General features: G+C 58.1%; 53 protein-coding genes, 2 tRNA genes, 2 pseudogenes and 1 riboswitch (1 of these 58 running past the window's edge). Of the genes and pseudogenes, 29 read left to right on the forward strand and 28 right to left on the reverse strand.

Annotation, left to right across the window (positions count from 1 at the left end; translation table 11 throughout):
• Together BFV64_RS07900 and BFV64_RS07905 are read left to right on the forward strand one after the other, a co-directional pair.
• On the forward strand, positions 1-1084 hold the 3' portion of the coding sequence (locus BFV64_RS07900) for an ABC transporter substrate-binding protein (protein ID WP_023338218.1). 545 nt of this gene lie to the left of the window's left edge; only the last 1084 of its 1629 coding nucleotides appear in the window; its start codon lies beyond the left edge, outside the window; the stop codon is at positions 1082-1084.
• 144 nt (positions 1085-1228) lie between these two features.
• Positions 1229-1316 (forward strand) — tRNA-Ser (locus BFV64_RS07905).
• 66 nt (positions 1317-1382) lie between these two features.
• On the opposite strand, the gene BFV64_RS07910 is transcribed toward BFV64_RS07905, so the two are convergent.
• The 5 genes from BFV64_RS07910 to BFV64_RS07930 all read right to left on the reverse strand — a co-directional run bounded on the left by BFV64_RS07910 (position 1383) and on the right by BFV64_RS07930 (position 6422).
• On the reverse strand, positions 1383-2219 hold the full coding sequence (locus BFV64_RS07910) for an alpha/beta fold hydrolase (protein WP_023332629.1): 837 nt from the start codon (positions 2217-2219) through the stop codon (positions 1383-1385).
• A gap of 154 nt (positions 2220-2373) precedes the next feature.
• On the reverse strand, positions 2374-2592 hold the full coding sequence (locus BFV64_RS07915) for an acyl carrier protein (protein ID WP_023332630.1): 219 nt from the start codon (positions 2590-2592) through the stop codon (positions 2374-2376).
• Positions 2593-2608: 16 nt separating this feature from the next.
• Positions 2609-4042 carry an AMP-binding protein gene (locus tag BFV64_RS07920; RefSeq protein ID WP_069601896.1) on the reverse strand — a complete coding sequence of 478 codons (1434 nt, stop codon included), beginning with the start codon at positions 4040-4042 and terminating at the stop codon, positions 2609-2611.
• Positions 4039-5157, reverse strand: coding sequence for an MBOAT family O-acyltransferase (locus BFV64_RS07925; protein ID WP_014883271.1), 1119 nt, complete (start codon positions 5155-5157; stop codon positions 4039-4041). Before BFV64_RS07925 ends, BFV64_RS07920 begins: the two co-directional genes overlap by 4 nt.
• Positions 5158-5285: 128 nt before the next feature.
• Entirely contained in the window at positions 5286-6422 is a 1137-nt protein-coding gene (locus tag BFV64_RS07930; RefSeq protein WP_045134641.1) for a D-alanyl-lipoteichoic acid biosynthesis protein DltD, read from the reverse strand.
• Between the two features lie 278 nt (positions 6423-6700).
• On the opposite strand from BFV64_RS07930, the gene BFV64_RS07935 reads away from it, so the two are divergent.
• A tRNA-Ser gene (locus BFV64_RS07935) sits at positions 6701-6788 on the forward strand.
• Positions 6789-6842: 54 nt separating this feature from the next.
• Here the strand turns inward: BFV64_RS07935 and BFV64_RS07940 are convergent.
• The gene (locus BFV64_RS07940) at positions 6843-7700 is read right to left on the reverse strand and encodes an AraC family transcriptional regulator (RefSeq protein WP_069601897.1); all 858 of its coding nucleotides are present in this window, start codon (positions 7698-7700) and stop codon (positions 6843-6845) included.
• A 228-nt stretch (positions 7701-7928) separates the two neighbouring features.
• On the opposite strand from BFV64_RS07940, the gene BFV64_RS07945 reads away from it, so the two are divergent.
• From BFV64_RS07945 to BFV64_RS07960, 4 genes and pseudogenes are all read left to right on the forward strand, one after another.
• Positions 7929-9767: a DUF2264 domain-containing protein gene (locus BFV64_RS07945; protein ID WP_069601898.1), complete on the forward strand. Its 1839-nt coding sequence runs from the start codon at positions 7929-7931 to the stop codon at positions 9765-9767.
• A complete protein-coding gene (locus tag BFV64_RS07950) occupies positions 9764-11044 on the forward strand; it encodes an oligosaccharide MFS transporter (protein ID WP_069601899.1) in 1281 nt (426 codons plus the stop codon). Before BFV64_RS07945 ends, BFV64_RS07950 begins: the two co-directional genes overlap by 4 nt.
• A 13-nt stretch (positions 11045-11057) precedes the next feature.
• Positions 11058-12248, forward strand: a pseudogene (locus BFV64_RS07955) (glycoside hydrolase family 88 protein).
• 22 nt (positions 12249-12270) lie between these two features.
• Positions 12271-12870, forward strand: a complete 600-nt coding sequence (locus BFV64_RS07960; RefSeq protein ID WP_014883278.1) for a DJ-1/PfpI family protein — start codon at positions 12271-12273, stop codon at positions 12868-12870.
• A 132-nt stretch (positions 12871-13002) separates the two neighbouring features.
• Here BFV64_RS07960 and BFV64_RS07965 read toward each other — a convergent pair whose 3' ends face one another.
• Genes BFV64_RS07965 through hpxO form a run of 3 tightly spaced genes read right to left on the reverse strand, consistent with a single transcriptional unit; the run spans position 13003 to position 16154 of the window.
• Positions 13003-13938: a PDR/VanB family oxidoreductase gene (locus BFV64_RS07965; RefSeq protein WP_014883279.1), complete on the reverse strand. Its 936-nt coding sequence runs from the start codon at positions 13936-13938 to the stop codon at positions 13003-13005.
• Positions 13939-13949: 11 nt separating this feature from the next.
• Positions 13950-14984, reverse strand: coding sequence for a molybdenum cofactor-independent xanthine hydroxylase subunit HpxD (hpxD, locus tag BFV64_RS07970; protein ID WP_014883280.1), 1035 nt, complete (start codon positions 14982-14984; stop codon positions 13950-13952).
• Between the two features lie 15 nt (positions 14985-14999).
• Complete coding sequence (gene hpxO, locus BFV64_RS07975) at positions 15000-16154, reverse strand: FAD-dependent urate hydroxylase HpxO (protein ID WP_023337051.1); 1155 nt, start codon at positions 16152-16154, stop codon at positions 15000-15002.
• A gap of 239 nt (positions 16155-16393) precedes the next feature.
• Between hpxO and uraD the strand changes: the two genes are divergently transcribed.
• Entirely contained in the window at positions 16394-16894 is a 501-nt protein-coding gene (gene uraD / locus BFV64_RS07980) for a 2-oxo-4-hydroxy-4-carboxy-5-ureidoimidazoline decarboxylase (protein ID WP_069601900.1), read from the forward strand.
• Complete coding sequence (uraH, locus tag BFV64_RS07985) at positions 16891-17214, forward strand: hydroxyisourate hydrolase (RefSeq protein WP_023332642.1); 324 nt, start codon at positions 16891-16893, stop codon at positions 17212-17214. The genes uraD and uraH overlap by 4 nt, the downstream gene beginning before the upstream one ends.
• Here uraH and guaD read toward each other — a convergent pair.
• Together guaD and BFV64_RS07995 are read right to left on the reverse strand one after the other, a co-directional pair.
• On the reverse strand, positions 17194-18510 hold the full coding sequence (gene guaD / locus BFV64_RS07990; RefSeq protein WP_023332643.1) for a guanine deaminase: 1317 nt from the start codon (positions 18508-18510) through the stop codon (positions 17194-17196). The two genes, uraH and guaD, sit on opposite strands and share 21 nt — an antisense overlap.
• 107 nt (positions 18511-18617) lie before the next feature.
• Positions 18618-20114 carry an NCS1 family nucleobase:cation symporter-1 gene (locus BFV64_RS07995; RefSeq protein ID WP_023332644.1) on the reverse strand — a complete coding sequence of 499 codons (1497 nt, stop codon included), beginning with the start codon at positions 20112-20114 and terminating at the stop codon, positions 18618-18620.
• 144 nt (positions 20115-20258) lie between these two features.
• Here BFV64_RS07995 and BFV64_RS08000 point away from each other — a divergent pair, with 144 nt between their 5' ends.
• The 3 genes and pseudogenes from BFV64_RS08000 (at position 20259) to puuE (ending at position 22666) form a co-directional block, all read left to right on the forward strand.
• Entirely contained in the window at positions 20259-20975 is a 717-nt protein-coding gene (locus tag BFV64_RS08000; protein ID WP_069601901.1) for a GntR family transcriptional regulator, read from the forward strand.
• Positions 20975-21846: pseudogene (locus tag BFV64_RS08005) on the forward strand (aspartate/glutamate racemase family protein); the annotation flags it as partial. The gene BFV64_RS08000 and the pseudogene BFV64_RS08005, both read left to right, overlap by 1 nt.
• Entirely contained in the window at positions 21767-22666 is a 900-nt protein-coding gene (gene puuE, locus BFV64_RS08010) for an allantoinase PuuE (RefSeq protein ID WP_235611148.1), read from the forward strand. The pseudogene BFV64_RS08005 and the gene puuE, both read left to right, overlap by 80 nt.
• A gap of 69 nt (positions 22667-22735) precedes the next feature.
• On the opposite strand, the gene hpxZ is transcribed toward puuE, so the two are convergent.
• The 4 genes from hpxZ to hpxW are packed head-to-tail and all read right to left on the reverse strand — an operon-like array spanning position 22736 to position 26295.
• Positions 22736-23122 carry an oxalurate catabolism protein HpxZ gene (hpxZ, locus tag BFV64_RS08015; RefSeq protein WP_045281270.1) on the reverse strand — a complete coding sequence of 129 codons (387 nt, stop codon included), beginning with the start codon at positions 23120-23122 and terminating at the stop codon, positions 22736-22738.
• Positions 23119-24516, reverse strand: coding sequence for an AtzE family amidohydrolase (locus BFV64_RS08020; protein WP_059373456.1), 1398 nt, complete (start codon positions 24514-24516; stop codon positions 23119-23121). The genes hpxZ and BFV64_RS08020 overlap by 4 nt, the downstream gene beginning before the upstream one ends.
• Positions 24513-24701, reverse strand: coding sequence for an oxalurate catabolism protein HpxX (hpxX, locus tag BFV64_RS08025; protein WP_023332649.1), 189 nt, complete (start codon positions 24699-24701; stop codon positions 24513-24515). Before hpxX ends, BFV64_RS08020 begins: the two co-directional genes overlap by 4 nt.
• A gap of 10 nt (positions 24702-24711) precedes the next feature.
• Positions 24712-26295: an oxamate amidohydrolase gene (gene hpxW / locus BFV64_RS08030; RefSeq protein ID WP_045281268.1), complete on the reverse strand. Its 1584-nt coding sequence runs from the start codon at positions 26293-26295 to the stop codon at positions 24712-24714.
• A 144-nt stretch (positions 26296-26439) separates the two neighbouring features.
• On the opposite strand from hpxW, the gene hpxU reads away from it, so the two are divergent.
• From hpxU to hpxK, 7 genes are all read left to right on the forward strand, one after another.
• Entirely contained in the window at positions 26440-27279 is an 840-nt protein-coding gene (gene hpxU / locus BFV64_RS08035; protein WP_069601903.1) for a MurR/RpiR family transcriptional regulator HpxU, read from the forward strand.
• 192 nt (positions 27280-27471) lie between these two features.
• Positions 27472-28254, forward strand: coding sequence for a transporter substrate-binding domain-containing protein (locus BFV64_RS08040; RefSeq protein WP_069601904.1), 783 nt, complete (start codon positions 27472-27474; stop codon positions 28252-28254).
• Positions 28255-28258: 4 nt separating this feature from the next.
• Positions 28259-28924, forward strand: a complete 666-nt coding sequence (locus BFV64_RS08045) for an amino acid ABC transporter permease (RefSeq protein WP_023332651.1) — start codon at positions 28259-28261, stop codon at positions 28922-28924.
• Positions 28924-29580, forward strand: coding sequence for an amino acid ABC transporter permease (locus BFV64_RS08050; RefSeq protein WP_014883296.1), 657 nt, complete (start codon positions 28924-28926; stop codon positions 29578-29580). Before BFV64_RS08045 ends, BFV64_RS08050 begins: the two co-directional genes overlap by 1 nt.
• Positions 29561-30298, forward strand: a complete 738-nt coding sequence (locus tag BFV64_RS08055) for an amino acid ABC transporter ATP-binding protein (RefSeq protein WP_023292833.1) — start codon at positions 29561-29563, stop codon at positions 30296-30298. Before BFV64_RS08050 ends, BFV64_RS08055 begins: the two co-directional genes overlap by 20 nt.
• Before the next feature lie 13 nt (positions 30299-30311).
• Positions 30312-31553 (forward strand): pyridoxal-phosphate-dependent aminotransferase family protein, encoded by a 1242-nt coding sequence (locus tag BFV64_RS08060; RefSeq protein ID WP_032637023.1) that lies wholly within the window; start codon positions 30312-30314, stop codon positions 31551-31553.
• The gene (gene hpxK, locus BFV64_RS08065; protein ID WP_069601905.1) at positions 31550-32812 is read left to right on the forward strand and encodes an allantoate amidohydrolase; all 1263 of its coding nucleotides are present in this window, start codon (positions 31550-31552) and stop codon (positions 32810-32812) included. Before BFV64_RS08060 ends, hpxK begins: the two co-directional genes overlap by 4 nt.
• Here hpxK and BFV64_RS08070 read toward each other — a convergent pair.
• Positions 32778-33779 carry a magnesium transporter gene (locus BFV64_RS08070; RefSeq protein ID WP_014883298.1) on the reverse strand — a complete coding sequence of 334 codons (1002 nt, stop codon included), beginning with the start codon at positions 33777-33779 and terminating at the stop codon, positions 32778-32780. The genes hpxK and BFV64_RS08070 overlap by 35 nt on opposite strands.
• Positions 33780-33839: 60 nt before the next feature.
• Positions 33840-34009: riboswitch (M-box (ykoK) riboswitch) on the reverse strand.
• 158 nt (positions 34010-34167) lie between these two features.
• Here BFV64_RS08070 and BFV64_RS08075 point away from each other — a divergent pair.
• Positions 34168-34668 carry a DedA family protein gene (locus BFV64_RS08075; protein WP_014883299.1) on the forward strand — a complete coding sequence of 167 codons (501 nt, stop codon included), beginning with the start codon at positions 34168-34170 and terminating at the stop codon, positions 34666-34668.
• Positions 34669-34771: 103 nt separating this feature from the next.
• On the forward strand, positions 34772-36013 hold the full coding sequence (agp, locus tag BFV64_RS08080) for a bifunctional glucose-1-phosphatase/inositol phosphatase (protein WP_069601906.1): 1242 nt from the start codon (positions 34772-34774) through the stop codon (positions 36011-36013).
• 33 nt (positions 36014-36046) lie between these two features.
• Here the strand turns inward: agp and BFV64_RS08085 are convergent, their stop codons facing one another.
• Both BFV64_RS08085 and wrbA read right to left on the reverse strand, forming a co-directional pair.
• Positions 36047-36274, reverse strand: a complete 228-nt coding sequence (locus tag BFV64_RS08085) for a YccJ family protein (protein ID WP_014883300.1) — start codon at positions 36272-36274, stop codon at positions 36047-36049.
• A gap of 18 nt (positions 36275-36292) precedes the next feature.
• On the reverse strand, positions 36293-36889 hold the full coding sequence (wrbA, locus tag BFV64_RS08090; protein WP_014883301.1) for an NAD(P)H:quinone oxidoreductase: 597 nt from the start codon (positions 36887-36889) through the stop codon (positions 36293-36295).
• 391 nt (positions 36890-37280) lie between these two features.
• On the opposite strand from wrbA, the gene BFV64_RS08095 reads away from it, so the two are divergent.
• The gene (locus tag BFV64_RS08095; protein WP_023332656.1) at positions 37281-37451 is read left to right on the forward strand and encodes a con-10 family general stress protein; all 171 of its coding nucleotides are present in this window, start codon (positions 37281-37283) and stop codon (positions 37449-37451) included.
• Between the two features lie 116 nt (positions 37452-37567).
• Positions 37568-38488, forward strand: a complete 921-nt coding sequence (locus BFV64_RS08100) for a DMT family transporter (protein WP_023338233.1) — start codon at positions 37568-37570, stop codon at positions 38486-38488.
• Positions 38489-38598: 110 nt separating this feature from the next.
• Here the strand turns inward: BFV64_RS08100 and rutG are convergent, their stop codons facing one another.
• The 7 genes from rutG to rutA are packed head-to-tail and all read right to left on the reverse strand — an operon-like array spanning position 38599 to position 44033.
• Positions 38599-39921, reverse strand: a complete 1323-nt coding sequence (gene rutG, locus BFV64_RS08105) for a pyrimidine utilization transport protein G (RefSeq protein WP_023338234.1) — start codon at positions 39919-39921, stop codon at positions 38599-38601.
• A 21-nt stretch (positions 39922-39942) separates the two neighbouring features.
• Positions 39943-40437, reverse strand: a complete 495-nt coding sequence (rutF, locus tag BFV64_RS08110; protein WP_069601907.1) for an NADH-dependent FMN reductase RutF — start codon at positions 40435-40437, stop codon at positions 39943-39945.
• Positions 40438-40446: 9 nt separating this feature from the next.
• Entirely contained in the window at positions 40447-41037 is a 591-nt protein-coding gene (locus BFV64_RS08115) for a malonic semialdehyde reductase (RefSeq protein ID WP_014883307.1), read from the reverse strand.
• A 9-nt stretch (positions 41038-41046) separates the two neighbouring features.
• On the reverse strand, positions 41047-41847 hold the full coding sequence (gene rutD, locus BFV64_RS08120) for a pyrimidine utilization protein D (RefSeq protein WP_069601908.1): 801 nt from the start codon (positions 41845-41847) through the stop codon (positions 41047-41049).
• A gap of 7 nt (positions 41848-41854) precedes the next feature.
• Positions 41855-42241 (reverse strand): pyrimidine utilization protein C, encoded by a 387-nt coding sequence (gene rutC, locus BFV64_RS08125; RefSeq protein ID WP_014883309.1) that lies wholly within the window; start codon positions 42239-42241, stop codon positions 41855-41857.
• 11 nt (positions 42242-42252) lie between these two features.
• A complete protein-coding gene (gene rutB, locus BFV64_RS08130) occupies positions 42253-42942 on the reverse strand; it encodes a pyrimidine utilization protein B (RefSeq protein ID WP_014883310.1) in 690 nt (229 codons plus the stop codon).
• A complete protein-coding gene (rutA, locus tag BFV64_RS08135; protein WP_014883311.1) occupies positions 42942-44033 on the reverse strand; it encodes a pyrimidine utilization protein A in 1092 nt (363 codons plus the stop codon). The genes rutB and rutA overlap by 1 nt, the downstream gene beginning before the upstream one ends.
• A gap of 243 nt (positions 44034-44276) precedes the next feature.
• On the opposite strand from rutA, the gene rutR reads away from it, so the two are divergent.
• Positions 44277-44915 (forward strand): HTH-type transcriptional regulator RutR, encoded by a 639-nt coding sequence (gene rutR, locus BFV64_RS08140; protein ID WP_069601909.1) that lies wholly within the window; start codon positions 44277-44279, stop codon positions 44913-44915.
• Here the strand turns inward: rutR and BFV64_RS08145 are convergent.
• On the reverse strand, positions 44912-45307 hold the full coding sequence (locus BFV64_RS08145; RefSeq protein WP_014883313.1) for a lysozyme inhibitor LprI family protein: 396 nt from the start codon (positions 45305-45307) through the stop codon (positions 44912-44914). The two genes, rutR and BFV64_RS08145, sit on opposite strands and share 4 nt — an antisense overlap.
• A gap of 102 nt (positions 45308-45409) precedes the next feature.
• Positions 45410-49372 (reverse strand): trifunctional transcriptional regulator/proline dehydrogenase/L-glutamate gamma-semialdehyde dehydrogenase, encoded by a 3963-nt coding sequence (gene putA / locus BFV64_RS08150; protein ID WP_014883314.1) that lies wholly within the window; start codon positions 49370-49372, stop codon positions 45410-45412.
• Between the two features lie 422 nt (positions 49373-49794).
• Here putA and putP point away from each other — a divergent pair, with 422 nt between their 5' ends.
• Positions 49795-51303, forward strand: coding sequence for a sodium/proline symporter PutP (gene putP, locus BFV64_RS08155; RefSeq protein WP_014883315.1), 1509 nt, complete (start codon positions 49795-49797; stop codon positions 51301-51303).
• A gap of 117 nt (positions 51304-51420) precedes the next feature.
• Positions 51421-51840 carry a DUF3574 domain-containing protein gene (locus BFV64_RS08160; protein ID WP_014883316.1) on the forward strand — a complete coding sequence of 140 codons (420 nt, stop codon included), beginning with the start codon at positions 51421-51423 and terminating at the stop codon, positions 51838-51840.
• Positions 51841-51909: 69 nt separating this feature from the next.
• On the opposite strand, the gene BFV64_RS08165 is transcribed toward BFV64_RS08160, so the two are convergent.
• Positions 51910-53094, reverse strand: a complete 1185-nt coding sequence (locus BFV64_RS08165) for a NupC/NupG family nucleoside CNT transporter (RefSeq protein WP_014883317.1) — start codon at positions 53092-53094, stop codon at positions 51910-51912.
• Between the two features lie 251 nt (positions 53095-53345).
• Here BFV64_RS08165 and efeU point away from each other — a divergent pair, with 251 nt between their 5' ends.
• The 3 genes from efeU to efeB are packed head-to-tail and all read left to right on the forward strand — an operon-like array spanning position 53346 to position 56636.
• The gene (gene efeU / locus BFV64_RS08170; RefSeq protein WP_014883318.1) at positions 53346-54179 is read left to right on the forward strand and encodes an iron uptake transporter permease EfeU; all 834 of its coding nucleotides are present in this window, start codon (positions 53346-53348) and stop codon (positions 54177-54179) included.
• Between the two features lie 40 nt (positions 54180-54219).
• On the forward strand, positions 54220-55347 hold the full coding sequence (efeO, locus tag BFV64_RS08175) for an iron uptake system protein EfeO (RefSeq protein WP_045134617.1): 1128 nt from the start codon (positions 54220-54222) through the stop codon (positions 55345-55347).
• 5 nt (positions 55348-55352) lie between these two features.
• Positions 55353-56636, forward strand: a complete 1284-nt coding sequence (efeB, locus tag BFV64_RS08180; protein ID WP_069601910.1) for an iron uptake transporter deferrochelatase/peroxidase subunit — start codon at positions 55353-55355, stop codon at positions 56634-56636.
• Positions 56637-56722 lie beyond the last annotated feature (86 nt).

Genomic DNA, 56722 nt, shown 5'->3' on the forward strand with positions numbered 1-56722 from the left:
CCTTGCGATGCTGGCGCACCCGTCGCTGGTACCGGTGGACAAAGTGCTGATTGGGCGTTTTGGCGATAAGTGGACCAAGCCGGAGCATTTCGTCAGCAGCGGGGCGTATAAACTTTCTCAGTGGGTGGTCAACGAACGCATTGTGGCGGAGCGTAACGCGCGCTACTGGGATAATGCGCATACCGTTATCAACAAAGTGACGTATTTGCCCATCACCTCTGAGGCCTCAGATGTGAACCGCTATAAAGCGGGTGAAATTGATATTGTCTACACGGTCCCCATTAACCAGTTTGCCCAGCTGAAGAAAACCCTTGGCAGCGAGCTGGACGTTTCACCGCAGCTCGCGACCTATTACTACGAGTTCAACACCACGCGCCCGCCGTTCAACGACGCGCGCGTGCGTAAGGCGCTGAATATGGCGCTGGATAAAGACATCATTGCCGGGAAAGTGTTAGGGCAGGGGCAGCGTCCGGCGTGGCTGATTAGCCAGCCGGACATCGGTGGGGTCAAGCTGCAGAACCCGGATTACGCCAGCTGGCCGCTGGACAAGCGCATCGCGGAGGCGAAAAAACTGCTCAGTGAAGCGGGGTATAACGAAAGCCATCCTCTGCGCTTCAACCTGCTCTATAACACCTCTGAATCGCACCAGCGTATCGCGATTGCCGCCAGCTCCATGTGGAAGAAAAACCTCGGCGTGGACGCGAAGCTGCAAAATCAGGAGTGGAAAACCATGCTGGATACCATGCACACTCACAACTTTGACGCGGTGCGTTACGCATGGATTGCGGACTACGACGATGCAGCAACCTTCCTGAACAACTTCCGTACCGGCGACAGCGAAAATACCAGCCAGTACAGCAATCCGGAGTACGACCAGGCCCTGATCAACGCCGCGAAAGCGAAAACAGCCGGGGAACGGGGTAAATTCTACCAGCAGGCGGAGGATCTGCTTGGCCGTGATGTGCCAGCCATTCCGGTTTATCACTACGTTCGTACCCACCTGGTCAAACCGTGGGTAGGGGGATTCACACCGGATAAGCTCGGGTACTATTTCACAAAAGATATGTACATCAAAAAGCACTAAGAGGGCGGGCTGAATGTTATGCTGTTAAAATCGCCGATATGTCGTCAGTTCAACCGATTAAACGCGTTTTGGCTATTTTTACAGCGAACGATTGCAGCCACTCTTTACAGCACGCGGTGAGGTGTTTATAGTTCGCCTCACTTAGGAAGTGTGGCCGAGCGGTTGAAGGCACCGGTCTTGAAAACCGGCGACCCGAAAGGGTTCCAGAGTTCGAATCTCTGCGCTTCCGCCAGATATAAACCCCAGCTTACTCGTTAAGCTGGGGTTTTTCTTTTGGCGTGAATTTAAAACCTGACGTTTATGAACGGATAAACGCAAGAATGTCCGCGTTGATGGTCTCCGCATGCGTGGTGTGCATCCCGTGCGGGAAGCCTGGATAAATTTTCAGCACGCTGTTCGCCAGCAGCTTGTCCTGCAGAAGGGCGGCATTCTTATACGGTACGACCTGATCGTCATCGCCCTGCATTACCAGAACGGGAACCGTGATGGCTTTTAAGTCCTCCGTCTGGTCAGTCTCTGAAAACGCCTTAATCCCCTCATAGTGCGCTTTGGCACTGCCAATCATTCCCTGACGCCACCAGTTCTGAATCGTACCCTGTGAAACCTCCGCGCCATCCCGGTTAAAACCGTAAAAAGGGCCGCTGGCTACGTCGAGGTAAAACTGCGCGCGATTGGCTGCCAGCGCACTACGGAAGCCGTCAAACACCTCGATGGGTGTCCCGCCGGGGTTATCCTCTGTTTTGACCATCAGCGGGGGAACGGCGCTGACGAGCACCGCTTTGGCGACGCGCCCCTGCGGCTGGCCGTATTTCGCTACATAGCGGGCGACCTGGCCGCCGCCGGTAGAGTGACCGACATGCACGGCATTGTGCAGATCCAGGCTTTCAACCACGGCCGACGCGTCGGCCGCATAATGATCCATATCGTGACCTTCACTGACCTGATCCGAACGTCCATGACCACGACGATCGATAGCGATAACGCGATAGCCCTCTGCAAGGAAGAAGAGCATCTGGTTATCCCAGTCATCGGCACTCAATGGCCAGCCGTGATGGAAAACAATGGGTTGAGCTTCTTTCGGACCCCAGTCTTTGTAGTAAATGTTGACGCCGTCTTTCGTTGTTACGAATGCCATACCGCAGACTCCTCTGTTAAAAACAACACGACCCCTAAAGTGTAGGAGAAATCATATCAGCGGTGGGTTTCATTCCCGTGAAAGGTATTCATTTTGGATTCAGGGCTCTGGCGCGGTGCGCCAGAGCCCCCAGGGCGGGGTCATACAGAGGGGCTTAGCGGTTCTCTTCAATATAGCGGGCGAGATCTGCCGGGGTCTTCAACACCGTCGCTACGTCAGTTGGCGGGATCATACAGCCGTAAACGTCCTGCACTTCCAGCACCATATCGACTGCCAGAATAGAGTCGAGAATATCAGATTCAATCAGTTCATCGTGAAAGCCCACTTTACGGGATAATACTTTTTCGAACAGAGCGAGAATTTCGTTTTCCATTATGTTTCCTGGATAATTAATGAGTGCGGGCGTAAGCGTCCAGCAATTTGCGGTCAATTTTGCCGTTAGGGTTCAGCGGCAACGCGTCTTTTACGATAATTTGTGAAGGCACCATATAGTGGGGAACCACTTTCGACAGCGAGGTTTTGATCGTATCCGGTGCCATTTCCGTCACGCAGAACGCGGCAATACGCAGCACGCTGCCGCAGGGTTTCATCAGCGGCATCACTACCGCTTCATTAATGCCGGACATGGCCAGCAGACGGTTTTCGATCTCGTTGATTTCAATACGGTAGCCATTCAGTTTGACCTGACTATCGTTGCGACCCTGGCAATAGATCATCCCCGCTGCATAACCCAGATCGCCGGTCCGGTAGCCGCGACACGCGTCATCTTCCCGATGCAGTAATTTTGCCGCGTTCTCCTGCGGCAGGCCGAGGTAGCCGCGCATGACGTTTTTACCCCAGATAATCAGCTCGCCCTCGGCGGAAATGTCCATTCTGCTCTCCGGCATCATGACCCCCACCGGCAGCACGGCGCTGTCCTGGTTAAGGATCTCATCCGTAATTTCAACCACCGTCGTCGCGATGGTCGCTTCCGTTGGGCCATAGGAGTTGATGATTTTGGCCTGCGGGAAACGGCGGCGCAGCTGTTTAACCAGCGCTTTATTGAGCACTTCACCAATGAAGATAAAGACGCCGAGTTCAGGCAAATACTCGCTGTTAAACTGCGGGGACAGCAGCTGCTGGTAGGCAAAAGAGGGCGTGGACACCCAGGCGGAGACCGCGTTGCTTTTGAGTCGCGCCAGCCAGTTCTCTTTCTGAATATCCTCTTTGGCGTTGAGCACGATGTGTCCGCCCATCGCCAGGTTCGCCAGCAAAGGGATCAGGGAGAGGTCAAAGCTGAACACCGCGTGGTTCATCAGCACCGGTTTTGCCGGCAGGGAAAAGTCCTGGCTGACCCATTTCATGAAGTGCCAGACGCTCTCACGTCCAATCTGCACGCCTTTCGGTTTGCCGGTGCTGCCTGAGGTAAACATGATATAGGCCAGATCCTGCTCTTCCAGGACCTTGCCCGCTTCACCGGTGGCAATAAACTGCCGGGTTGCCACGTCGTAATAGTAAGGGACACTGGCCAGGCTACAAATCTCCCGGAGCCGCTCCTGCGGGTAGATGCAATCCACCGGGATGTACGGAATGTTGTGCAACAGGCAGCTATAAATCGCCACGGCGAACTCGGCCTGCTGATGACCATATAATACGACCGATGTGCCTTCGATAGGCTTGCAGCGTTGATAGCGTTCCGCCCAGTCCATCACGGCGGCGGAAAGCTGTAGCCAGCTGAGGGTTTCGTCGCTACCCGTGATGGCCAGCTGCTGCGGGGAGGCGGGATCGCGCAATGCCGCACGTAAGAAATCCTGCAGTTCCTGCAGATCGGTGTGATTTTTCATAGAGGAGACATTCCACTAAAGATGTAAAGGGATCCTGCGGCGCTGCCCAGCGTCAGAATTCGCCCCAAAAACGCCACTGCCGGATACTGCAAACCGCGGTGTAATGCCGGGCTGCGTTTGGCTGACCACAGCAGCATGTTGTGTGCGACAGAAATGGCGCCAAACAGCGCGCCGCTGATGACATAATGGCGTTCCAGGCCATTCCATGCCCCCATGCAGAACAGGGTGCAAAAAATACCGATATTTTGCGCCAGCGTTTTGTTCTGACGGAAAAAGTTGAACTTCATCAGGTTCATATAGACGGGCATAAACACCACATCGCGCAGCCATTCAGACAGGCTGATGTGGAAGCGCCGCCAGAAGTCCTGAGGGTTCTTTGCAAGCAGCGGCATATTGAAGTTTGCCGGAATATTCAGCCCGAATAAGCGCCCGGCACCGATGGCCATATTGCTGTAACCCGCAAAATCAAAGTACAGATAGGCGCTGTAAGCAATCGACATCACCACGCCGACGGTCAGCGAAAACGGCTTATGGCTCCAGGGCTGCACCACAAGCGAATCGATCAGCATGGCAAACAGGAACTTCTGGATGATGCCGGTGACGATCTGCTCTAACGCTGTTAAACATTGTTCACGGTTAAGGGTGAATGCGGGTTTATTCACATCGCTCATCCATGTCCGCCAGCGGTACATCGGCCCGGCCAGAATAATAAAGGGCATAAAGAGGTAGCAGAAATAGTGCAGAATATTCTGGCCCTCTTTTTTACTGCGATACAACAGCACATCCACCGCGCGAAAGGTCATAAAAGAGAGACCGATCATGCCGAGATGGTGATTAAAATGTAATTTCACCAAAAACAGTGGCAGCAGCGTTAACACGATCGCCTGCCAGGTTTTTAACCATCCTTTTTCTTTTAACGTGGCGAAAAGATAAAAACAGCCAAAAACGATCGCCGGAATACGATAATCGCCCTGAAAAATATAGCCCCAGCCCAATGCTGTCAGGACGGCCAAGGACGATAACCAGGTCAGGCGATGGCGCAGCAGGCGATTAATCAGCGCAAATACCCCTGCCGATGAAAATAAACAGACAAAAAACAGTCCTGAGCTGTACATCATTCGGCCTCAGAATTTCTGATATTCAAAATGAAGTTGCATACTCATGCTGTCATCGACAGCGGTCCACGCGACGATGGTGATCCCAAGCAGGAGATAAAGGAAAAACAGACGGATCGCGATTTTCATTATTTAAAACTCTGTGCAATAAAGCGAAGCATAGGCACCCAGGCCAGTTCAGTCGGGTGCAGTCGGTCCCAGTTCCAGCCATTCTGATAAGGCATAGCGTACATATCTAAATAAGGGATCTGGTTCTCTTTCAGAATGGATTGAATTTGCTTATCGTACGGGCGGAACGTGTCGGTATGGTAAAGCGCCCACGGGTTAACCGGGTCGACGATAGCAATGACCTGCACGTGATGTGCCTTCAGCAGCTGGACGGTTTTCCTGAACGCAGCGAATTGGCCGGGCACCACCGGCGTGTCATCCCACTGCTGCGGCTTACCGTCCTCTTCGTAAATCGTTTTGTCCATCCACAGGGTCGCCGCGCTTTGCTGGCGAACTTTATTTAATTCACGGGCATTCGCCAGCTCTTTATTCCAGTCCGGAGTCATGTGGGTGGTTGGCTGTTGCGGCCAGGGTTGCGCCGTCTCAGGCCTGATATTGAGCAGCGACAGCCAGTCGTTTTTTATCAGGGTACAAAAATTAGCGAACTGGAAACCGATCTCATCCCAAATCAGATCGGGGTGCCAGCCGAAGACACGCATTTGCCCAAAGGTTAAATGGCTTATCTCTTTAGCATCAATATGTTTTAAATAATTCACGAGGATCGGACGTGCCTGCGGATCCTTCATCAGGGGATCAAAAACAGAGCCCGGAAAATTATCCGCATAGATAGCGGGTGGCAGACCTTTTGAGTAAAAGCTGTCAGGTGCCAACAATAAAACCACTTTACTGTTTGCGTTAAGGCTATTTTTAAAACGTGAAAACAGTAAAAATTGTGTTTCATCATCGACAAACGCATCGCCATACGCCACGACGGGTTGGTGTAATTGCTGATTAAAATAATGATAGACCGCGTAATGTTCATCTTCGGAGGTGGCAACTTCAGAGGCACCAATGAAGAAAATGGCATTCCCCTCCAGGGCATGGGAAATGGTGGCAATTTTTTCCGCTTGTTCTTTCGGTGTGCCCGCCATGGATTTGATCAGCGGCTGGAATTTAAGCGGCGGATCAAAGCTGGTCACCAGCGGGTGAATGCTGAGGAATAAAATGGCCAGGGCTGCCATCAGGATATGTAAGCAAAACGTATTTTTGATTTTCATCATTAACCAGTAAGACTACATGGCGGCAATTTTCTAAAATCCGTTAATAACCGGCTTTATAACAATTACACAACAAATGGCCGTCTATTTTGGGGCATTCTATACCAGAGCGATTTAGAAGGATGAGCGTTGCCGTGTAACGGTATGTACAAGTGGGAGAGAGCGACGCGGGGATCGTGGAATGAGCGATTTTTTGCGCAGTTAAACGCCAGGGCGTAGAAATAGAAAAATTCCTGCTTTACAAGGCGCTAATAGATGTTTATAGTGCGCCTCACTTTGGAAGCGTGGCCGAGCGGTTGAAGGCACCGGTCTTGAAAACCGGCGACCCGAAAGGGTTCTAGAGTTCGAATCTCTACGCTTCCGCCAAATTCGAAACCCAGGTCGTTATGCGACCTGGGTTTTTTGTTTGTTAAAACCGCCTTAACCGGGAATTCTGGTGCCGGAGTTACTCCGTCGATACTGCAGCGGCGTCTGACGCATCATCTTTTTAAAGCAGGTAATGAAATAGGTCACCTCGCTAAACCCCACTGCCAGTGCAATGGCGTCAACAGGCTCATCGCTGTACCGTAACAGATCGCAGCTGCTTTTAATCCGCCGGGTCAGCAAATATTCGTGGATGCTACCGCCGGTCTGCTGGCGGAAAATGCGTGAGGTATAGCTTCGCGAGAGCCCCAGGTCGTGCGCTAACCGATCGAGCGAAAACTTGCTGCCATAGTGGGCTTCGACCCAGCTCATTATCCGCGAGGCGACGGTCTGCTGGCGCGGCGGGTAGGGCTGCGGCTGCTCGGGCAGACATGTCATGAGCTGCATCACCAGAAATGCCACCTCGCAGGCCTCGGTCTGCGCGTTGTCCTCCAGGCGCTGAAACTGTTCAAGTATTCTCTCAATAAACGCCGCGTGCGTGCTGAGATCGTAAATTTGTGCCGGGAGATTGCTGGCGGCCAGCGAGGCGAAGCGGGCCTGATGGCGCGGAAAGGTGCTGAGCGCACTTTCGACGACCGATTGCGCAATGTGCATGGTGGTGCGGTGGTAGGGGTTCTTATCGCTATGATCAACCTGCACTTTGTGCAAACGGAAGGGCGGGAAGACAAATAAACGCCCCGGACGGGCGGTGTAGTGCTGATTGTCCACCACCACGATGCCATAACCGCTGGAAATATAGAGCAATTCAACGCACTGATGCCAGTGGTAGTAAACCGCGCTGGTGGTGTACATGCGGTTAAATGAAATGGCCTGCCGATCGAGCGTAATGCGTTCCAGCAGTTGCGTTTCACCCATTTGACCTCCAGGACAACAGATTTAAATTTTTAGACCATCATTTGTAATTTATCCCTCTCTCGATCGACAAAATCCAGCAAAAATGAAATGCCGGTTTAATTTTGTGAGTCTGCTCACTCAGCACCGGGAATAAAAGCGGTTACTCTTCATTCAGACGTCGCACTCGTGGCTTTAAAAAGCCAAATAACAATAACTTATCTCTACCCTCGTGTTATGCGGGAGGACCCTGTGCAACCTGAAAATATTCATGTGGATAACCCACTGACGAGCCGTGATGAGGTACTGCGGCTGGTTAACGATATGCTGAACGCGGTGACGCCTTATTTTAAAAAAGACGCCAGCCGCATTGATTTAGCGAACTTTACCGCTCACTACGGCCAGCAGGTCGCGAGCATGGAAACCTTTTCCCGCCTGCTGTGGGGCATCACGCCATTGTTGGCTGGCGGCAGCGAGCCGCAACACTTCTCTTTCTATTTACAGGCGATAAAAAACGGCACCAATCCGCAGCATGCTGATTACTGGGGCGATGTCGGCCCTTTCGATCAGCGAATCGTCGAAATGGCGGCTTACGGGTTACTGCTGGCGCTGGCGGGCGAAACCGTCTTGGCACATTTCACTGAGACGGAGAAAGAGAATCTATGGCGCTGGCTAAAGCAGTGCGAGACCCAGGATATCCCCGATAACAACTGGCACTTCTTTCCGATTCTGGTGCAGGTTGGCTTCCATTATTGTGGCATGCCGACCCATCCGCAGGCGCTGGAAAATCATTTCGCTGCCATGGAGCACTACTATCTTGGCGATGGCTGGTACTCCGATGGTCCGGGCCGGCCGCGCGACTATTACATCTCGATGGGCTTCCATTTCTATGGACTGATTTACGCGAAGCTAATGGCCGATGTTGATCCAACGCGGTGTGCAACCCTGCGCGATCGCGCCGCGCGTTTCTCCTCTGACTTTATCCATTTCTTTGCCGAAGACGGCGCGGCGATCCCGTTTGGCCGTAGCCTGACCTACCGCTTTGCCGAGGCGGCGTTCTGGAGTGCGGCGGCTTTCGCCGGGCTGGAGGTCTTTTCGCCTGGCGTGATTAAGGGCATCGTGCTGCGCCATCTGCGCTGGTGGCTGAAGCAGCCGATATTCGACCGCGACGGCATACTGAGCGTCGGCTACAGCTACCCGAATCTGGCGATGGCGGAAGACTACAACGCGCCGGGTTCACCGTACTGGGGCCTGAAGACCCTGCTGGTACTGGCATTAGATGAGGGCGACGCCTTCTGGCAGGCGGCCGAGCTGCCGCTGCCGCCATTGCCCGCGCAGCACACGATAGCCCACGCGGATCAGGTGGTGGTGCATCAGGCCGATCACCTGTGGATGCTGACGTCCGGCCAGCTGGAGCTGAACAACTTCGTGAATACCGAAGCGAAATACTGCAAATTTGCCTATTCCACCCGCTTTGGCTTCACCCTCGAACGCGGGCGCTACGGCCTGAACCATGCCGCACCCGATTCGATGCTGCTGCTGGCCGAAAAAGATAACTACTGGCGTGGTCGCCGTGAATGCCAGCACGTGGTCACCGCTGACGGCACCATTTACAGCCGCTGGCTGCCGTGGCGCGACGTGGTGATTGAGAGCTGGCTGCTGGCGCTGGGCGACTGGCAACTGCGCGTCCATCGTATCAATACTCAACGCGCGCTGGATTGCGCGGAAGGGGGCTTTAGCCTCGCGAACCGCCCACAGCCGCAGGCGCAGGAGATGGAAAGCGCCTGCTGGTTACGCAATGCCCAGGATGCCTCAGCCATTTTCTGTTTACATCCGCACGCCCGCCGCGGCGAAACGGTGGTGACGCCGCCAAACAGTAATCTGTTGTTTGCCGAGCGCGCGGCAGTGCCGCTGCTGCGCGGTGAACTCGACCCCGGCACGCATTTGCTGACAAGCGCGGTGTGGGCGGGAAATGCCGCAGGCTTCGATCCGCAACACTGCCCGCAGGCCTTCATTAGCGATGACGCGGTACGCTTCGTGATGGCACGACAAGAAACGACGCTCGTTCTGGCCCCGGAGACATCGCTATGAGCACATCATCGTCCGTACGCGCCGCACAGTACAAAATGAGTACCTTTATTTTTCTCTACTTCTTCACCTGGTCATCCAGCTTTGGCCTGTACGCCTTGTGGCTGAGCCAGAAAGTGGGCCTCGATAGCATCACTATCGGCAGCGTGTTCGCCATCAATGGCGTCTTCGCGGTTGTCCTGAAGCCGGTGTATGGCTACATCATGGACAAAATCGGCATGAGCAAGTGGCTGCTCTATTTTGTCTGCGCCATTTCTGCGCTGATGGCACCGTTTTTTGCGCTGGTATACCAGCCGCTGCTGGAAAGCCATGCGATGGCCGGGATTATCATCGGCGCGCTGTATCTGAGCCTGGGCTGGTACGCTGGCGTGGCGGCGTCTGAATCTTACGCTGACCGCTTTAGCCGCCTGTACGGGCTGGAGTTTGGCCGCATCAGAATGTGGGGTTCGCTGGGCTGGGCGATGGCGGCTTCGGTCTCCGGGCTGTTGTTTAACGTCACGCCGCTGGCCAACTTTCTGCTCAGCAGCGGTACCTCGGTACTGATGCTGCTGGTGCTGATTAGCCTCAAAATCGGCGATGAGCAGCTGCGTAATAACAGCGTTATTTCCGCCAATAAGATTGTCTTCGCCGATGTGCTGATGCTCCTGAAAAACCGCAAATTCTGGATGTTCAGCCTCTACGTCGCCGGGGTGGCGTGGATGATGTTTATCGCCGAACAGCAATTCCCGCGCTACTTCGTATCATTCTTCGCCACCAAAGAGCAGGGAAATGCCTGGTACGGCTACCTGAGCACCGTCCAGTCGGGTATGGAATTCCTGATGATGATGTGTATCCCGTGGCTGGTGAATCACTACGGCGCCAAGCGCGGCCTGGTGTTCTGCGGCTGCGTGGTCGGGGCTCGGCTGATCGCCTCCGGACTCACCAGTGACCCGATAGTGATCTCTATCATCAAACCGTTTTATGGCGTCGAGATCGCGCTGCTGCTGATCTCGGTCTTTAAATACATCGCCGAACACTTCCATCGTCGGATTAACGCCACGATGTACCTGCTGGGCTACCAGGCGATGATTTACGTGGGGTCGATTGTGGTCGCCCCACCTGCTGGCTATCTGTACGACAAGATAGGCTTTGAGCATACCTATCTGCTGATGGGCTGCTGCGCCCTGATATTTACGCTGATTTCCGCCTTTACGCTGTCGCGCTGCCAGTCTAAGTGCGATGTCTCACGCCCCTTTGCTCCGGCATTAGATTCCGCCCCGGTTGAACCGGCCAAACATTAATTCAGGAGTTGTTATGACCAAATCTGTTATCACCGAAGCGCTGCGGCCGATCGAACTGCATCAGGTCGATCGCCTGGCCCTGAGCCAGAAGCTGGAAGCGGCGTTAACCCGCGTAACGCGCAAGCTCGACAAAAATATTGTTGCCTTCGGCGATAAATTCCCCGGCGAAGCCTGTGAGAAGGGCGTCTGGCCGCGCACCGATAACGTGGAATGGACCACCAGTTTTTGGCCAGGCCAGCTGTGGCTGGCGTGGGAGATGACGGGCAAAGCGCATTATCGTGACGCCGCCGAGCGCTATTTATCGTCGTTCGCCCGGCGTATTGAGCAGCGTATCGACACGGCAACGCACGATCTTGGTTTTCTCTATTCGCTCTCCTGCATCAGCGCCTGGCGCCTCACCGGCAACGAAGCCGCTCGCCGGTCGGCGCTGCTGGCAGCCGAGCGCCTGATGGAGCGTTTTAACCCAACGGCCAGGATTATCCAGGCATGGGGTGATTTAAACGACCCGGAGCAGCAGGGGCGAATGATCATCGACTGCAACATGAACCTGCCGCTGCTGTACTGGGCCAGCGAACAGACCGGGGATCCGCGCTATGCGCAAGCGGCGACGGCTCACGCCGGACAGGCTGCGAACTTTATCGTGCGGGAAGATGCCTCGACGTATCACACATACTATATGGATGTGCAGACGGGTGAGCCGCGCTTTGGTAATACCCATCAGGGCTACAGCGACACCTCGTGCTGGTCGCGCGGGCAGGCATGGGGCATTTACGGCTTCCTGCTCAGCTATCAGCACACCGGCGATAAGCAGATGGTTGAGCTGTCACGCAGTCTGGCACATTACTTCCTCAACCGTTTGCCGGAAGATGATGTGTGCCACTGGGATCTGGCGCTGCTCGGCACCGACGCCGTGCGCGACAGTTCAGCGGCGGCGATTGCCGCTTGCGGTCTGCTGGAGCTGGTCAAGGCGCTGCCGACGCTCGACGCAAACCGTGCGTATTACGAAGAGATGGCGCTGCGTATTGCGCTGTCGCTGACCGATAACTACCTTGCCCACGACGACGATCCGACCGAAGGGCTGCTGTAACACTCGGTTTATCATATGGGCAGCGGCAAGGGGGTCGATCAGTGCTGTAGCTGGGGAGACTATTTCTATCTCGAGCTGCTGGCGCGGCTGCGACAGATTTGGCACCCGTACTGGTAACCCTGAAGCCATGGAGAGCAAAATGAAAAGCGTAGCCGTGCTATTGGCCCCCGGTTTTGAAGAGGGGGAAGCGATCGTCACCATTGATATCCTGCGTCGCCTGAATATTACGGTGCAGACGATTGCCTGCGGCGAGAGCCGCGAAGTGGTGAGCTATCACGCCATCTCAATGGTGGCGGACAGCACCCTCAAAGCCAGTTTCGATTGCACCTTTGACGCCGTGGTGTTACCGGGCGGCCCGGAGGGCAGCGTTAACCTGGCGAAAAGCGCGGAGGTCATCGCCTTCGTCCGCCGCCACGATGAAATGGGCAAATATATCTGCCCGATTTGTTCCGCCGCCGCCCGTGTGCTGGGCGGTAACGGGCTGCTGAAGGGGCGCCGCTACGTCTGTTCCGGCGATCTGTGGAAAACAGTCAGCGAGGGCAGGTACGTCGATGCCGAGGTGGTGGAAGACGGCAATCTGCTGAGCGGTCGCGGCCTGGGTAACGTATTTGATTTCGCCTTTACCCTGGCGGCGCGATTACAGGGCGATGATGCCCTGGCGCGCGAGCAGGCCAGCCATATTGAGTACGCGTGGCAGGATAGCGATCCCGTTTACGGGCTGGCAAAAAGCGATGTGTGAGTTTCGCCCGGCGGCGCTACGCTTGCACGGACCTACAATGAATAGTGCAATATATTGATATTGTTACGGATTGTAGGCCGGGTAAGCACAGCGCCACCCGGCAAGAAGGGCCGCTAAAATGTTGATGTCGTTTTACAGCCCAATCACCAGCTCCCCCGAATGGCTCCGCGAGCAGCAGAGCGCCACCTGCTGGTTTGTTGCGCCTTTTTCCGCCTCCGACTGCACGCTGTCCCGGTGATCCACCACGCCGTCAATCACCGGCGTCAGGCAGGCGCCGCAGATCCCCATTTCACAGGACAGCGGTACGTCTACGCCGTTTGCCTGTAAGACCTGGGCAATGGTCTTATCCGCAGGCACCGGCCAGCGCTCCCCGGTGGAGGCCAGTTTAACGGTAAAGATCTCGCCGGTTTCATGACCAGCGGCAGGCGCAGCAGGCTGAAACGCCTCGCTGTGAATGTGGGCGTTATCCCATCCCTTCGTCTTTGCCACATTGCGGACTTTCTCCATAAAACCCGCAGGTCCGCACACCCAGGCATGCAGTCCCGCTTCCGGTATGGGGAGATGTTCTGCCAGCGCTGAGCGGGGGCTGAGGGTATGAATGATGCACTCACCGTACTTTGAGAGTTCCTGAACAAACGCCGCGCTTTCGCGATTTTTAACGTAATAATGCAGCGTAAACGGCGTTCCGGCCGCCTTCAGCTGCAGGGCCATCGCAAACAGCGGCGTAATGCCAATGCCCGCAGCCAGGAGTAAAACCCGCTCTGCCTGAACGAGCGGGAACAGATTGCGTGGGGTGGAGATCGTGAGTTTCTGTCCAGGCCGCAGCGTCTCGTGAACGTAGCGCGACCCGCCGCGCGAGGCGGTTTCGCGCCCCACGCAGATAAGATACCCTTCGTCCTCACAGGCTCCGGTCAGGGAATACTGGCGCACCAGGCCGCAGGGCAGGTGTACATCAATATGCGCGCCGGGCTGCCACGCCGGTAGCGCGGCGCCGTTTTCCGCCACCAGCCTGACGGCGAGGCTTTTATCCCCCTCACGCCACAGCCCATCAACGATAACGCTCAACATATTGGCCTCCGTCATACCAGGAAAAATTCGCCGAATCCCATCTTTTTCAGTCCCCGACGGTAGGCAATCGAGCTTTTATCCGCCGGGATATGGGCTTCGAGCGTCAGATCCAGCGGCAGGCTTTCCGGGCGCTGGGTTTCGACCATCAGACGGTCTTCTTCAAAAATACGCAGATTGAAGGCATGCACATCTTCCACCGGAATATGCAGATCGAAGTTGCGCGCGATAGGGGCGAACATCCGGGTCACCCGCGATGATACCGGCGACGCGGCGTTCATAATCACCAGTCGGGATTCCCCCGGGAAATGGATCGTCAGCGTGGCGGTAAACGGCAGATGCATTTCAAAATGACGCAGCCACTGGAAGCCCTCCGGAGCCTGGACGTCTGAACTGGCGGGATAGTTGCTCACGGAACTCCAGTAATCGGCCACGAAACCGAACGGCGTCTCCTGCGGCTGATAGGTGGGAACCAGCTGATTATTGGGATCGGCAAAGGTATCGGTGTGGATCCAGGCAAAGTGCGCTACGTCCAGAAATCCTTCCACCTGGCGACCGGCGAAGCCATTCACCTCGAACGCCGGGCAGTTAATCTGCTGGAATCCGTCGTCATCCCAGTGCGGCATGGCGGGCAGCGGTACCGGATTATCCGGGTCAAAGGCCAGACAGGTCCAGATCAGGCCAAAGCGCTCCTCCACGGCGTAGTTAATCAGGTTCAGCTTCGCCGGAACGGGCTGGTCGGGGCTGGACGGGATACGGTTGCAGCGCCCGTCCTCTCCGAAGCGTAAGCCGTGGTACGGACAAATAATGCCGTGCTCATCGTGAAAGCCCAGCGTCAGCGGCACGCCACGGTGCGGACAGACATCCCGGGCGACCACGACCTGGTCGTTAATCCGGTAAATGACCAGCTGTTCATCCAGCAGGGTTGCTTTAACCGGTGCCGGGCCGATGTCGCAGGCGCGTGCAACCGGATGCCAGCATTTCGCCAGGCGCAGCCAGTCCTCTGGCTCAAAAGTACAGTGGGCGGGTGGAGTCGGTTCTCTTTTCATCGTTGTCCCTCTTGTTCAGCCTAACGGGCCGCCCTGAATGGTTTCGCACAGACCGTTGATGATGCGCTCCCCGGTCTCCTCTTTCAGCTCCTGATACCAGGCCTGCGTCAACGTCATGTCTTTGCCGTGGGTGACGTCGCAGCGTTTGCGCGCCTTCAGCACCAGGTCACGCACCCGGTCGCAGCGCAGCGCTTCGTACTGTCGCAGCGCCAGCGTAATGTTGTGGTTCTCTCGCAGGCATTCGCCCAGCACCACGGCATCTTCCATCGCTGCACAGCCGCCCTGGCCGATATCCGGCGTGGTGCTGTGCCCGGCATCGCCGAGCAGCGCGACGTTGCCGCGCACCAGGGTATCGAACGGTTCGATGTCGTGGATTTCAATCCGGTTAGTGGTGTCAGGATCGAGCGCGGCGATAAGCTTTTGCACCGGCGGCGCCCAGCCGCGGAAGTAGCCCGTAAGATCGGCACGCAGGGTAGTGCGATCTTCTGCCAGACCCGCAGGGAGCGGCACGTCAAAGAAGAAGTAGAAGCGTCCGCCGGAGACGGGCATCAGCGATACGCGTTTGCCCTCACCAACGAAGGTGGTCCACTGGTGCGCCGGGGCAATCTCTTCATCAATCTTCACCAGCCCGTTCCAGTTCACGTAACCGGCGTAGCGGCGCTCCGGCGTATACCCCAGCACATACGGACGAACCGCCGAGTGGCTGCCGTCGGCGGCAATCAGAAAATCCCCGGTTGCCGCGGTGCCATCGGTGAAGGTGACGCTCACGCCCGCGTCATCTTCCCGGACACGTTCGACGCGCTTGCCAAACTGCACGTTATCGCGCCCCCAGAAGTCCAGCATTTCGCGCTGAAGTTCCGCGCGCGAGACGGGGCAGGGACGCCCGCCGGTGCGCTCGACCAGCGGCGCGAGGCTAAAGCGGGTCAGGGTATCGCCGCGCCGGTAATCTTTGTAGGCCATAAAACGCATCGGCCCGCCGTACGTCTCGATGATGTCGCCCATGCCGAGGTGCTGCATGCATTTCACGCCGTTAGGCCAGATGGAGATGGCCGCTCCGACGGGCTTGATCGCTTTGACGGCTTCAAACACGGTACAGTCGATGCCCGCTTTCTTCAGCGCAACAGCGGCGCTCAGGCCGCCAATTCCCGCACCAATAACGATTGCTTTCATGCTTCTCTCCTTTTGCAGGGTGTAAAGCCATTCAGCAATTTGCGTACCAGGCTGCAACGGGGTGAAAACGGCGTTGTGAAGGGCAGGTTTGCACTGCTAAGGTGCGCAGACGCGGTGAGCTTGCCTTTTTTTGAATCAAAAATTTCCAGTTAAGCTATACGGAATCAACTGTTTCACACTCAGGCAAGGAGTGGCGTGGTTTGTGCAATGACCTGAAAGAGGATAATCAAGGAGATACTATGATCGCACTGCACGACTTTAATAGGCTTCCTGAGAAAGAGGCTCTCGCGCGGCTCCACCCCTGCGTGGCGATCCCCGGCTGGGCTGAAGCCCTGGTACGCGGGCGGCCCTATTCCCGCCGGGAAGACGTGTTCAGTACGGCACTGGCGCTGACGCAATGCTGGGATGAGACGGCGTTAACGCTAGCCCTGAGCGCCCATCCGCGTATCGGGGAAAAGCCCGCGGGTTCCCAGGCGGAGGCAGCACTGTCGCGGCAGGAACAGGGCGCGGTGAATGACCGCGATGCTGCCCTGACGCAGGCGTTACGGGAGGGAAACGCCCGCTATGAAGCCCGTTTCGGACGGGTCTTTCTTATCCGCGCGAAGGGCCGCAGCGGAGAAGAGATCTTACAGGCGCTGAACGCGCGGCTGGAAAACAACGATACGCAGGAAGTATTGACCGCGCTGGAACAGCTGCGGGAAATTACGCTGCTGCGGCTGGAAGGAGTCATTAGCGAATGAGCACACTCAGCACCCATATTCTCGATATTTCAACGGGGAAACCCGCCGAGGGCGTGACGGTTCATCTTGAGCGGGACGGGGAGATCATGGCGACTGGCGTCACGAACGCCAGTGGGCGCATCACAGAATTCGTCCCGAACCTGGCAAAAGGCCGCTACCGGCTGGTGGCCGAAATCGGTAAGTGGTTTAGCGACACAGGCCGTGAGACGATCTATCCCTGCGCGCAGATTGAGTTTGTGACGGGAGAATCGGCAGACGAGCATTTCCATCTGCCGTTTGTGATTGCGCCCGGTGGCTGGTCAACCTACCGGGGCAGCTGACCACACCTGCACGCCGTTGACCCAGGTTTCGCTGATGTTGCGCTCATCGCCCAGGGTCATCAGCACAAAGAGCTGCTCGTAAATGTCCTGGCAGCGGCGATTGCGCAGGCGCTGCAGCGGCGTTACGTCCGGGTCGATGACGACGAAATCCGCCTCTTTGCCGGGCGTGAAGTTGCCAATCTTCTCGTCAAGCCGGAGGGCGTGCGCGCCGCCCAGCGTGGCGTGATAAAACGCCTCGCTGGCGCGGAGACGGTAGCTCTGGAGCTGACCCACCTTGTACGCTTCCCCCAGGGTACGCAGCATGCTGAAGGTGGTGCCCGCGCCCACGTCAGTGCCGATGCCCATCCGCACTCTGTGCTGCCAGCAGGCGGGCAGGCGAAACAGCCCGCTACCGAGAAACAGGTTCGAGGTGGGGCAAAACGCCACCGCCGAACCGGTGTCATGCAGGCATTGCCACTCGCTGTGGTGCAGGTGGATGGCGTGGGCAAACACGCTGCGCTCGCCGGTCAGGCCGTAGTGGTGATACACGTCCAGATAGCGTTCATGCTCCGGCCAGAGGTCGTTCACCCAGGCCACTTCGTTTGGGTTTTCGCTCAGATGGGTTTGCAGCCAGGTATCCGGAAACTCCTCTCTCAGCAGGCTGACCGCGGCGAGCAACTCGGGGGATGACGTCGGGGCAAAGCGTGGCGTAATGGCATAGCCCAGCCGCCCCCGGTGATGCCAGCGCTGGATCAGCTCGCGCGTCTGCCGGTAGCTCTGTTTCGCGTCCTCGCTCAGGTAGTCCGGCGCGTGTCTGTCCATCATCACCTTCCCGGCGATAAGGCGCATGTTGAGGCGCAGCGCCTCAGTAAACAGCGCCTCGACCGATTCCGGATGCAGCGTGCAGAACACCAGCGCGGTGGTGGTGCCATTGCTCACCAGCTGGTTAATGAAAAATTCGGCGATCTCTTTCGCGTAGGCTTCATCGGCAAACTGGCTCTCCACCGGGAAGGTATAGGTGGTCAGCCACTCCAGCAGCTGCTCGCCAAAGGCGCCGATCATCTCCGTTTGCGGATAATGCACATGGGTATCGATAAAACCGGGCAGCAGCAGCTTACCGCGCAGGTCGGTGTAGCCCTTGTGGGGGTCAAGATACTGCTCGCCCTCCTGCCAGGGCATGTGCGCCAGAATGTGACCATTCTGAATAAACAGCAGCCCGTCCTCAAGGTAGCGCGCGTGTTCGGCAATGGTGTCTGCGCTGTCGCAGACCTGGGCAATGTCAAAAAATGTACCGCGTATCGCAGTCTGGTATTCCATCATGGTTCCTGCCTTCGTGTTTGCGTAGCGGGGTGAGAAAGCGCAGCAAGAACAGTGCCAGAATGAACGGGCCGCAGTTACGCTGCGGCCAGAGGAGGAGGGAAGGGTTACTCTTTTTGCGTTGCCACGCGGGAGCTGAACGTCGTCGCGCCTGCTGTCTCGCGATCTTCCCGCGCCAGCCAGCGGTAGGTCACGCCGCCGAGGAAGACGCCGATGAACCAGCTGAAGTTCGCCACCTCATGCAGGGCCGGGATAAAGCTAATCACCAGGCCCACGGCAACGGACGGGATCAGCGCGCCGATGGCTTTCGGGTTAAAGCCGTTGCGATACCAGTATTTGCCCTTTGGCGTGTCATCGAACAGGTCGTCAACCGACACCTTGCCGCGTTTAATCAGGTAGAAATCGGCAATCAGTATGCCGAACAGCGGGCCGATAAACGCCCCGAGCACGTCCAGGGTGTAGTGGATTAACTCCGGTGAGTTGAACAGGTTCCACGGGGTGAGCAGGATCGAGCCGACGGCAGCAATCATTCCCCCGGTGCGGAAGCTGATCTTCTGCGGCGAGCAGTTAGAGAAATCAAAGGCTGGCGAGACAAAGTTCGCCACAATGTTAATCCCGATGGTGGCGGTGATCATCGTCAGCAGGCCAATCGCCACGGCCAGATCGTTACCCACACGGCTGACGGTTTCAATCGGGTCGGTGATCATGCGGCCAAACAGCGACTGGGTACCGGAGACAATCACCACGGTGACGATGGAGAACAGCAGGAAGTTAAACGGCAGACCCCAGCGGTTACCGCGGCGGATCTCCCCCATGCTTTTCCCGTAGCGGGAGAAGTCACCAAAGTTGAGCAGCGGGCCGGAGAAGTAGGAGACCACCAGCGCGGTCGCGGTGATCATCTGCCAGGTTTGCTCGCCCGCGGTCAGGGATTTGCTGGCGAGGGTAAAGGAGATCCCGTCAAAACCGGTCTTGTATACAATCCAGCCCGCAAGGGCCAGCATCACTACGTAGACCGCCGGACCGGCGATATCAATGAAGCGCTTGATGGCGCTCATCCCGTGCCAGAAAACCATCGCCTGCAATACCCACATGATGGCGAAGCAGATCCAGCCCAGATGTGACAGGCCGAGGAACGCGCCGGTGGTGAGTGAAGAGAGCGACGGCCAGAACTTCAGTGCCACCAGCATCAGGGCGTTGGCGGCCAGGTAGGTCTGGATGCCATACCACGCAAAGGCGATAAGCCCGCGGATCACCGCCGGAATGTTCGCCCCAAAGACGCCGAACGCCTGACGGCTGATCACGGCATAGGGCACGCCCGCCATCTGGCTCGGTTTTGCGACCAGGTTGGCGCACAGTTGCACAATACAAATCCCCACCAGCAGGCAGAGTAACACCTGCCAGCTTGCCAGCCCGAGCGTAAAGAAGCTCGCGGCGACCACATATCCCCCCATGCTGTGAACGTCCGACATCCAGAATGAAAAGATGTTGTACCAGCTCCAGTTCTGGTCACGCGTGGGTGCCAGATCCTCATTGCAAAGACGTGGGCTGTAAACCGCACCGGAATCAGCGGCCGTACCCTGCTGCGCGTTTTGACTGTTTGGCATGAAACCTGCTCCTGTGAATGAAAACCCGTTGAGTGGGAGTGCAAACGGTGTTGCAGGATCCAGGCCAAAATAATAAATCTTGTATGCAATATTTTATTTTTATGTATACGATTCGATAACGAAAGGTAAAGCACGGAGTGGTGAATGAACAACGTAAATGGCCTGCAGACCGCGCCAGACCTGCATGACAAAGACGAATCCATCTTTCAGGCGCTGATGACCGCAATTGTCGAACATCAGTTGCTGCCGGGGAGCAAATTGCCGGAAGAGGCGCTGGCCGAGGTGTTTGGCGTGAGCCGTACCGGCATCCGAAAGGTGCTGCAACGACTCGCCGCTGTGCAAATGGTCACCTTAACGCCCAAACGTGGTGCACACGTCGCCAGCCCGACGGTAGAAGAGGCGCGGCACATCTTCCGCACCCGCGCGCTGCTGGAGGTCGCTAATCTGCCGGACGTGCTGGCCCACTGCCAGCCGCCGCATCTGGCAGCACTGGAGGCCATTATTCGTCAGGAGCAGCAGGCGCACGAGGCCTATGACGGCCCGGCGGCGATCCGCCACTCCGCCAATTTTCACATTCAGCTACAGGCCATCTCCGGCAACCAGGTGCTGACGGAGATGGTGACCGGCCTGAGCCAGCGTTCATCGCTGGTGATTGCCACCTGGGGCGCGCCGTGGCGGCAGGGCTGTCGCTGCAACGATCACGAACAGCTGGTGGATCTGCTGCGCCAGAAGGCGCTCCAGCCGCTTAGCGAGGCCTTAATGCACCATTTTGAACATATCGTCGCCAGCCTCAGCTTCGAGCGGGCGGGCGAGTGTCTGCCTGATTTTGCCCGGCTGTTTGCCGGCCACAAGGAGTCGTAATGTCGTCTGTCTGTATACAAGTGATCAACCCCAACACCAGCCTCGCCATGACGGAAACCATCGGTGCGGCAGCCCGTGCGGTGGCTGCACCGGGAACGGAAATCCTCGCGGTCTGCCCGACCGCAGGCGTGCCGTCCATCGAAGGCCACTTTGACGAGGCCATTGCTGCCGTGGGCGTTCTCGAACAGGTCAAACTCGGCAGACAGCAGGGCGTGGATGGTCACGTTATTGCCTGCTTTGGCGACCCGGGTCTGCTGGCGGCGCGCGAGCTGGCCCAGGGGCCGGTGGTAGGGATTGCTGAAGCCGCCATGCATATGGCGACGCTGGTGGCGACGCGCTTTTCGGTGGTCACCACGCTGCCGCGCACGTTGATTATCGCCCGCCATCTGCTGCATCAGTATGGCTTTCAGGACCACTGCGCGGCGCTGCATGCCATCGATCTCCCGGTGCTGGCGCTGGAAGACGGCAGCGGCCTGGCGCAGGAAAAGGTGCGCGCGCGCTGTATACAGGCGCTGAAAGAGGATGGCTGCGGGGCCATCGTGCTGGGCTGCGGCGGCATGGCGACGCTGGCGCAGGAGCTGACGCGCGAACTGCGCGTGCCGGTTATCGACGGCGTCAGCGCGGCGGTGAAGATGGTGGAGTCGCTGGTGGCGCTGGGGCTGTCGACCAGCAAGAACGGGGATCTGGCCTTCCCGGAAAATAAAGCGTTAAGCGGACAATTTCAGGCACTGAATCCATTTTAATTTTTGGGGGTGGCAATGGGGACTTTTGAACAGGATTACCCGCGCGATCTGCGCGGTTACGCAGGCAACCCACCGCACGCGCGGTGGCCGAATCAGGCGCGCATCGCCGTGCAGTTTATACTCAATTACGAGGAAGGAGCGGAAAACCACGTTCTGCACGGCGATGCCGGATCCGAGCAGTTCCTGTCGGACATCATCGGTGCCGCAAGCTACCCGGACAGGCACATGTCGATGGACTCGCTCTACGAATACGGCAGCCGCGCCGGGTTCTGGCGCATCCACACTGAATTTCAAAAACGCGGTCTGCCGCTGACGGTCTTTGGCGTAGCGATGGCGCTGGCGCGTCATCCGGAAATCGTCGAAGCGATTAAAGCGGCGGATTATGACGTGGTCAGCCACGGCTGGCGCTGGATCCACTATCAGCATATGGACATCGCCCAGGAACGCGAGCATCTGCATAAAGCGGTGCACGTGCTGACCGATCTGTTTGGCAAACCGCCCACAGGCTGGTACACCGGGCGCGATAGCCCCAACACGCGCCAGCTGGTCGTGGAGCATGGCGGCTTCGACTACGACAGCGACTACTATGGCGATGACTTACCCTTCTGGACGGAAGTGGCCTGTAGCGACGGGACCCGTAAACCGCACCTGATTGTGCCCTATACGCTGGATGCTAACGATATGCGCTTTGCCACCGCGCAGGGGTTTAACACCGCCGAGCAGTTTTATACGTATCTGAAGGACAGTTTTGACGTGCTGTACGAGGAGGGGGAGCGCGCGCCGAAAATGATGTCTATTGGCATGCACTGCCGCCTGCTGGGGCGGCCGGGGCGTTTTCGCGCGCTGCAGCGGTTCCTGGATTACGTGCAGCAGCATGAGCAGGTGTGGGTCTGTACCCGCCAGCAGATTGCCGACCACTGGCGGGAGGTGCATCCGTTTCTGAAATAATTGTGCGATGTTTTGCCGGGTGGCGGCTGCGCCTTACCCGGCCTACAGGACGTCGCCTGCCCGGTCGCGTTATGACATCAAACTCACCTGCGCCGCCACGATCCGCCACCCACAGGCAAACCGCACCCATGTTTGCTGCTGGCGGCCGATGCGTTCGCTGCCTTCACGGGTAAACTCGGTACTGCACACGGCATAATTCTCCCCGAAGGTGGTGATGACGGTGTGACGCAACGTTCGCGCCAGCCCGGCTGACGGGCGCGCCGCACGAAAGGCGCGGATTTCATCAATGCCGTACAGGTTTTCACCTGCCCCCAGACGCACCGTATTTTTGTCGTGCCAGAACAGTTCATCCAGCACGGCAATGTTGTTGCTCACCAGCGCATCTTCATAGCGGTAAAACACCGCCGTCACTTCGGCTACCACCCACGGCAGGTTAATATCATCGTGATTGATCATGCCGCCACCTCCGCCGGGCGGGCATCGGTGATGCCACTCTCTTCCAGCACGCGCGCGACGCGCAGGCAGGCCTGCTCGTTAAACGGCGCGGCAATCAGCTGCAGGCCAATCGGCATACCCCGGGCGGTGCGTAGCGGAACGGTGGTCACCGGCAAACCCAGGAACGAAATCGGTTGAGTGAGCATGCCCATGCTGGCGCGAATGGGCAGCGGCTGACCGTTAATCTCCATGGTTTGCTCACCGATCCGCGTGGCGCTACGCGGCGTTGCGGGGGCGATCAGGACATCGGCTTGTTCAAACAAGGCGTTGAACGCCTGACGCGCCTGAGCGCGAAACCGCTGGGCCTGAATATACCAGGCGGAAGGGATCATCGCGCCTGCCAGAAGCCGTTCGCGGGAATGGGGTTCAAAACGCTCAGGCTCGCGGCGAAGCGCGGGCAGGTACTGGTTACCCCCTTCCGAGGCGCTGGTGATAAACGCCGCGGAGCGCGCCAGCCCGGCGTCGGGGAACTGCAGCTCGTCCTGCACGTCGAGGGCCTTCGCCACCCGCGCCACGGCGTCCCGGGCCTCCGCGTCGCACCAGGTGGTGAAGTAGCCGCCAAGCACCGCACAGCGCAGGCCGTCCAGACCGCGTTCGAGCAGGGGACGCGTCTCCTCGCGCGAGCGTTCTGCCTGAAAACCGTCGCGGGTATCGCGCCCCTGAAGCGCGTCGTACACCGACGCCAGATCGCACACGCGGCGCGCAAAGGGTCCGATATGATCCAGACTCGCGACAAACGGATGGCTACCGGATCGCGACAGGCGGCCAAAGGTGGGTTTCAGGCCATAAATCCCGCACAGGGATGCCGGAACGCGAATGGAGCCGTTGGTGTCGGTGCCGAGCGAAAAATGCACCAGCCCGGCGGCCACGGCGGCGGCTGAACCGCCGGACGAACCGCCCGCGATGCGCGTCAGGTCGTGCGGGTTATGCGTCGCGCCGTAGTGGCTGTTTTCGGTGGTAAAGCCGTAGGCGTAGGCATCCATATTCACCATCCCGGTCAGTAACCCGCCCGCGCTACGCAGCTGACGTACGGCAAAACTGTCAGTGGCCGCGGGAGGGCGCTGGCTGAACAGCTCGGCCCCGGCGAGGGTAGTATGCCCGGCAACGTCAAACAGGTTTTTCACCGCATAGGGCACGCCCGCCAGCGGTGGCAGGGGGCGCTTTTCGCGGCGCAGGGTGTCGATATTCGCGGCCTCGGCGAGCATGCGCGCTTCCGTCACGGCGGTCCAGGCGTTGATCTGCGGGTTCACGCGCGCTATCGCCTCCAGCGTCTGACGGGCAATCTCATGGGCGCTCAGCTCGCCCGCACTCAGCGCCTGCTGGATTGCGCTGATACTCATCTCGTGTAGCGTCATGCTTTATACACTCCTGCAATCTCCAGACGGTCATCGAGCGGCAGCGCCATCAATGGAGCGGCCATGCTGGCAATGCGGCTGAACTGTACCTGCAGCTCGGCGCGGCGGGCATCATCCAGCGTCACGCCAAGAACGGTCTCCATTTGCGCGAGATAGGCATGCCAGTCGGGTTGTTGTGTCGTCATTATTCTCTCCTCAAAATCCGGCGGCCGCGCCGTTGCTGCGCGGATCAAACGCCCCTTCAAACAGCCCGTTGGGGTGGCGAACAATCGCCCCCGCGTGGCCCATGGCTTCACTGAAGTCCGGGCAGATCTCCACGTCGTGTCCACGCGCCCTGAGCTGTGACACGGTCTCATCCGAAAAGCGTCCTTCCAGTTTTAACGTGTCCGACGTTTGTCCCCAGGTACGCCCCAGCAGCCAGCGCGGGCGAGCGATGCTCTCCTGCAGGGGCGCACCCTGGACCACATAGCGGGTAAACAGCGTGGCCTGCGTTTGCGGCTGTCCATCGCCGCCCATCGAGCCATAGACCATCACGCGCCCGTCCTTGAGGCGCGCCGCCGCCGGGTTCAGGGTGTGGAAAGGCTGTTTGCCCGGCGCGAGGGCCAGAAGATGACTGGGGTCGAGACTGAACGATGCGCCCCGGTTCTGCCAGACGATGCCGGTATCGGGCAGTACCACGCCGCTGCCAAATTCGTGATAAATACTCTGGATAAACGACACGGCAAGCCCGCTGTTATCCATCACGCCCATCCACACCGTATCGCCGGGACCTTTGCCGGTGCCCCACGGCGCGGCACGGCTGTCGTCAACCCTGTCGGCAAGCGCCTGAAGGGCGGTGGGTGCCAGCAGTGCCTGAATATCCGTTTTCAGCTCGCGCGGATCGGTAATGTGCGCATCGCGCAGGCCAAAGGCCAGCTTGGTGGCTTCAACAATGCGGTGAATCGTCCCCGCATCGTCAGCCTCCGCCATATTCAGGCGGTCTGTGATGCCGAGTATCGCCAGCGACACCAGCCCCTGGGTCGGCGGGGCGTGGTTATAAATTTCTCCCTGCTGATGCTGCAACTTCAGCGGCGAGGTACGCCGGGCGACGTGGGCGTGTAGATCGGCCAGCGTGACCGGCAGGCCCAGCGTCTCCATACCCTGCGCCAGCACCTCCGCCAGCGGGCCGCGATAAAAACTGTCCAGACCGTCTTCCACCAGGCGCGAAAGGGTCGTGGCCATGGCGGGCTGGTAAAAACGGCTCCCGACCGGCGGTGGCTTGCCGTCCACCAGCCAGGTTTCGGCAAAGCCGGGAACGTCCTTTAGCTCGTCAAATTTACTGGCGGTGGCATGCGCCTGTGACGCCGTGACCGGGGTACCGTTTTGCGCGTACTCAATGGCGTCGGCCAGCAGGCGGGACAGCGGCAGCGCCTTGCCCGTCATCTCGCGCGAGACCTTCAGCGCCTCGTCCCAGCCGCTCACCGTGCCGGCAACGGTCAGCGCCGCCTGAGGGCCGCGATGGGGGATATGCGGGAGCCCGTCGTAGGCCGCGAGCGTCGCGCGCGATCCCGCCGCACCGCTGGCATCAATGGCGATCGGATCCCCTTCCGGCGGCACGATAAGCCAGAAGCCATCGCCACCCAGCCCGTTCATGTGCGGGTAAACTACGGCAATGGTGGCCGCCGCCGCGACCATGGCTTCTATCGCGCTGCCGCCTTCGCGCAGGACGGCCAGCGCACTCTGGCTGGCAAGGTGGTGGGGGGCAACAGCCATCCCGTGTGTGGAGACATTACTTTGCATGAAGCGTCCTCATAACCCTTAAAGTCACAAGGTGCTGCAAAAGCTGTTCCAGTTCTGAATAAAAAGTTTCATGCCAGTTGCCGCAGAAGCTGGCATGCTTAATGAATAGTGAGTATGAGATGAAACAAACGTTACAGAGGCGTTATGGAACAGCTTGATGAACGACTGAAAGCGCAATACCCGTCACTGTCGCCGCAGGAGCAGCGGGTGGCGGATTTCATTTTCGATCATTTTGACGACCTTATTAGCTATAACAGTGCCGAGCTGGCGCAGCTGAGCGGGGTATCGAAAGCCACGGTGAGCCGTCTGTTCAAGCGTCTGGGCTATGAGAAGTATAAAGAGATGCGTGACGAGCTGCGCACCCTGCGTCAGAGCGGGATGCCGCTTACCGATAACCGCGACGCGGTGCAGGGCAATACGCTACTGGCGCGCCATTATAAGCAGGAGATGGCGAACCTGACCCAGTGTGTCAATGCTCTCGATGCTCAGCAGTTTGCCGACGCCATGGCCTGTATGGTGAAGGCGCGGCGCATTGTCATTATTGGCATGCGTAACGCCTATCCCGCGGCGCTCCACCTGCGCCAGCAGCTGCTGCAGGCGCGGGGTCAGGTGCTGGTGCTCCCTCAGCCAGGCCAGAGCCTGAGCGAAGAACTGGTGGATTTAACCCCTCACGATCTGGTGGTGATGATGGCCTTTCGCCGCCGTCCGCGCATTATCCGCCCGCTGATGCAGCAGCTTCAGAGTAGCGGTATTCCGGTGCTGCTGATGTGCGAGCCGCAGGCGCACAGCCTGTTTCCGCTGGCGAGCTGGCAGCTCTGCGCCCCGCTGGACAGCGTTTCGGCCTATGACAGCTATTCCTCGGTCAACAGCCTCATCAACCTGCTGGCGAATGCCTTCCTGCATGACAGTCTCGATAAAGGCCGTCCGCGCATTCACGAGATTGCTTCCCTTTATCAGCAGCTGGACGAACTCGAACAACGATAATGGGGCGTCAGACTGGTGCTTTGCATTGAAATGGTGCAACGTGGCGGGGCGTGAACATCCTCAATTTTTCGCTCCGTCCGCATTTTATCAGGCTTTATAAGAATATCCCCCGTTTCGCCTCACCTGGCACATTAGTTGCAAAATCACATTCAAAGAATCTTTTGTTTCATGTTAACGTTACGGGGAAGCACCATGAAAAAACTGTTGATTGCACTCGCCGGGGCCGCATGCCTCTTCACACAACTGCCTGCAAAGGCTGACCAGCTTCAGGATATCGAGAAGCGCGGCACCCTCCGCATTGCCGTGCCGCAGGACTTCCCGCCGTTTGGCTCGGTGGGGACCGACCTGCAGCCGCAGGGCTACGACATTGACATGGCACGCTATCTGGCGAAACAGATGAAGCTCAAGCTGCAGCTCGTGCCGGTGACCAGCGCCAACCGTGTGCCGTATCTGCAAACCGATAAGGTGGATCTGGTCATCTCCAGCCTCGGGAAAAACCCGGAGCGCGAGAAGGTGATTGATTTTAGCCGCGCCTACGCGCCGTTCTTCCTTGGCGTGTTTGGCCCGAAAGGGGCCGAGCTGAAAGATGCCGCCGGGCTGAGCGGAAAAACTATCGGCGTGACGCGCGGGGCGGTGGAGGACATGGTACTCACCAGCCTGGCGCCGAAAGATGCCAACGTGAAACGTTACGAAGACAATAACACCACGCTCTCTGCATACCTTTCCGGACAGGTGCAGTACGTGGCGACTGGCAACCTCGTGGTGGCGGCGATTTCCCGCCAGAACGCCGATAAGGCCCCGGTGCCGAGCTTTATGCTGAAAGATTCACCGTGCTTTATCGGCCTGAAGAAAAACGAACCGGCTCTGAAGGCAAAAGTGGATGTGCTGATTGAGCAGGGCATTAAGGACGGCACGCTGAACGGTCTGTCTGAGCAATGGCTGAAGGCCCCACTGCCGGCAAACCTTGGCGCCTGAGCCGATGACTGAGCAACTTCATTTCTCTGAACTGTGGCCGCACTGGCCGGCGCTGCTGGCGGGATTGTGGGTCACCATCCAACTGACGGTGATGGCGACCGTCGGCGGGCTGGCGATAGGGATTTTCGGGGCGGCGATCCGCAGCGGACGCCCAACGTGGTACAGCCGGATCTGGGGCGGTTACGTGGAGATTATCCGCAACACGCCGTTTGTGGTGCAGCTATTTTTCATCGTCTTCGGCCTGCCGAATCTGGGCCTGAAGATGACGGCGGGGGAAGCGGCGCTGCTGGCGATGGTGGTGAACCTTGGCGCCTATAGCACTGAGATTATCCGCGCGGGCATTCAGGTAACGCCGAGAGGGCAGTGGGAGGCCGGACGCGTGCTGGGGCTGACCCGCCTGCAGACCTTTATTCGCGTGGTGCTGCCGCCCGCGCTGCAACGTATTTATCCGGCACTGGTGAGCCAGTGCATCATCGTGATGCTCGGCTCGTCGGTGGTGTCGCAGGTCTCGTATGAAGAGCTGACCTTTGCCGCCAACCTGATCCAGTCCAGAACGTTTTTGAGCTTTGAGGTCTATCTGGTGACAACCGGTATTTACTTAGCGCTGTCGATTACCCTGCGCCAGCTGATGATGGCGGCAGGACGCAAATGGCTGGGGGTGCAGGCATGATGACCACCTTTACCGACTGGGACATTATTCGCAACCTGCTGCTGGCCGGACGCTGGACGGTGCTGCTGTCGCTGGTGGCGTTTGTCGGCGGGGCGGTGGTAACGCTGCCGCTCCTGCTGCTGCGCCTGACGGGCGGGCGCACGGTGAAGCGCATTATCCGCGGCTATATCGAGCTGTTTCAGGGCACCCCGCTGCTGATGCAGCTGTTCCTGGCCTTCTTCGGCGTGGCGCTGTTCGGCATCGACGTTTCGCCGTGGACCGCCGCCTCGCTGGCGTTAACCTTTTACACCAGCGCATTTCTGCTCGATATCTGGTACGGCAGCATTCGCGCCCTGCCGAAGGGGCAGTGGGAAGCCTCGCGCTGCCTGGGCCTGACCTTCGGCCAGACCCTGTTTCGCGTGGTCGCTCCGCAGGCATTGCGCATCGGCATCGCCCCGACGGTCGGCTTTGCCGTACAGGTGATCAAAGGTACCGCACTGGCGTCGATTATCGGCTTTATCGAGCTGACCAAGGCTGGGACCATGCTGACCAACGTGACCTATCAGCCGTTCAAAGTCTTTGCGCTGGTGGCGCTGGGCTACTTCATTCTGTGTTATCCGCTGTCGCGCTACAGCCGCTATCTGGAGACGAAATTCAATGCCTCTCATCACCATTAATCAGGTGCAGAAGTACTACGGTAATAACCACGTGCTCAAGGGCGTCGATCTGGATATCGACATGGGCCAGGTGATCTCCATTATCGGGCGCAGCGGATCGGGAAAAAGCACGCTGCTGCGCTGTATCAACGGCCTGGAAGGCTATCAGGACGGCAGCATTAAGCTCGGTGGCATGACGATTACCGACCGGGATTCCCAGGCGCGTGAAATCAGCCGCTCGGTGGGGATGGTGTTCCAGAGCTTCAACCTGTTCCCGCACATGACGGCGCTGGAAAACGTCATGCTCGCCCCGCGTCGGGTGCTGAAGAAAAGTGCTGCCGAATGCCGGGAGCTGGCGCAGCGCATGCTGGAGAAAGTGGGCTTAGGCGATCGTCTGGATTACTACCCGTCGAGCCTCTCCGGCGGCCAGCAGCAGCGCGTGGCGATTGCCCGCGCGCTGGCGATGTCGCCTAAAGTTTTACTCTGTGACGAGATCACCTCCGCGCTTGACCCGGAGCTGGTGGGCGAAGTGCTCAAGGTACTGGAGCAGCTGGCCGCCGAGGGGATGACCCTGATTCTCGTGACGCACGAAATGAATTTTGCCCGCGAAGTGGGCGACCGCGTGGTGTTTATGCACCAGGGGAAAGTCTGGGAGCAGGGCGACAGCAAAACGCTGTTCGCCAACCCGCAGACCACGGAACTGAAGCAGTTCATCTCCTCCGTGCGCGGCCTCAACTGATAAGGACTGACTCATGGATATTGCACATTTTCCGCAAATTAACCCGCCGCAACGTCTGCTGATGGGGCCGGGGCCGATCAACGCCGACCCGCGCGTGCTGCGCGCTATGTCGAGCCAGCTGATTGGCCAGTACGATCCGGCCATGACCCACTACATGAACGAGGTGATGGCGCTCTATCGCGGCGTATTCCGCACTGAAAATCGCTGGACGATGCTGGTCGACGGTACCTCCCGGGCGGGGATTGAAGCGATACTGGTTTCCGCCATTCGCCCGGGGGATAAAGTGCTGGTTCCGGTCTTTGGCCGCTTTGGTCACCTGCTGTGCGAAATTGCCCGCCGCTGTCGGGCGGAGGTACATACCATCGAGGTGCCGTGGGGCGAGGTGTTCACCCCGGACCAGGTGGAGGATGCAATTAAGCGTATTCGTCCTCGCCTGCTGCTCACCGTACAGGGCGACACCTCCACCACCATGCTGCAGCCGCTCGCGGAGCTTGGCGCTATCTGCCGCCGCTACGACGTGCTGTTTTACACCGACGCCACCGCGTCGCTCGGCGGCAACGCGCTGGAGACCGACGCCTGGGGGCTGGATGCCGTTTCGGCCGGGATGCAGAAGTGTCTCGGTGGGCCATCGGGTACTTCGCCAGTCACCCTGAGTACGCGGATGGAGGAGGCGATCCGCCGCCGCAAGTGCGTTGAGGCGGGCATTCGCACCGACGCCCACCGCGACGGCGACGAGGAGATGATCTACTCCAACTACTTCGATCTTGGCATGGTGATGGACTACTGGGGGCCGGAACGGCTGAATCACCATACCGAAGCCACCACCGCGCTGTTTGGTGCCCGCGAATGCGCGCGGCTGATCCTGCAGGAAGGGCTGGATAACGGCATTGCCCGCCACAAGCTGCACGGCGATGCGCTCCTGAAGGGCATTCAGGCGATGGGGCTGGAGACCTTCGGCGACCTGAAGCACAAGATGAATAACGTGCTGGGCGTGGTGATTCCACAGGGCGTCAACGGCGACGAGGTGCGTAAGCTGATGCTGGAGGATTTCGGGATTGAAATCGGCACCTCGTTTGGCCCGCTGCACGGTAAAGTGTGGCGCATTGGCACCATGGGTTATAACGCGCGTAAGGATTGCGTGATGACAACCCTGAGCGCGCTGGAGTCGGTGCTGAACTACCTGAAATTCACCACCACGCAGGGGGCCGCCATGCAGGCCGCGTGGGACCACTATCGCCGCGAGACGCCGCAATGAGCCCGGCGGCAGAACGGGTGATGGCGCGCGCCGATGCGCTGGCCGCCATCAGCGAAACGCCGGATGCGCTGACCCGGGTCTACCTCTCGGCGCAGCATCTGCAGGCCAACCAGCTGGTCGGGCAGTGGATGAGCCAGGCGGGGATGACCGTCTGGCAGGACAGCGTGGGCAATATCTGTGGACGCTATGAAGGTGCTCAGGAAGGGGCGCAGGCGGTGCTGCTCGGTTCGCATCTGGATACCGTGCGCAATGCGGGGCGCTACGACGGTATGCTCGGGGTGCTCACCGCGATTGAAGTGGTGGACAGCCTGCACCAGCAGGGCCTGCACCTGGCGCAGGCCATTGAGATTGTCGGTTTTTGCGATGAAGAGGGCACCCGTTTCGGCATTACGCTGTTAGGCAGCCGGGGGCTGACGGGCACCTGGTCGCAGGACTGGCTGGAAAAAACCGACGCCAGCGGCATCAGCGTGGCGCAGGCAATGGTGCAGGTGGGGCTCGATCCCGGCCGCGTGTCGCATGCCGCACGCCGTCCCGAGGATTTCAGCGCCTACCTGGAGCTGCACATTGAACAGGGGCCGTGCCTTGAGCAGGACGGTCTCGCGCTCGGCGTGGTGGAAGCCATCAACGGCGCGCGTCGCCTGAATTGCCGTTTCACCGGCGAAGCCGGGCACGCGGGAACCGTGCCGATGAACCATCGTAAGGACGCGCTGGCCGCCGCTGCCGAATGGATGGTTCTCATCGAAAATACCACCCGGCAGCAGGGCGGTAATCGGGTGGCGACGGTCGGGGAGCTGCGCTGCCTGCCCGGTGCGGTAAACGTGATCCCCGGTGAGGTGCATCTCTCGCTGGATATCCGCGGTCCGCAGGATGCGCCGCTGGATCGATTGCTGGCCGAATTGCTGGAAAATGCGCAGGCAATCGCGTCGCGACGCGGACTGCAGTTCAGCGCCGAGGAGTTTTACCGCATCGCCGCCACGCCGTGCGATATCCACCTGCAAAACGTGTTAGGGGAGGCCGTCGAATCGGTGCAGGGGCGTTCACTGTCGCTGCCCAGCGGCGCGGGCCATGATGCGATTGCCATCGCGGAACGCTGGCCGGTAGGGATGCTGTTTGTGCGCTGCAAGGGGGGCGTCAGCCACCACCCGGCAGAGTCGGTGATGGCTGAGGATGTCGCGCTGGCGATTGAGGCGTTTTCGCGAGCGGTGATCCAGCTGGCGGACCGTGTTACTCCAGCCCCAGCGTATATTGCGCGATCTTGAAGTAGATAATCAGCCCGGTACCGTCGATAAGCGTCGCGATAAACGGCGCGGAGACGACCGCCGGGTCAATGCCGCAGCGTTTGAGCACCATCGGAATCACGGACGATACAATCGCGCTCCACAGCGTTATGCACACCAGCGTCAGGCTGACGATAAGCGTGATTTCCAGCCCAATCCCCATCATCCACGCGCGGATACACCCGGCAATCCCGAGCGTCACGGCAATCATCAGCGAGGTGGTCATCTCTTTTCGCAGCACGCGCCCGACGTCGCGAAGATGCACCTCTCCCAGCGCCATGGCGCGCACCAGCGTGGAGGTGATCTGCGTTCCGCTGTTGCCGCCCGTGCCGATCAGCAGCGGAATAAAGAACGCCAGCGCAATGGCGGACTCCAGCGCCTCTTCGAAGTGCTGGATCACCGAACTGGTATAGGCTTCTGCGACAAACAGCAGCAGGAGCCAGACGGAGCGTTTCTTCCACAGGCTGAAGGCGCTGGTTTCCAGATAGGGCTTCTCCAGCGGCAGCGTCGCCCCCTGAAGCTGAGCGTCTTCGGTGACGTCATCTTCCAGCAGATGGGCGATTTCGCGCTCGGTCAGGCAGCCGACGAGCTTGCCGTGGGTGACCACCGGCACCACGTCCGCGCCGCCGTGCGCCAGCTGGCCGGCAACATCGGCACGTTCATCCTCCGGTTTGACCTGTAAAAACTGCGAGATCATCAGCGATTTCACCGGCTGTAGCGTATCGGCGGTTTGCAGCAATTTACGCACCGCAATCATGCCCGCCAGGCGGCCATTGTCTTCAATAAAAATATGCGATGGAATATCGTCGTCTTTTAATTTTGCGAAGAATTGCTCGCGCGCCAGCGCCACGCATAATGCAATATCAAGGACGATAAAATCGGTATTCATATATTGCGCGATGGCGCTGTCATTGAATGCCGGGTTTTGATTGTGAATAGCGTAAGACATAGTGAATTCCCTTTGAATAAAAATATCTCTCAGGGGCGAGCAAGACAGGGCATGTCGAAGAGGAGATCCCCACGTCCTGGGTTCAGCACTGTACACCGTATCCCGCAAGGGAAGTTATACTGACAAAGCCTTGATTCGACAGTGCCTGTTTTACCCTGTGTTGGTTCTCTCGAACCCACCAGAGCGATAACGTGTATTTGTACAGGAGCCTCGCCATAACGAGATCGTTGTAAAACGTGAGGGATAATACGCATATTTAATTTTACCGCTCAGGATTTTAAATAATGTTTAAGAACGGTTTAGAAGAATTTTATTAATACGATGTTGAGGGTTTATTTAAGGTTATTCATTTTAAATAAAAGATTAAATCATCACGAGGATGGGGTAAATGGCGTGGTTTGATCATCTGCTTACTCATTTTGCGCTCTATCCGGCACATCTGTTTGCGTTGTTATTCGTGATGGCGCTGGGTAAATCGACGGTACTGATCTCCTCCGTGCTGCCACCCGCCTCGGTGATGCTGCTGGCGGGCATCGGCGTCAGCCAGGGGAGCATGCATCCTGGGCTCGCATGGCTTGCCGTGGTAATGGGGGCAACGGTGGGGTCGGTGCTAAATTACCATGTTGGCCAGCTGATGGGACACACCCGGCTGGTCACGCGTTTCACGTCTAAGCATGCCGACAGGTTTTTGCGAGTGCAGCATCAGCTGCAAAAGAACGGTGAAATTGCGCTGTTTACGTCGCGCTTTCTGGCGGTATTGCGTTATATCGTGCCGCTGGCAGCGGGGATGCTCAGGCTAAGCGCCGTGAAGGTCTACGCCGTCAGCCTGCTTTCTGCCTGCGCGTGGGCGGCGCTGTATGTTGGCATCGTCGCTGGCATCAGCGTCTGAATCGGCGAGTAAGGTATTCATCAGATTGAGAAATGCTTCCCGGAAAATTGTCACGAATCTGTCACACTGAATGCGACATTTTAAAACGAGTGAGGAATTAGGGATGAGAAAAGCACTACTCGCGCTGGCAGTCGCCGGTTCCATTTCAGCAACGTTTGGCGTGCAGGCACAAGAGACGCCGGAAGGGTATCAGCTGGAGCAAGTTTTAATCATGAGTCGCCATAACCTGCGCGCACCGCTCGCCAACAACGGCAGCGTGCTGGAGCAGTCCACGCCGAAACAGTGGCCAGAGTGGGAGGTACCGGGTGGTCAGCTCACCACTAAAGGCGGCGTGCTGGAGGTCTATATGGGTCATTACATGCGCGAGTGGCTGGCGCAGCAGGGGATGATAAAGACTGGAGAGTGCCCGCCAGCGGACACCGTTTATGCATATGCCAATAGCCTGCAGCGTACCGTTGCGACCGCACAATTCTTCATTACCGGCGCGTTCCCGGGGTGCGATGTGCCTGTGCATCATCAGGAAAAAATGGGCACGATGGATCCCACCTTTAATCCGGTCATTACCGATAACTCGCCTGAGTTCCGCGAAAAAGCGCTGAAGGCGATGGAGACCGAGCGGCAGAAAATGCAGCTTTCAGAAAGCTATAAGCTGCTGGAGCAGATGACGAACTACGCCGATTCGCCGTCCTGCAAAGAGAAAAAAGTCTGCTCGCTGGCGGACGCGAAAGATACGTTCAGTGCCGACTATGAAAAAGAGCCAGGCGTGTCCGGTCCGCTGAAAGTGGGTAACTCGCTGGTGGATGCGTTCACGCTGCAATATTACGAAGGTTTCCCGGCTGACCAGGTGGCCTGGGGTGAGATCAAGACTGACCAGCAGTGGCGTGTGCTGTCGAAGCTGAAAAACGGCTATCAGGACTCGCTGTTTACCTCCACCGAGGTGGCGCAAAACGTCGCCAAACCCCTGGTGAAATATATTGATAACGCGCTGGTCACCGATCAGGCGAAAGCGCCTAAAATCACCCTTCTGGTGGGGCATGATTCGAACATTGCGTCGCTGCTGGCCGCGCTGGATTTCAAACCGTATCAACTCCACGATCAGCACGAGCGCACGCCAATTGGCGGCAAAATAGTCTTCCAGCGCTGGCATGACAAAAACGCTAACCAGGAACTGATGAAAATTGAGTATGTCTACCAGAGCTCAGAGCAGCTGCGAAACGCCAGCGTGCTGTCGCTGGAATCCCCCGCGCAGCGTGTGACGCTGGAGCTGAAAGGCTGCCCGGTGGATGCTAACGGCTTCTGCCCGGTTGATAAGTTTAATGCGGTGATGAACAACGCGGCAAAATAGAGGATACCCCCCCGCAAAGGCGGGGGGAAACGTTCAGACGTTTTTACGTTCGATGGTCTGTTCGCCCCAGAAGAGCGAGTCTTTGTCCGTCTTTTCGAAGGCGCGAACCAGCACTTCGTCGCTACCTTCTTCCCAAATCTGCTCTGCCAGTTTCTCGTCATATTTCGCGACTTCAAAAATGGCTTCGGCAATCTCCGGAGAGGTATTGCGTAAACTTGCCCATTCACCCACGCGGTGGGCTTTTGATTCCTGAGTTGGCATGCTTGTCCTCCTGTTGAGTTAGCCGTTCAGTTTTTTGGCGAGGCCCGCGACATGCTCACCCTGATAACGGGCGATGGCGAGCTCTTCGTCGCTCGGCTGTCGGGAACCATCGCCGCCGGCAATGGTGGTTGCACCGTAGGGAGTACCGCCACGTACCTGAGAAACATCAAAGAGTTCCTGCGCGCCGTAGCCAATCGGCACAATCACCATCCCATGATGAGCAAGGGTAGTCCAGGTTGAGGTAATCGTCTGCTCCTGACCGCCACCGGTGCCGGTAGAGCTGAAGACGCTGGCGAGTTTGCCGTATAAAGCGCCTGAGGCCCATAGCCCGCCCGTCTGATCGAGGAAGGTGCGCATCTGGCCGGACATATTGCCGAAACGGGTTGGCGTCCCGAAAATAATCGCATCGTAATCTGCCAGCTCCTGAGGCGTGGCGACCGGGGCATTCTGTGTTTTTCCCCCGGCTTTGGCGAAGGCTTCCGCCTGCATGGTTTCCGGTACGCGCTTCACCACAACCTCAACGCCGTCCACCCTGTTTGCACCTTCTGCGACTGCGTGAGCCATGGTTTCAATGTGTCCATACATGGAATAATAGAGCACCAGAACTTTTGCCATTTTGCATCACTCCTCGTTTGTGTTTTCTGACAGCGGATCGCTGCGTTCATTTAAAGATATGCCATCACGGCCAGACTGCAAAAATGAACATCATTTCTTTGATTTATAACAATATGATTGGGGAAGCGTGCTGTAGCAAAATGAAACAACTTTCTCGCCTCCGTTTTTTGAAATGATAAGAAAGAGTTATGAATCTCCGTCACGTTATCTCACCCGAAAGACTGAGATCCTGTTGCAGGATATTACCAGCGGCTTGCCGGACAGCCTTAGTCCACTAAGCTTAGTTTCACGCGGCACAAATAAAGGCACTGTCCTCATGCCGCGAGGTGAAAGAATCCTCTTTTACTGAATGCAATATGATGTCTAATGTTTCACACTCTGGAGGTTAGAGATGGCAAACCATCGTGGTGGTTCAGGTAATTTCGCTGAAGACCGTGAAAGAGCATCAGAAGCAGGTCGTAAAGGTGGCCAGCATAGCGGGGGCAACTTCAAAAATGACCCTCAGCGCGCATCAGAGGCTGGCAAGAAAGGGGGTAAAAACAGCCACGGCAGCAATAAGTAACGCGCCAGGCTGAACCCTGCCGCCGGGCGTTCCCGGCGGTTTTTTTATTTCTGCAACATTGAACTGTAACCAAAGGCGACGCACACTACAGAATTGTTCTCATTTGCTGGTGTCGCATGTCTGTCTCACGCTTTAAATTCTCCGTAAAACCGCAGGAAGCCATCCTTATTCTCATCACCATGTTCTGGGGCGGGACGTTTCTGGCCGTCCAGTACGCGGTAACGCTGAGCGATCCGTTCTTTTTTGTTGGTTTGCGCTTTGCGACGGCGGCGATAGCCGTAGCGCTCGTATCGCTAAAATCCCTGCGCGGATTAACCCTCAAAGAGCTGAAGGCCGGGGTGGCGATCGGGGTGGCGATTGCAATGGGCTACAGCCTGCAGACATGGGGATTACAGACTATCTCCAGCAGCAAATCGGCATTTATCACCGCCATGTATGTACCGCTGGTACCGCTCCTGCAGTGGCTTTGCCTGGGACGGCTGCCGGGGATGATGTCCTGCATCGGTATCGTGCTGGCGTTTATCGGCCTGATTTTGCTGGCCGGGCCGGAAAATAACCTGCTGGCACTGGGACCGGGCGAGATCATTACCCTCGTCGGGGCGATTGCCATTGCGGCGGAAATTATTTTGATTAGCGCCTGGGCGGGCAAGGTGGACGTCAAGCGCGTGACGGTGGTCCAGCTCGCCACGGCCTCGCTGGTGGCGTTTGCGACGATGGTACCGGCCGGGGAGTCTGTGCCGCCGATGTCTACCGGTCTGATCGTGGTCGCGTTGGGGCTGGGCATCTTCAGCGCCATTATTCAGGTCACCATGAACTGGGCGCAGCGCAGCGTCTCCCCGACGCGGGCGACGGTGATCTACACCGGCGAACCGGTATGGGCGGGGATTTTTGGTCGCCTCGCCGGAGAGCGCTTGCCGCTGCTGGCCCTGGTCGGTGCGGCATTTATTGTCGCCGGGGTGCTGGTGAGCGAGCTGAAGCTAAAAAACCGACGCAAGGCGATTACCGGGGTGGGGGCTGAACAAGGGGCAGATAGCTAACAACGTGCACTCTGCCCGTTTTGCCCGGCGGCGCTACGCTTGCGCGGGCCTACATGCTCATTGTAGGCAGGGTAAGCGTAGCGTCACCCGGCAAGAAAGCAGCACTCATTTCAGGTTGAGGGGGTGATGGCTTCAGCCTGCGCTTCATCCCCTTTCCGGCGGCTCAGCAGGGCGTTAAGCAGAATTGCCCCGAACGTTGCCGTGCCGATCCCACCAATCGTAAATCCGCCCAGCGTTAGCGCGAAATCGCCCGCGCCCAGCACCAGCGTGACCGCCACCATAATCAGGTTGCTGTTCTGGCTCAGATCGACCCGATGCTGCACCCAGATTCGCGCGCCAGCCACGGCGATCAGCCCAAATACCACAATCGATGCCCCGCCGATGACCGGCGACGGAATGGTGTGGATCAGCGCGCCGAACTTCGGAGAGAAACCAAGCAGTATCGCCATCGCCGCTGCCGCGACGAAGACCAGCGTCGAGTAGACTTTGGTCACCGCCATCACGCCGATATTTTCGGCATAGGTGGTGACGCCGCTGCCGCCCACGGAGCCGGAGATCATGGTTGCCAGACCGTCACCGACAAATGCCCGGCCCATGTACGGGTCCATACTGCGGCCGGTCATTCCCGCGACCGCCTTCAGGTGACCTAAGTTCTCCGCCACCAGGATCACCGCCACCGGTGCGATAAGCATCATTGCCTGGGTGTTAAAGGTGGGGGAAGTGACCTGCGGCAGGCCAAACCAGGCAGCCTGATGGAGCAGGGTAAAATCGACCGGCTTGCCGAGACCGAAAACGTTCGCCAGCAGAGCGTAAACCAGACAGGCGACAATCAGCCCGACCAGAATCAGCAGACGCTGGATCATCCCGCGCGTAAACACCGCCACCAGGCCGATACACAGCACGGTGATCACCGCCATCCAGCTTTCAAACGGCGAGCCGGAGACGCTTTTCACCGCGATCGGCGCCAGGTTCAGGCCAATCGCCATGACGACGGCACCGGTCACCACGGGAGGCATCATGCGTTCGATCCAGCGCGTGCCAATCTTCATCACCACCAGACCAATCAGGGTATAGACCAGGCCGCAGGCGATGATGCCGCCGAGCGCCACGCTCAGGTTAGGGTTGATCCCCTGGCCGTTAAATCCGGTTGTGGCGATAACCACCCCGACAAACGCGGCGCTGGAGCCCAGATAGCTGGGCACGCGCCCACCGGTGACAAAAAAGAACAGCAGGGTGCCGATACCCGACATCAGAATCGACAGGTTGGGATCAAGCCCCATTAGCATCGGCATGAGTACGGTCGCACCAAACATCGCGACTGCATGCTGGACGCCCATCACCATCGTTTGTCCGAGCGGGAGTCGTTCATCCGGCGCGATCACGCCTGCTTCTGTGGTGGTCGATTTCAACTGCCAGTGGGGAAATCCGAACATGGTCTGTCTCCTTAAAGCGCCTTAGCAGGCGGGTCGCATAAGCGCGTGGTAGCCGCGGTCAAACCACACCAGCCCTTGCGGCGCGGGGTGGCGAGCAATCGAAACAATGTCGCAAAACAGAATGTCGTGGGTACCGACGCTCACCACCTGGCTGATGCGGCAGTCAAACGAGGCCAGCGCATCCTCCAGACGCGGACACCCCGTGTCGCCCGTTTGCCAGCGGGCGGCGGCAAAGCGCGTCTCCATTGGCGTTTTGCCGCCAAACAGGTTGGATAGCGGCTCTTGTCCGGCGCTCAGGGTGTTCACGCACAGCGTGCGGTTTTCGCTAAACGTCGGCCAGACGGACGCGCCGCGGTTCAGGCATACCAGCAGGGTGGGAGGCGAATCCGTGACGCTGCACACCGCGCTGGCAGTGAATCCCGCCATTCCCGCCGGGCCGTCGGTGGTGATGATGTTGACTGCCGCGCCGACGCAGGCCATGGCGTCGCGAAAGGTTTGTTTATCCGGTGTCGTCATGATTGCTCCTTACGCCAGCCCGCAGGCATCTTCGAACGCCAGACGCGGCAGGCGTCCGTAAAGTTTGTTCGTATCACCATAGCCAATGTTGATCAGCAGATTGCTTTTAAGCAGCGTGCCGGTGAAAAAGGCCTCGTCGACCTTTTGTCGGTCAAAGCCTGACATCGGGCCGGTGTCCAGCCCGAGGGCGCGACAGGCGAAAATCAGGTAAGCAGCCTGCATTGAGCTGTTGCGAAATGCCGTCTCTTCGGCGAGCGCCGGGCTGGTGGTAAACCAGCTTCTGGCATCGCCGTGCGGGAACAGTTCCGGCAGGCGCTCATAAAACTCGCTGTCCCAGGCAACAATCGCCGTGACCGGCGCGGTGAGCGTTTTTTCCAGATTGCCGCTGGAGAGCGCCGGGCGCAGCTTCTCTTTTCCCTCTGCGCTGCGCACAAACACGATTCGCGCCGGGGAGCAGTTGGCGGAGGTTGGGCCCCATTTCATCAGGTCGTAGATTTCGCGCAGCGTCTCGTCGCTGACGGGCAGATTCTGCCAGCCGTTGTGGGTACGGGCGCCGGTGAATAGCGTTTCGCGCGCCGCAGGATTAATGGCTTCGCTCATTAAAGTTCCTTATAAAGCGGGTTCATGACTGTGCAGCAGGCTGGCAAGCCCGTTCAGCAGCAGGGTGTTAAAGGTGTTCGGTTCGGTGACGTTGCAGGCATGCCCGCCCTGGCGCATGACCACGCTGTGGCTGCGTGGGAGAGCCGCCTGTAGCTCAGTCGAGCAGACAGAGGGTACCAGCATGTCGTCGGCGGAACAGATGAGGTGTACCGGACAATGAATACGCGCGGCGTGGCGGGTGAAATCCGCTTTCTTCAGGGCGCTGAGCCTGTGCAGCAGGTTGCTTTTGCCCTGGAAATGGGCCAGCGCCAGCGCTTCTTCGGCCTCCAGGCGGGGCGCACGAGCAGCCATCCAGTCTGCCGGGTAGAGAAACAGCGGCTGCGCCTCTACCCACGCCTGCGCGCCGCCGGAATGCAGCAAACGCTCGCGGATCTGAAAACAGCGTCGGGTATGGGCGTTGAGGGTTAGCCAGCCGTTGACGCACACCAGCGCGGTGAGCGCATCAGGTCTGTCGAGGGCCAGCTGTAGCCCGATCAGCGCGCCCAGCGCATGACCGACCACGCAGTAGCGGGCAATTCCGGCTTCAGCCAGCGCTATGGCCAGTTCGTCCGCCATTTGCGCCAGGCTATAGCCTTCCGGCAGGGTGTCGCGGTTATTACCCGTCCCCCGCTGGTCATAGCACACCACCTGATACTCCGGCTCCAGCGCGGCCAGCTGGGGCAGCCAGTAGCTGCCGCTGCCGCCGAGACCGGCAATGAGGACTACCACGGGTGCCCCCTCATACGGGGGCGGTGAGACGGAGAGTTTCATGGCCGCCTCACTTCGCAATGTGCGCAACGGTGGCAATTTCAACCAGCGCGTCAGGCTTCACCAGCCCGCACTGTATACAGAACCGGGCCGGCTTATCGCCGGGGAAGAACTCGGCGTAGATCTCGTTAATCGCGGCGTAGTTTTTCCAGTCGGTGATAAAGATGCTGTTGAAGGTCACATCCTCCATCGTGCCACCCGCCGTTTCGATCACGCTTTTGATCGTCTCCAGCACGTGGCGGGTTTGTGCCTTTGGGTCGTTGATAAACACCACGTTGTTGTCTTTATCAAACGGCAGCGTACCGGAGACATACACCACGCCGTCGGCGAGCGTTCCGGGGACAAACGGGGCAATCGGTGTGCTGGTGCCCGGCGGAATAATCACGGATTTCGGCATCGTCGTTCTCCTCAGGCGATACGGGCGAGCGGCGGATTCAGGGCATCGCAGAACGCTGCGACGTTACTCACCCAGCCAAAAAAGGTTTCGATATTGAACAGGGCCGCTTTCTGCGCGAATTCCGGCCCGGCCTGATGGGTCGCGTCTTCCAGCACCACGCCAAAATACTCAAGGAAAAAGCCGTCGCGCAGGGTCGACTCCACACAAACGTTGGTGGCGATGCCGGTAAAGACCAGGTGACGAATGCCCCGGCTGCGCAGCAGGCTGTCGAGCGGGGTGTTGAAAAAGCCGCTGTAGCGCGGTTTGGGCAAGACAATATCACCTGCCTGCGGGACCAGCTCGTCCACCAGCTGATAATCCCAGCCGCCTTTTGCCAGCAGCTTGCCCTGCAGTTCAGGGTTTTTGCGCATCGTTTTCAGGGCGTTGGACTTGTGGAAGTTGGGCGAGCCGGGGCCACCGGCCTCCACGTACTGGTCGTCCCAGCCGTTCTGGAACCAGACGATGAGCATGCCGGCTTCCCGTGCGGCGCTGACGGCGGTGTTGATGTTCGCAATGACCGGCTGCGTGGCGGAGACGTCGAACCCCGCCAGATCCAGATAACCCCCTTTACTGGCGTAGGCGTTTTGCATGTCCACCACGATCAGCGCGCTCTGCTGCGGCGCAAAGGTGATGGCTTCCGGGCGAGCGTTTAAGGTCGTCATTACGCAACCTCCTTCGTGACGGCAGGAATGTGGGCGCGGCATTGCATCAGCGGCTGGATGCGCTCGCCGAAGGTTTCCACACCGGTGAGGAAATCATCGAAGGTCAGCAGAACGCCCTCTGCGCCGGGTACGGCGGCGACTTCGTCGAGCATTCTGGCAACGCTGGCATAGGATCCAACCAGCGTGCCCATATTGATATTGACGGCGGAGGTGGGGTCAGCCATCTGGCGGACGTTGGTGTCTGCGCCGGAACGGGTATCTTTCTGGCTCTGCTCGGTAAGCCAGCTCAGGGCCTCCTCGTCGGCACCGTCCTTGTAACACTCCCATTTCGCGCGTGCGGCCTCGTCGGTTTCGTCGGCAATCACCATAAACAGCACGTAGGAGCCCACGTCGCGCCCGGTTTTGTCGGCAGCCTCTTTCATGCGCGCCGCGGTGGGGGCGAAAGCGGCAGGGGTGTTAACGCCTTTCCCGAAGCAGAAGTTAAAGTCGGCGTATTTGGCGGAGAATTCCATCCCCGCGTCGCTCTGCCCGGCGCAGATCACCTTCATCGGCACCGACGGTTGCGGGCTGACGCGGCAGTCGTTCATGGTGAAGAAGTCACCTTTGAAATCGCTTTTGCCGGTGCCCCAGAGATCGCGCAGGACCTGCACGTATTCGGTCAGGTAGTCGTAGCGACGCGAGAAGTAATCGTCACCCGGCCAGAGCCCCATCTGCTCGTACTCCGGCTTTTGCCAGCCGGTCACCAGGTTCACGCCAAAGCGTCCTCCGGAGATCGAGTCGATGGTGGAGGCCATGCGCGCGACGATCGCCGGGGGCAGGGTGAGCGTGGCGGCGGTAGCGTAGATCTGAATCCGCGAGGTGACAGCGGCCAGTCCTGCCATCAGGGTGAAGGACTCCAGGTTGTGATCCCAGAATTCGGTTTTGCCGCCAAAGCCGCGCAGCTTGATCATCGAAAGTGCAAAGTCGAAATGGTAGTGCTCCGCTTTTTGCACGATGGCTTTATTCAGCTCAAAGGTCGGCATGTATTGCGGGGCAGTGGTCGAGATAAGCCAGCCGTTGTTGCCGATAGGTACAAATACGCCAATTTTCATCACGAACCTCTCTTCACTACGTTGCAGTTACTGGCGTTTTTGCAAAGGGAGTGCCAGTTTTGAAAATGACTTTGTTATTAATGTGTTAATCGAAGGTTGGCGTATTGATGTGGTTAAAAGTGGACTAACTGGTCAAAAACATTGCACAGAAAACAGGCATTCATGCGCGATGGAAGTGCAGAATGTCGTGGCGAGACGGGGGTTTTGCTATGCTGAGGGCAACGCAGAATAAGGAGAGCGGGAATGACACAAGGCGCAGTGAAAACACCAGGTAAACGGTCACAGGCAGTCAGCGTCAAGAAGCAGGCTATTCTCAGCGCGGCGCTGGAGACGTTTTCACAGTTTGGCATTCACGGCACGCGGCTGGAGCAGGTAGCGGAGCAGTCCGGGGTTTCCAAAACCAATCTGCTCTACTACTACCCGTCGAAAGAGGCGCTCTATGTGGCGGTGATGCAGCAGATCCTCGATATCTGGCTGGCGCCCCTGAAAGCGTTCCGCGCAGAGCTGGCCCCGCTGGTGGCGATCAAAGAGTACATCCGCCTGAAGCTGGAGGTGTCACGCGATTACCCGCAGGCGTCGCGCCTGTTTTGTCTTGAGATGCTGCAGGGCGCGCCGCTATTGCAGGCTGAGCTGACGGGGGATTTAAAGCAGCTGGTGGACGATAAGTCGGCGATTATTGCCGGCTGGGTCGCCAGCGGAAAGCTGGCGCCGGTCGATCCGCAGCATTTGATCTTTATGATTTGGGCCGCCACCCAGCATTACGCTGACTTTGCGGCCCAGGTCGAGGCGGTGACCGGGAAAACGCTCCAGGATGAAGCGTTTTTCCACAGCACCCTGGAAAACGTACAGCGGATGATTATCGAAGGGATCCGCGTGCGTTAGTTTCCCGGCGGGAGAGGGCAGCTTAAATCGCCCTCTTCACATTGCATCAGCGAGGCCAGAAACGCTTCTCGCTCCGCGGTTTTCTCTGCCAGGCACTGATTGACAATCATCGGCTGAATGCTTCCACCTTCCGTACCCGAACCGATAAACGTGCAGTCTGCATCCCGCAGGGTAATCCACGCCTGCTGCGCTTTTTTTAGCAGGTCACGCTGGGGGGCTGCCGCACGTTTGATAGCGGCCTGATACGTCGCGTTGAGCTTCTTATCCGCCGCCTGGTACTGCTGCGCGCTACAGGTGTTCAGTTCAAGCTGGGTGGTGGCGTTGTCGCACTCGTTGGCCAGCGCGCTGGTGCTCAACAGCAGTGCGGCACCTGCGAGAAATACTCTTTTCATCATCCCCTCCGTGTAAAAAAAAGCCGGATGCGCTATGCATATCCGGCCTACGATTCTTTGTAGCCCCGGTAAGCGTAGCGCCACCGGGGAGAGTTTACACGATTAACCGATGGTCATCAGGCTGGCGTTACCGCCCGCCGCCGCGGTGTTGACGCTGAGCGAACGCTCCACGTACAGACGCTCCAGCAGCAGGTTGGTTTCCCCACGCGCAAAGCCCTGTACCGAAACAATCGCCCCGCTGCGGGCCGCCACCTGTTCGCACAGTTCGCGCAGCTGGTCGGAATCACCGTGATAAATCACGGCGTCAAACGGCTGCGTCAGCAGCGCATCGGCCTTCGCGAAGCGAATGCGGGCTGAAACGGCTTTTGGCAGCTGTTTTGCCAGGTCGCGATGCAGCGCATCTTCCGGCCACAGCACTTCACATCCGGTTGCCATCGCGGCAGCCAGCTGTACCAGCGCATCCTGCTCGTTATCCGCTACGCAGAGTACGTGCTCGCGCGGCATCAGCGTCCAGGTGTTGCGCTCGCCGGTTGGCCCCGGAAGCAGACGCTGCGTGCCAGCCTGCGCCAGCTCGCCGTACTGCTGCGCAATGGCACGCAGTTCAGGTCGTTTTTCCGCCCAGGCGATCAGCGCTTCAAGCGGCTGCGTCAGCACGGTTTTCAGCTGCGCGTCGACCGGATAGTCTGCGTCCTGACGTGCCAGCGTCACGCCCAGCGCGTTCTCTGGACGGTTCGCCAGCAGACGGTACAGGTAAAGCGGACCGCCCGCTTTCGGACCGGTGCCGGACAAACCTTCACCGCCGAACGGCTGTACGCCCACGACCGCGCCGACCATGTTGCGGTTAACGTACAGGTTGCCCACTTTGGCACTGCCGGTCACCTGCGCGATGGTTTCGTCGATACGGGTGTGTACGCCTAGCGTCAGGCCATAGCCGGAGGCGTTGATCTGATCGATCAGTTCATTAAGGTTGTTACGGTTGTAACGCACCACGTGCAGCACCGGACCGAAGACCTCTTTTTTCAGCTCGTCGAAGCTTGCCAGCTCAATCAGCGTTGGCGGCACGAAGGTGCCGGTCTGCCACTCGCGGGCATCTTCGCTGTTCTCACGCACCGCCTGGAACACCGGACGGCCTTTGGCGCGCATGGTCTGGATGTGGTTTTCGATATTGGCTTTAGCTTCCGCGTCAATCACCGGGCCGATGTCGGTGGTGAGACGCCCCGGGTTGCCCATACGGCATTCGGCCATCGCGCCGCGCAGCATCTTCAGCGTGTGGTCGGCCACGTCATCCTGCAGGCACAGTACGCGCAGGGCGGAGCAGCGTTGACCGGCGCTGTCGAACGCGGAGGCCAGCACGTCGACCACCACCTGTTCGGTGAGGGCAGAGGAGTCAACGATCATGGCGTTCATGCCGCCGGTTTCCGCGATGAGCGGGGTAGGACGACCCTGCGCATCCAGACGGGTAGCAATGTTGCGCTGTAGCAGAGAGGCAACTTCGGTCGAGCCGGTAAACATCACGCCGCGTACGCGGTTATCGGAGGTCAGTTTAGCGCCGACCGTTTCGCCGCGGCCTGGCAGCAGCTGGACCACGCCCGCAGGTACGCCGGCTTCCAGAAGAATGTTGATGCCCTGCGCGGCAATCAGCGGGGTCTGCTCTGCCGGTTTGGCCAGCACGCTGTTACCTGCGGCAAGGGCGGCGGCAATCTGACCGGTAAAAATAGCCAGCGGGAAGTTCCACGGGCTGATACACACGACCGGTCCGAGCGGACGGTGGGTTTCGTTATCGAAATCATCGCGCACCTGACCCGCGTAGTAGTGCAGGAAGTCCACGGCCTCACGCACTTCGGCGATAGCGTTGCTGAAGGTTTTACCTGCTTCACGCACCAGAATGCCGATAAGCGACTGCATCTGATCTTCCATCAGCACGGCAGCACGCTCCAGAATGGCGGCACGCTCCTGCGGCGGGGTGGCAAACCAGATTGGCGCGTTGTTGACCGCACTGTCCAGCGCCTGATCCACTTCCGCTTCGGTGGCTTCGCGTACATAGCCGACGATATCTTTTGGCTCTGCCGGGTTGATAACCGGCTGCATTTCACCGTCCTCGACGGACTGCTCAAGGATCGGTTTCGCCTGCCATTTCTGCAGCGCGCTGTTGAGCAGGGCAGAGGAGAGGGACGCCAGACGATGTTCGTTCGCCAAGTCCAGACCCGCAGAGTTGACGCGGCCTGCGCCATACAGCTCGCGCGGCAGGGCAATCTTCGGATGCGGCAGACCAATCTGACCTTCCTGGGCCGCCATCTTCTCAACGGCCTGCACCGGATCGGCCACCAGCTCGTCGAGCGGCAGCGTGGTGTCGGCGATGCGGTTTACGAAGGAGGTATTCGCGCCGTTTTCCAGCAGACGACGCACCAGGTACGCCAGCAGCGTTTCGTGCGTACCTACCGGCGCATAAATGCGGCATGGGCGGTTCAGCTTGCCATCCGCTACCTTACCGGTCACCTGCTCGTACAGCGGTTCACCCATGCCGTGCAGGCACTGGAACTCGTACTGGCCAGGATAATAGTTTTGACCCGCCAGGCTGTAGATTGCCGCCAGGGTGTGGGCGTTATGGGTAGCGAACTGCGGGTAGATCAGGTTCGGCACGCCGAGCAGTTTTTTCGCACAGGCGAGGTAAGAGACGTCGGTGTAGACCTTACGGGTATAGACCGGATAGCCTTCCAGACCTTCCATCTGGGCGCGTTTGATTTCGCTGTCCCAGTAGGCGCCTTTCACGAGGCGGATCATCAGGCGGCGACGGCTGCGGCTTGCCAGGTCAATCAGATAATCAATGACGAACGGGCAGCGCTTCTGGTACGCCTGGATAACGAAGCCAATGCCGTTCCAGCCCGCCAGCTCTGGCTCGAAGCACAGTTTTTCCAGCAGATCGAGGGAGATCTCCAGACGGTCGGCCTCTTCGGCGTCGATATTGATGCCGATGTCATACTGGCGCGCCAGCAGGGTCAGGGATTTCAGGCGCGGGTAAAGTTCCTCCATCACGCGGTCGTACTGCGCGCGGCTGTAGCGCGGGTGCAGGGCGGACAGTTTGATAGAGATACCCGGACCTTCATAAATACCGCGGCCGTTAGAGGCTTTACCGATGGCGTGGATCGCCTGCTGATAAGAGACCATGTAGGCCTGCGCGTCGGCGGCAGTCAGGGCCGCTTCACCGAGCATGTCATACGAGTAGCGGAAACCTTTGTCTTCCAGCTTGCGGGCGTTCGCCAGCGCTTCGGCAATGGTTTCGCCGGTCACGAACTGCTCGCCCATCAGGCGCATCGCCATGTCCACGCCTTTGCGGATCAGCGGCTCGCCGCTCTTACCGATGATGCGGTTCAAAGAGCGTGACAGGTTGGCTTCGTTATGGGTTGAGACCAGTTTTCCGGTAAACAGCAGGCCCCAGGTGGCGGCGTTAACGAACAGGGACGGGCTGCGGCCAATGTGCGAATGCCAGTTGCCGTTGCTGATCTTGTCGCGGATCAACGCGTCGCGGGTGGCTTTATCCGGAATACGCAGCAGCGCTTCCGCCAGACACATCAGCGCCACGCCTTCCTGTGAAGAGAGGGAAAACTCCTGCAGCAGACCCTGCACCATCCCGGCGCGGCCGGTGGCGGTTTTTTGGTTGCGCAGCTTGTCGGCCAGCTGATACGCCAGGCTGTGCGCCTGGGCGGCAATGGCTTCCGGCAGACGGGCCTGCTCCAGCAGCATCGGCACGGCGTCGGTTTCGGCACGACGGTAAGCGCCGGTAATGGCGGCACGGCTGACGGACTGCGGCAGGATCTGCTCGGCGAATTCGAGGAACGGCTGGTGGCTTTCGTCGCCAGCAGCGGGTGCATCCTCACTTTCATTGGCGGCACCCGCCAGCAGGGCAGGCAGTTCTGGCAGGCCTTCGTCGCTCTCCAGTCTTTCCAGATAGTTAAAAATCGCCTGCTTGATTAACCAGTGCGGTGTGCGGTCAATGCGGGTCGCTGCGGTTTTAATCCGTTCGCGGGTAGCGTCATCCAGCTTAACCCCCATGGTGGTCATCCCCATGCCAAAACTCCTGTTGTTCTGTAATCGCGTTTTGTAGATGGCATGAAATATCCACCATGTTGCAACTTTGTGCAACCGTGTTAAATGTGACCTGGTTTGCAACCCAGAAAATGAATGGATTGTTAATGATTGGTTAGCTGGAAAAAAGCACTGGCTTCTGCATGAGAAGCCTGTTTTTATGCGGTACTTAACACTTTTGAAAGGTGCAACCCGTATAAGTGTGAGCGAGTGCAACCTATAGGAAACTCGTATCAAACCGGGGATGAATTTGATGTAAATGCAGTGTTAAATCGTTTGTCAGCGGGATGCGCATACGGCAGGATAGCGCGCCCAATGGAAACACATACACACATCACTACGTTCCGGTGATGACATAACAAGGCAACCCGGACGGTTGTCGCTCGACATTTTGGAGAATTTGAATGGCTATTAGCACACCGATGCTGGTGACATTTCTCGTTTATATTTTTGGCATGATACTGATAGGGTTTTTGGCATGGCGTTCAACAAAGAACTTTGACGACTACATTCTCGGCGGCCGCAGTTTAGGCCCGATGGTGACCGCGCTGTCTGCGGGCGCATCCGATATGAGCGGCTGGCTGCTGATGGGGTTACCGGGCGCGATTTTCATCTCCGGTATCTCTGAAAGCTGGATTGCCATCGGCCTGACCCTTGGGGCGTGGATCAACTGGAAGCTGGTAGCAGGCCGTCTGCGCGTGCATACCGAAGCGAACAACAATGCCCTGACGCTGCCGGATTACTTCACCGGACGTTTTGAAGATAACAGCCGCATTCTGCGCATTATCTCCGCGGTGGTGATTCTGCTGTTCTTCACCATCTACTGTGCTTCCGGCATCGTGGCGGGCGCGCGTCTGTTTGAGAGCACCTTCGGCATGAGCTATGAAACCGCGCTGTGGGCAGGTGCCGCGGCGACCATTCTCTATACCTTCGTGGGCGGATTCCTGGCGGTAAGCTGGACCGACACCGTGCAGGCGAGCCTGATGATCTTCGCCCTGATCCTGACCCCGGTGATTGTGATTTTCACCGTTGGCGGCTTCGGTGAATCGCTGGAAGTGATCAAGCAGAAGAGCATTGAAAACGTCGACATGCTGAAAGGGCTGAACTTCGTGGCCATCGTCTCTCTGATGGGCTGGGGTCTGGGCTACTTTGGTCAGCCGCACATTCTGGCGCGCTTTATGGCCGCTGACTCTCACCACACGATTGTTCATGCCCGTCGTATCAGTATGACGTGGATGATCCTGTGTCTGGCAGGGGCGTGTGCCGTCGGTTTCTTCGGCATCGCTTACTTCAACAATAACCCGGCGCAGGCAGGTGCAGTAAACCAGAATGCCGAGCGTGTGTTCATCGAACTGGCGGGCATTCTGTTCAACCCGTGGATTGCCGGTATTCTGCTCTCCGCAATTCTGGCGGCGGTGATGTCGACTCTGAGCTGCCAGCTGCTGGTCTGCTCCAGTGCGATTACCGAAGATCTCTACAAAGCTTTCCTGCGTAAAGGTGCGAGCCAGAAAGAGCTGGTATGGGTCGGGCGCTTTATGGTGCTGTTAGTGGCGCTGATTGCCATCGCGCTGGCGGCCAATCCTGATAACCGCGTTCTGGGTCTTGTGAGCTATGCGTGGGCGGGCTTTGGTGCGGCGTTTGGTCCGGTGGTTCTCTTCTCCGTTCTGTGGTCACGCATGACCCGCAACGGCGCGCTGGCGGGGATGATCATCGGAGCGGTGACCGTTATCGTCTGGAAGCAGTTCGCGTGGCTGGGTCTGTACGAAATCATCCCGGGCTTCATCTTCGGCAGCATCGGTATTGTGGTGTTCAGCCTGCTGGGTAAAGCACCGTCTGCCTCCATGCAGAAACGCTTTGCGGAAGCGGACGCGCACTACCACACTGCACCACCGACGAAGCTTCAGGCTGAGTAAAAAAACCTATTCCCTCCTGTAAGCCGGGTAAGCGCTAGCGCGACCCGGCTTTTTTCTTGCCAAAATGCGTAAATTACGTTGATATCGCTGCACTTATAACAATGAGGATAGCGAACAATGACCATCAAAACAGGGCTTATGGCGGCGGCATTATTGATGCTCGCAGGCTGCAACGCACCCGCGCAACACGCGGCAATGGAGACCTGCAAAGCAGATAACCAGATGCAGCAAACCACGCTTTATTTCGGACTGAATCGTCCGGCCGGAGCGCAGATCACCGGCAACGAGTGGCAGCAGTTTGTTGACCAGGACGTGACGCCGCGCTTTCGGGACGGCTTAACGGTGTTTGATGCACGTGGCCAGTGGCTGGGGAATGACGGGAAAGTGGCGCGCGAGCCGAGCAAAGCGTTGATGCTGATCCACGGTAAAGACGCGCAGAGCGAGAAGAATATCGAAGCGTTGCGCGGGATTTATAAATCTCGCTTCGCGCAGGAGTCGGTGATGCGTGTCGATCAGCCGGTGTGCGTGCAGTTTTAAGCAAAATGGCGGGATAGTTTTGTAGGCCCGGTAAGGCGTAGCCGCCACCGGGCACAAACCGCACAAAACTTACAACACTAATCCCGCAAAGCTCGCCGACAGCAGGCTCACCAGCGTCGCGCCGTACACCAGGCGCAGACCAAACCGCGAAACCACGTTCCCCTGCCGCTCGTTCAGGCCCTTGATGGCGCCTGCGACGATACCAATAGACGCGAAGTTAGCGAACGACACCAGGAAGACGGATAAAATGCCCAGCCCGCGCGGTGACATCTGATGGGCAATTTTTTGCAGCTCAATCATCGCCACAAATTCATTTGCCACCAGCTTGGTTGCCATAATACTGCCGGCGTTGAGCGCATCACTCAGCGGAATACCGATGAGCCACGCCAGCGGATAAAACACATAACCTAAAATCTGCTGGAAGCTCATGCCGAATACGCTGGAGAAGAGGGCGTTAACGGCGCTAATAAGCGCGATAAAGCCAATCAGCATCGCCAGAATAATCATCGCTACCTTAAAACCGGCCAGAATATACTCCCCGAGCATTTCGAAGAAGCTCTGGGATTCATGCAGTTTTTCCAGCTTGATATCCGGCTCCGCTTCCGGACGCACCGGATTGATGACGGAGAGAATAATGAAGGTGCTGAACATGTTCAGGATCAGCGCCGCAACGACAAATTTGGCGTCGAGCATGGTCATATAAGCGCCGACAATCGACAGGGAAACGGTCGACATGGCGGTCGCAGCCATGGTGAACAGACGGCGCGAGGAGAGATCCCCCAGCACGCCTTTGTAGGCAATGAAGTTTTCCGACTGGCCGAGGATCAGCGAGCTCACCGCGTTAAACGATTCCAGCTTGCCCATACCGTTCAGTTTTGACAGCAGCGTCCCGATAACCCGAATAAAAATCGGCAGGATCCGCCAGTGCTGGAGAATACCAATCAATGCGGAAATAAAAATAATCGGGCAAAGCACGCCAAGGAAAATGAACGCCAGCCCTTTTTCACCCATTCCGCCAAAGACAAAATTGGTACCTTCGCCAGCAAATTTCAGCAGGGATTCAAAGAAGCCGGAAACGTATTTAATCAGGAATAACCCGCTTTCGGCGTGCAGGAAAAAGAACGCCAGGGCAATTTCAATAACAATCAGCTGTAAAACATAACGAATGCGAATTTTTCGGCGGTCGAAACTCACCAGCCAGGCGAGCGCAAGAATAATCACCAGCGCCAGCAGGAAATGGATAATCTTAAACATGGTTTATTTTCACTTGGTTTTCGAGGCAGATATTTAGCCACAGCGCTGATTAACCGTAAACGGGCATTTTCGTTATAACTTATAAACGTAATGATTACGTTGACAACTATTATCAGGCTTCGCGTTTACAACTCGTCATCAAAACATCCCACATTTCGCTTGTTTTTCTTCTCGGCGTAATGATAATCACTATCACAAGAATTTACCTTTCTTTGCATCAGTTGACCGCGATAAACATTTAAGGTGTCGGCATGTTTGTTCCATTTCTCATTATGTTACGTGAAGGGCTCGAAGCGGCTCTGATTGTCAGCCTTATCGCCAGTTATCTGAAGCGAACCCAGCGCGGACGCTGGATTGGCGTCATGTGGATTGGCGTGTTCCTCGCCGCGGCGCTCTGCCTGGGCCTGGGTATCCTGATCAACGAAACCACCGGCGAGTTCCCGCAGAAAGAGCAAGAGCTGTTTGAGGGGATCGTCGCCGTCATTGCGGTGGTGATTCTGACCTGGATGGTGTTCTGGATGCGTAAGGTCTCCCGCAATGTGAAAGTCCAGCTGGAGCAGGCGGTGGATAACGCCCTGCAAAAAGGCAACCATCACGGCTGGGCGCTGATCATGATGGTCTTTTTTGCGGTGGCGCGTGAAGGGCTGGAATCGGTCTTCTTCCTGCTCGCCGCCTTCCAGCAGGACGTAGGCATCTGGCCGCCGCTGGGGGCAGTGCTGGGGCTGGCAACGGCCGTCGTGCTGGGTTTCCTGCTCTACTGGGGCGGTATTCGCCTTAACCTGGGGGCGTTCTTCAAATGGACCAGCCTGTTTATTCTGCTGGTCGCCGCGGGGCTGGCGGCTGGGGCGATCCGCGCCTTTCATGAAGCGGGCCTGTGGAACCACTTCCAGGACGTGGCGTTTGATCTCAGCAATGTCCTCTCCACACACTCTCTGACCGGCACTCTGCTCGAAGGTATCTTCGGTTACCAGGAGACACCGAGCGTCAGCGAAGTGGCGATGTACTTTATTTATCTGGTGCCGGCGCTGGTGTTGTTTGCGATGCCGCCGCGTACCGGCACACAGGCGACGCGCGTCGCGCCGTAATAGTTGATTTAGTTACAACATACTTTTAAAGGGAAGAGTCATGGCAATTCAGTTCCGTCGTAGTGCGTTATGCGCAGGCATTGCCGCGCTGTTCGCTTCCGCATTTTCCGCCTGGGGGGCCGATGTTCCTCAGGTCAAAGTGACCGTCAATGACAAGCAGTGCGAGCCGATGACCCTCACGGTGAACAGCGGTAAAACCCAGTTCATTATTCAGAACCACAGCCAGAAGGCGCTGGAGTGGGAAATCCTGAAAGGGGTACTGGTCGTCGAAGAGCGTGAAAATATCGCCCCTGGCTTCAGCCAGAAGATGACCGCCAACCTGCAGCCGGGCGAGTATGAAATGACCTGCGGTCTGCTGACCAATCCTAAGGGTAAGCTGATCGTTAAAGGTGAAGCGACGGCGGATGCGGCGAAAGGCGCTGCGGTGCTGAGCCTGGGTGACGCGATTACCGCTTATAAAGCATACGTTACCAAAGAGACGGCGGATCTGGTGGCGGGCACGAAAGCCTTTACCGATGCGGTGAAAGCCGGTGATATCGAAAAAGCCAAATCCCTTTATGCACCAACCCGTCAGCACTACGAGCGCATCGAGCCGATTGCCGAGCTGTTCTCTGACCTTGATGGCAGCATTGACGCCCGCGAAGATGATTTCGAGCAGAAGGCCGCCGATCCGAAATTCACCGGCTTCCACCGTCTGGAGAAAGCCCTGTTTGGCGACAACACCACCAAAGGGATGGAAAAATACGCCGAACAGCTGAACGGCGACGTGCTGGAACTGCAAAAGCGCATCAGCGAGCTGGCTTTCCCACCGTCAAAAGTGGTGGGCGGCGCGGCGGGTCTGATTGAAGAAGTGGCCGCAAGCAAAATCAGCGGTGAAGAAGATCGCTACAGCCACACCGACCTCTGGGACTTCCAGGCCAACGTCGACGGTGCGCAGAAAATTGTCGATCTGCTGCGTCCTCAGCTGCAGAAAGAGAACAGCGAACTGCTGGCAAAAGTGGATGCCAACTTCAAAAAAGTCGACACCATTCTGGCGAAATACCGTACCAAAGACGGATTTGAAACGTACGATAAGCTGACCGACGCCGACCGTAATGCGCTGAAAGGCCCGATTACCGCCCTGGCGGAAGATCTCTCTCTGCTGCGCGGCGTACTGGGTCTGGACTAAGCACGATGAACAAGAATGGTAAGTTCGACGAGGTAGAACCTTCCCGTCGTCGGTTGTTAAAAGGGGTAGGGGCGCTGGGCGGCGCGCTTGCCCTTGCAGGCGGCTGCCCGGTGGCGCATGCGGCGAAACCGCAAAGCGCACCCGGCACGCTGTCCCCCAATGCCCGCATGGAGACGCAGCCTTTTTACGGCGATCATCAGTCGGGCATTCTGACGCCGCAGCAGGCCTCCATGATGCTGGTGGCGTTTGATTCGCTGGCCAGCGATAAAGCCGATCTGAAACGTCTGTTCCGCCTGCTGACGGCACGCATTGCGTTTCTTACCGCAGGTGGACCGGCGCCGGACACGCCTAATCCGCGCCTGCCGCCAATGGACTCCGGTATTCTCGGGGCGTTTATCGCGCCCGATAACCTGACCATTACCGTGTCGGTCGGAGAGTCGCTGTTTGATGGCCGCTACGGCCTGACAAAGCAGAAGCCGAAAGCGCTGCAAAAAATGACGCGTTTTCCAAACGATTCCCTCGACGCGGGGTTGTGTCATGGCGACCTGCTCCTGCAGATTTGCGCCAATACCCAGGACACGGTGATCCACGCCCTGCGCGATATCATCAAGCACACCCCGGATCTGCTCAGCGTGCGCTGGAAGCGGGAAGGGTTTATCTCTGACCACGCTGCGCGCAGTAAAGGGAAAGAGACGCCGGTTAACCTGCTGGGCTTTAAGGACGGCACGGCCAACCCGGACAGCAGCAATGCTGCGCTCATGAAAGAGGTGGTGTGGGTGACGGCGGATCAGGGCGAACCGGCGTGGGCCGTCGGCGGCAGCTACCAGGCGGTGCGCATTATCCAGTTCCATGTGGAGTTCTGGGACCGCACGCCGCTGAAAGAGCAGCAGACCATTTTCGGCCGCGACAAGCAGAGCGGAGCGCCGCTCGGTATGACGCATGAGCATGATGTGCCCGACTATGCCCGCGATCCCAATGGCGATGTGATTGCGCTGGACAGCCATATTCGCCTCGCCAATCCGCGCACCAAAGAGACGCAGTCCAGCCTGATGATGCGTCGTGGCTACAGCTACTCGCTCGGCGTGACCAACGCAGGCCAGCTCGATATGGGCCTGCTGTTCGTCTGCTATCAGCATGACCTTGAAAAGGGCTTCCTGACCGTGCAGAAGCGCTTAAACGGCGAAGCGCTGGAAGAGTATGTAAAACCCATCGGCGGCGGCTACTTCTTTGCCCTGCCTGGCGTGCGCGACCGGAACGCGTATCTCGCGCAAGATCTGATTGAAGCCTGATAATTGTCCCTGCGAGAGTTCGCGGGGACATTATTTTTTCCTATGACAAACATATTGTTATATTTCTGTAATATTTCTATATAAGA

Source organism: Enterobacter kobei, from assembly GCF_001729765.1.
GTDB lineage: Bacteria > Pseudomonadota > Gammaproteobacteria > Enterobacterales > Enterobacteriaceae > Enterobacter > Enterobacter kobei.

Coding starts and splice junctions, on each gene's coding strand:
- BFV64_RS07920 (WP_069601896.1), bottom strand. CDS start 4,042: ATGAAAAATCACACCGATCTGCAGGAACTGCAGGATTTCTTACGTGCG.
- BFV64_RS08040 (WP_069601904.1), top strand. CDS start 27,472: ATGAAAAAACTGTTGATTGCACTCGCCGGGGCCGCATGCCTCTTCACA.
- BFV64_RS08165 (WP_014883317.1), bottom strand. CDS start 53,094: ATGTTTAAGATTATCCATTTCCTGCTGGCGCTGGTGATTATTCTTGCG.
- wrbA (WP_014883301.1), bottom strand. CDS start 36,889: ATGGCAAAAGTTCTGGTGCTCTATTATTCCATGTATGGACACATTGAA.
- BFV64_RS08095 (WP_023332656.1), top strand. CDS start 37,281: ATGGCAAACCATCGTGGTGGTTCAGGTAATTTCGCTGAAGACCGTGAA.
- BFV64_RS08115 (WP_014883307.1), bottom strand. CDS start 41,037: ATGAGCGAAGCCATTAATCCTGCGGCGCGCGAAACGCTATTCACCGGC.
- rutA (WP_014883311.1), bottom strand. CDS start 44,033: ATGAAAATTGGCGTATTTGTACCTATCGGCAACAACGGCTGGCTTATC.
- BFV64_RS07915 (WP_023332630.1), bottom strand. CDS start 2,592: ATGGAAAACGAAATTCTCGCTCTGTTCGAAAAAGTATTATCCCGTAAA.
- rutC (WP_014883309.1), bottom strand. CDS start 42,241: ATGCCGAAATCCGTGATTATTCCGCCGGGCACCAGCACACCGATTGCC.
- BFV64_RS07965 (WP_014883279.1), bottom strand. CDS start 13,938: ATGTTGAGCGTTATCGTTGATGGGCTGTGGCGTGAGGGGGATAAAAGC.
- uraD (WP_069601900.1), top strand. CDS start 16,394: ATGATCGCACTGCACGACTTTAATAGGCTTCCTGAGAAAGAGGCTCTC.
- BFV64_RS08145 (WP_014883313.1), bottom strand. CDS start 45,307: ATGAAAAGAGTATTTCTCGCAGGTGCCGCACTGCTGTTGAGCACCAGC.
- BFV64_RS08055 (WP_023292833.1), top strand. CDS start 29,561: ATGCCTCTCATCACCATTAATCAGGTGCAGAAGTACTACGGTAATAAC.
- BFV64_RS07995 (WP_023332644.1), bottom strand. CDS start 20,114: ATGCCAAACAGTCAAAACGCGCAGCAGGGTACGGCCGCTGATTCCGGT.
- hpxO (WP_023337051.1), bottom strand. CDS start 16,154: ATGAAAGCAATCGTTATTGGTGCGGGAATTGGCGGCCTGAGCGCCGCT.
- BFV64_RS08050 (WP_014883296.1), top strand. CDS start 28,924: ATGACCACCTTTACCGACTGGGACATTATTCGCAACCTGCTGCTGGCC.
- uraH (WP_023332642.1), top strand. CDS start 16,891: ATGAGCACACTCAGCACCCATATTCTCGATATTTCAACGGGGAAACCC.
- rutD (WP_069601908.1), bottom strand. CDS start 41,847: ATGAAACTCTCCGTCTCACCGCCCCCGTATGAGGGGGCACCCGTGGTA.
- efeB (WP_069601910.1), top strand. CDS start 55,353: ATGAACAAGAATGGTAAGTTCGACGAGGTAGAACCTTCCCGTCGTCGG.
- BFV64_RS08070 (WP_014883298.1), bottom strand. CDS start 33,779: ATGTCTTACGCTATTCACAATCAAAACCCGGCATTCAATGACAGCGCC.
- BFV64_RS07930 (WP_045134641.1), bottom strand. CDS start 6,422: ATGAAAATCAAAAATACGTTTTGCTTACATATCCTGATGGCAGCCCTG.
- rutG (WP_023338234.1), bottom strand. CDS start 39,921: ATGTTCGGATTTCCCCACTGGCAGTTGAAATCGACCACCACAGAAGCA.
- BFV64_RS08160 (WP_014883316.1), top strand. CDS start 51,421: ATGACCATCAAAACAGGGCTTATGGCGGCGGCATTATTGATGCTCGCA.
- rutF (WP_069601907.1), bottom strand. CDS start 40,437: ATGACGACACCGGATAAACAAACCTTTCGCGACGCCATGGCCTGCGTC.
- efeU (WP_014883318.1), top strand. CDS start 53,346: ATGTTTGTTCCATTTCTCATTATGTTACGTGAAGGGCTCGAAGCGGCT.
- BFV64_RS08100 (WP_023338233.1), top strand. CDS start 37,568: ATGTCTGTCTCACGCTTTAAATTCTCCGTAAAACCGCAGGAAGCCATC.
- guaD (WP_023332643.1), bottom strand. CDS start 18,510: ATGGAATACCAGACTGCGATACGCGGTACATTTTTTGACATTGCCCAG.
- BFV64_RS07925 (WP_014883271.1), bottom strand. CDS start 5,157: ATGTACAGCTCAGGACTGTTTTTTGTCTGTTTATTTTCATCGGCAGGG.
- BFV64_RS08020 (WP_059373456.1), bottom strand. CDS start 24,516: ATGACGCTACACGAGATGAGTATCAGCGCAATCCAGCAGGCGCTGAGT.
- hpxU (WP_069601903.1), top strand. CDS start 26,440: ATGGAACAGCTTGATGAACGACTGAAAGCGCAATACCCGTCACTGTCG.
- hpxW (WP_045281268.1), bottom strand. CDS start 26,295: ATGCAAAGTAATGTCTCCACACACGGGATGGCTGTTGCCCCCCACCAC.
- BFV64_RS08075 (WP_014883299.1), top strand. CDS start 34,168: ATGGCGTGGTTTGATCATCTGCTTACTCATTTTGCGCTCTATCCGGCA.
- BFV64_RS07950 (WP_069601899.1), top strand. CDS start 9,764: ATGAGCACATCATCGTCCGTACGCGCCGCACAGTACAAAATGAGTACC.
- rutR (WP_069601909.1), top strand. CDS start 44,277: ATGACACAAGGCGCAGTGAAAACACCAGGTAAACGGTCACAGGCAGTC.
- BFV64_RS08045 (WP_023332651.1), top strand. CDS start 28,259: ATGACTGAGCAACTTCATTTCTCTGAACTGTGGCCGCACTGGCCGGCG.
- putP (WP_014883315.1), top strand. CDS start 49,795: ATGGCTATTAGCACACCGATGCTGGTGACATTTCTCGTTTATATTTTT.
- BFV64_RS07960 (WP_014883278.1), top strand. CDS start 12,271: ATGAAAAGCGTAGCCGTGCTATTGGCCCCCGGTTTTGAAGAGGGGGAA.
- BFV64_RS07910 (WP_023332629.1), bottom strand. CDS start 2,219: ATGGCATTCGTAACAACGAAAGACGGCGTCAACATTTACTACAAAGAC.
- rutB (WP_014883310.1), bottom strand. CDS start 42,942: ATGACGACCTTAAACGCTCGCCCGGAAGCCATCACCTTTGCGCCGCAG.
- putA (WP_014883314.1), bottom strand. CDS start 49,372: ATGGGGATGACCACCATGGGGGTTAAGCTGGATGACGCTACCCGCGAA.
- hpxX (WP_023332649.1), bottom strand. CDS start 24,701: ATGACGACACAACAACCCGACTGGCATGCCTATCTCGCGCAAATGGAG.
- efeO (WP_045134617.1), top strand. CDS start 54,220: ATGGCAATTCAGTTCCGTCGTAGTGCGTTATGCGCAGGCATTGCCGCG.
- agp (WP_069601906.1), top strand. CDS start 34,772: ATGAGAAAAGCACTACTCGCGCTGGCAGTCGCCGGTTCCATTTCAGCA.
- hpxK (WP_069601905.1), top strand. CDS start 31,550: ATGAGCCCGGCGGCAGAACGGGTGATGGCGCGCGCCGATGCGCTGGCC.
- hpxD (WP_014883280.1), bottom strand. CDS start 14,984: ATGAAAAGAGAACCGACTCCACCCGCCCACTGTACTTTTGAGCCAGAG.
- BFV64_RS08085 (WP_014883300.1), bottom strand. CDS start 36,274: ATGCCAACTCAGGAATCAAAAGCCCACCGCGTGGGTGAATGGGCAAGT.
- BFV64_RS08060 (WP_032637023.1), top strand. CDS start 30,312: ATGGATATTGCACATTTTCCGCAAATTAACCCGCCGCAACGTCTGCTG.
- hpxZ (WP_045281270.1), bottom strand. CDS start 23,122: ATGATCAATCACGATGATATTAACCTGCCGTGGGTGGTAGCCGAAGTG.
- BFV64_RS08000 (WP_069601901.1), top strand. CDS start 20,259: ATGAACAACGTAAATGGCCTGCAGACCGCGCCAGACCTGCATGACAAA.
- BFV64_RS07940 (WP_069601897.1), bottom strand. CDS start 7,700: ATGGGTGAAACGCAACTGCTGGAACGCATTACGCTCGATCGGCAGGCC.